Genomic DNA, 48,973 nt, shown 5'->3' with positions numbered 1-48,973 from the left:
GGCTGAATCAGGTATAATTCGCCTCCTTTGTTTCTGAACTTCGTAAGAATGGTTATTAAAACGCCAATACCGCTGCTGTTAATATAGCGAACATCAGCTATATCGATCAGCCCGTATTTAACACCCTTATTAAGGGTGTCGTTGATCAATTCCACCAGCTCCGGCCCGTTATTTTCTCCAATAAGGTCTCCCTGGAATTCTAAGTGAAGTTTATCTCCATCTATATTATGTGTGTAATTCATTGTCTGATTTTGGTTTATTCTCACAATTTTCTCTTTTGCAATTGGCATGCAATATCAAAGAATGGTGAATTATATCAAATTGCAAAAGCTGTCCAACTGTGTTTTGGATGTTTTGGATCCTGGGGTCGCAAAACTCCATTACCTTATTACAATCTATGCATATCAGGTGATCGTGTTGACGATAACCATAGGATTTTTCATACTGAGCAAGGTTTTTTCCAAATTGATGCTTTGTGACCAACTCACATTCTACAAGAAGATCCAGCGTATTGTATACAGTAGCACGACTGACCCGATAGTTTTTGTTTTTCATGCTAATGTATAGATGCTCTACATCAAAATGACCATTACGGGAATATATTTCTTCCAATATGGCATACCTTTCAGGAGTTTTCCGCAATCCCTTTTCCTCAAGATATTCTGTAAAAATCCTTTTTACCTCCTCAAAAACAATCACTTGCTGCATTTCAGTACAAATATATTATAGAGTAGTAAACTAGTGTCAAGTCAAGCATGCTTTATCAGGACCAAGCTTTGTTCTTTTTGTCCCATACTGCCTTAAAAAACACTTACGTAGCTATGGCTATGCGCATATTTTTTGCGTTGCCTGGAACAAAAATAACTACAACTTATACCGCACAGTACACTTAACTTAACACTAGTTGCTTCTTGAAACAGAAACTACTCCATTTACCTGCTCCAGATTTTTGATCAGTTGATCGACATGCTGGGTATCATTTACATACAATTGAATTTCTCCTTCAAAGATTCCTCCTTCCGTATTTATGGTGATCGAACGCATATTTACCTTCAGCTCACCGGATATAACACTTGACACATCGTTAATAAGGCCTATTCTGTCTGTACCGATAATTTTAAGGCCTGCCAGGAAGGAATTGTCCTGACCAGAGGTCCATTTTGCTTTGACTACCCGGTAACCGTAGTTTGAAAGCAGCTCAGCAGCATTCGGGCAATTAGTCCTGTGAATTTTGATGCCGTCATTTACGGTAACAAAACCAAAGACCTCATCGCCGGGAATTGGGTTACAGCATTTGGCAAATTTGTAGTCCACCACATCCATATCCTCACCAATAAGGAGCAGGTCATAGTCTTTTTCTCTAACCTTTTTGATCTCCTTTTGCATGGCTTTAGGATCACTGACCCGCCGGTATTTATGCTCTTCTTCTTTCTTCTCATTAAACTTTTTAATGAGGCTATGATCTATCTTCCCTTTTCCGATAAGGTAAAAAAGATCAGTTGGGGTTTTTACATCAAAATATTCTGTAAGCTGTATAAGGGCCTCCTGGTTAAAGTCAACTTTTAATTGCTTAAGTTTTCGCTTGACCACTTCTTTTCCTTCAGCAGCAAACTGTTTCTTTTCTTCTTTCAGAGAATCTTTAATCCTGGATCTGGCTTTGGAACTCACCACGTATTTAAGCCAATCTTCGTTAGGTCTTTGTTTCTTGGACGTGAGGATCTCCACCTGATCACCATTCTTCAATACATAGTTCAAGGGGACTAATTTCTGGTTGACTTTAGCGCCCAGACACCTGGCCCCCACTTCGGTATGAATGTCAAAGGCAAAATCAAGCGCAGTAGCACCATTTGGGAGAGTTACCAGGTCACCTTTGGGGGTAAAAGCAAAGACTTCCTCCTGGAAAAGATTGGACCTGAAGTCATCTACAAACTCAATAGCTGAAGTATCGTTTTGCTCCAGTATCTCCCGAACTTTCGCAATCCACATCTCCAGTCCCTTATCGGCATCATTGTTTTTGCTCTCTTTGTACTTCCAATGAGCTGCGTATCCTTTCTCTGCAATTTCATCCATTCTCCTGGTTCGGATCTGGACCTCTACCCACTGTCCCCTGCCACTCATTACCGTGGTGTGAAGTGATTCATACCCATTAGCCTTGGGTATGCTGATCCAGTCTCTCAACCGGTCTGGATTAGGCTGATAGTAGTCTGTCACTATGGAGTATACCTGCCAGCACGCTGCTTTTTCATTTTCCAGCTCAGTATCTGCGATTATTCGAATGGCAAAAAGATCGTAAACCTCCTCAAAGGGTACATTTTGCTTTCGCATCTTATTGTGGATACTATGAATGGATTTGGGCCGCCCTTTTATTTCATAGGTAAAGCTACTGCTGTTGAGCTCTTCCTTGATTGGTTTGATGAAGTTTCGTATGAATTTATTGCGCGCATCTCTGGTCGCATTAATCTTATTTGCGATATGTGTATATGAATCCGGCTCGGTATACTTTAAATAGAGATCTTCAAGCTCAGACTTGATGGCATAAAGCCCAAGACGATGTGCTAAAGGAGCATACAGGTAGATGGTTTCGTTGGCAATTTTCAGCTGCTTGTCTCTGGGCATACTTGCGAGTGTACGCATATTGTGGAGCCTGTCTGCCAGCTTGATGAGAATGACCCTGACATCATCTGACAGGGTAAGGAGCATCTTTCTGAAATTCTCAGCCTGCTGTGAGGTGCCCTGTTCAAAAACTCCCGATATCTTGGTAAGGCCATCTATGATTTTGGCAACCTTCTTTCCAAAGGTTCTCTCCACAAAAGCCAATTCTATTTCGGTATCCTCCACCACATCATGGAGGAGAGCAGAAACTATGGAGGTGGTGCCCAGGCCTATTTCATCCACGCATATCTGAGCGACTTCCAGCGGGTGGAAAATATAAGGCTCACCAGATTTTCTCCGCATATCTTTGTGAGCCTCCATTGAGGTACTAAATGCCTTTTTGATAATTTTGGCATCCCCATCTTTCAGGATAGGTTTTGCATGTCTGAGCAGCTTTCTATACCTTCTTATTATCTCCTTTTTCTCCTCTTCTAAATCAACCTCAATCATTCTTGATTAAAAATATTTTTGATGCTTTGCAAAATTAAACTTTTATATATCTTTGCACTCCAAAATTTAGCGGTTGGATTGTTTAGAGCTCTATAGCTAAAACATTTATCTGACCAAAATAATGCGGATGTGGCGAAATTGGTAGATCCCGACGATAATTGTCGGGACAGGCGCACTGGAAAGTCTAGTGCGACTGGTTTTAAAACTCTGAGCAATGTCATCTTCATCGAGCAAATTAAAGCGGATGTGGCGAAATTGGTAGACGCACTAGACTTAGGATCTAGCGCCGCAAGGCATGGGGGTTCGAGTCCCTCCATCCGCACATAAAAAGAACCCTCTTCCAAACCCCAACAAAACATTGGGGTGAGCAAGGGGGTTTTTAATTTACTAACAAAAACACTTAACACCTTGGAAATCACACTTGACAAAATCAATAAAACAGAAGCCTTAATTAAAGTTAAATTAAAGGAGGATGATTACCAACCGAGTGTAAAACAAAAGATTAAGGATTACAGCAAGAAAGCCAATATAAAAGGATTTCGTCCGGGCAAGGTGCCTGAAGGCCTTATCAGAAAAATGTATGGCAAGTCCATACTTGCTGATGAGCTAAATAATCTGCTTTCAAAAGAACTCAATGATTATTTGAGGAAAAGTGACCTTCAATTCCTTGGAGAGCCACTTCCAAAAGAAGAAGGTTTTGAAGCGCTGGACCTGGAAAGTCAAAAGGATTTTGAGTTTGAGTACAGTGTAGGTTTTGCGGAAGATTTTGATCTGAAAATAGATAGCAAACTAAAGGTAGATAAACACCAGGTGAAAGTAGATGATAAAGCCATTGATGAAACCATTGAAAACCTGCAGCGACAGTTTGGAGAATTAACCAATCCGGATGTGGCTGAAGCAAAAGATACGCTGTACGGGCCGATGAAAAATGCAGACGGATCTATTGACAAGGAAATCAGCATTGACCTTAATGAGGTAGAAAAAGCTGCTGAGAAAAAGTTGATCGGATCAAAAGTGGAAGACACGGTAGAGCTGGACCCTAAAAAACTCTACAAAGATTCTCACAAGCTTCACCATCAGCTGGACATCTCACATGATGAGTTTGATGCCCTTAAAGGAAAACTTTCATTTACAATAAAAGGGATTAACAGACAGGTTCCGGCAGAAATCAACCAGGAACTATTTGACAAGACTTTTGGGAAGGATGCGGTGAAGGATGAGAAAGCGTTTCGTGAAAAGGTAAAGGAATCTGTCGCTCAAAACTTCAAAAATGAAGAGGAACAATTTTTCAATTATAAGCTGCGTGAGACGCTGGTAGAAAAGGCTAAAATCAACCTGCCGGATGATTTCCTAAAAAGATGGCTTACCAAAACCAACCAGGATATCACTCCGGAAATTCTTGAAAAAGAGTACTCCACCTACGCTGATGAGCTGAAATGGTCGCTTGTTCGCAATAAAATTGTAAAGGATAACGACATAAAGGTGGAAAATGACGAGGTAGTGGAGGAAGCTAAAAATCTTATCAGACAACAGTTTGGCCAAGCTGGACTCATCGGCCAGATGGATGATAAGCTGGATATGTTTGCTCAGAATTATCTGCAGGCCGAAAATGGAGATAATTACATGAAAGTCCATAATCAGGTCCAGAATAAGAAAGTATTTGACCATCTAAAGGACAATATCACCATTAAGGAAAAAAAGGTGACTTTAGATGAATTCAGGAAACTATAACGAACTAACTGCAACCAAAAGAGGTTAAATTAGAGTCCTTATAACCAGAGGGGTATCTTTGGGTGTGGTAAGGACTTTTTTATTTTTGCTTAGTTAAGTTAAATTGAAACATGATCGATAAAGAAGAATTCAGAAAATTTGCCGTAAAAGGACAAGGAATTAGTGGCACTAATTTTGATGCATATGCTAACCGTGTAGAAAACATGACTCGAGCGGTTATCGAAGAAAGACCCACTAATTTTAGAGAAATCGATGTTTTTTCTCGTCTTATTATGGATCGCATTATTTTTCTCGGAATGCAAGTGGAGGAGAATATAGCTAATATCATTACTGCACAACTGTTATTCCTGGAATCCGTTGACAGCAAAAAGGATATTTTATTGTATATTAATAGTCCTGGCGGATCAGTATATGCAGGACTGGGTATGTATGACACCATGCAATATGTAAGTCCTGATGTGGCCACCATCTGTACCGGGATGGCTGCTTCTATGGGTGCTGTGTTAATGACAGGAGGAGCTAAGGGTAAGCGATCAGCTTTACCACATGCAAGAATTATGATCCACCAGCCTAGTGGAGGAATGCAGGGGCAATCTAAAGATATGGAAATCACTCTGAAGCAAATGCAAGAGTTAAGAAAGGACCTGTATACGATTATAGCAAATCATTCAGGCAAGACATACGACCAAATCGAGAAAGATTCGGACAGAGATTACTGGATGAGAGCATCTGAGGCCAAAGAGTATGGTCTTATAGATGAAGTTTTAGAAAGAAATCCTAAAAAATAATGGCACAAGTTACCTGTAGCTTTTGTGGTCGGAATAAAAAAGATGTAGATCTGATGATCTCAGGTATACATGCACACATATGTGATAAATGTATATCTCAGGCTCAACAGATCCTCAATGAAGAATTAAAGACCAAAAGCACCACAGAAAGTCCCAAATTTAATCTTATCAAACCTGCTGAAATGAAAACTCACCTTGACCAATTTGTTATTGGCCAGGATGAAGCAAAAAAATACATTTCGGTGGCTGTATATAATCACTACAAGCGGCTGATGCAGGCCCAGTCAAAAGATGACGTGGTGATTGAAAAATCCAATATCATAATGGTCGGACAGACTGGTACAGGTAAAACCTACCTTGCCAGAACACTGGCCAAAATACTGCAAGTCCCATTCTGTATCGCCGACGCAACCGTGCTCACGGAGGCCGGTTATGTAGGAGAAGATGTGGAAAGTATTCTGACCAGACTGCTTCAGGCTGCCAACTACGAGGTAGAGCAAGCGGAGCGAGGAATTGTCTACATCGATGAGTTAGATAAGATCGCGCGGAAATCTGATAACCCCTCAATCACCCGGGATGTAAGCGGTGAAGGTGTGCAGCAAGCTTTACTTAAGCTTCTGGAAGGTACTTCAGTAAATGTACCTCCACAAGGAGGCCGTAAGCATCCTGATCAGAAAATGATCACCGTAAACACTGAAAACATCTTGTTTATCTGTGGGGGAGCATTTGACGGTATTGAGCGGCACATTGCTAACCGGCTAAATACCCGACCTATCGGCTTTGCCAATAGTGAGGATTTCAGTACGGAATCTATCGATAAAGAAAACTTGTTGCAGTACATCACAGCAATGGACCTTAAAAGTTTCGGTCTCATTCCGGAGTTAATCGGCCGTCTTCCTGTGCTTACTCATTTGGACCCATTAAATCGAGGAGCGCTCAAGCGAATCCTTACTGAACCAAAAAATGCGCTCATTAAGCAATATGAAAAATTGTTTGAGATGGAGGATGTCAAGCTTACGATTGATGATGAAGCGATAGACTATATTGTGGATAAAGCAGTGGAATTTAAGCTCGGAGCCAGAGGACTAAGGTCTATCTGTGAGGCTATCATTACTGATGCGATGTTTGACGTACCAAGCTCGAAAGATCTGAAAGAGATGGAAATTACGAAGGATTATGCCGAGGAAAAATTTGAGAAATCGAAATTCAATAAGCTGCGAGCAGCGTAACTAACGGCATAGCTCATAAATTGCCTTTGCTGCATTTGCAGAGGCGGGCAAAGTACCTAATTTATTACGGATCTCTGAATACCCTTCAGAGATCCTTTTTTTTGTCTCTGCATCATGAAGAATAGATTCCAATTCCGCAGCCAGGTCAACGGCGTTATAGTCCCCCTGGATGAGTTCTTTTACAATTCTCCGCCCGGCAATTATGTTAACAAGGGAGATAAACTTTACTCTGGCTAAGGATCTGGCCATGGTGTAGGTCAGCCAGCTGGTTTTATAAACCACCACCTGGGGCGCGCCCAGGAGAGCTGCCTCCAGGGTAGCAGTCCCGGAAGTCACAATAGCAGCATCTGCAGCCTTAAGGAGCTCATAGGTCTTGCCAAAATAGATTTTTAGATTTCTTATATCTCTTAAAGGCCCATAGAGACTTTCATCTACATTATCAACACCGGATATTAAAAACTCATAATCCTCATACACTTCCGTGAGCTTTTGGATGACAGGGATTGCGGATTCAATTTCCCGGACTCTACTGCCCGGCAGAAATACTATTTTCTTACTTCTTGAGTTGAGTTTTCGGATTAGCTTATCATCAAAAGGATGGTCATTTAGCTCCTCTAAAACCGGAGTCCCAACATACTTTACATCACAGCCGTGCTTACGATACAAGGCTTCTTCAAAAGGCAGAATAGTAAGCACACAATCTATGGTTCTCTTAATTAGCTTTATTCTGGAGGGATTCCATGCCCATACTTTTGGGGGAATAAAGTAAACTGTTTTTATCCCTCGGCTATGTACATATCGAGCTATTCGCAAGTTAAATCCGGCAAAATCTACCAACACTACCACATCCGGATCGGCCTCCTTAATGTCCTCCTTACAGGCTTTTAAATACTGCCTGAGCGTATTAAGGCGTTTTAAAACCTCTGAAAAGCCAATCACTGAAAAGTGGCGGTAGTCCTTCAGTATGTTTGCCCCGGCCTTTTGCATGGCACTCCCTCCCCAGGCTAAAATGACAGCCTGAGGATCCAAAGATTTTAATTGGGAAATAACCGAAGCAGCATGTAGGTCGCCTGAACGCTCGCCGACTATGAAAAAGTATTTCATCTTAATCGCCAAAATACTCTACGTAATTACGAGGGGTCTCGTAGAGTTTGATGGAGTGAAGCTGACAACTGGTTCCCAGCTCTTTGATTTGCGGAGCCAGAATTTTCCAGAATTCAATGGCGAGGTTCTCACAGCTGGCTAATTTACCTTGCATAAATGGCACGTCGAGGTTGAGGTTCTTATGGTCCACTTTATCTATTATCTCAGATTTAAGCAGGTTGCTCAACTTTTTAAGATCCACTACAAACCCGGTTTCAGGATCAGGTAATCCCTTTACGGTAACGATCATGTCAAAGTTGTGGCCGTGCCAGTTTTCATTGGCGCAGGGGCCAAACACCTCGATGTTTTTTTCTTTACTCCAGTTAGGATTGTAAAGCTTATGTGCTGCGTTGAAATGTTCTTTTCTACTTACGTAAATCATGCTCACCTGATCTGACCGCAAAGATAGGAAGGAATTAAAAGGTATTCCTAATTCATATTATTACGCAATTTGTCAAGTTGCGATTTCTCAGTAATGGAGTATGGGTTTGATAAACCTTTCTATAACCCCCATCAGCCCCCTTTGAAAGAAAAGGGGGAATATTTGTATCAAACCCCATACTCCACCATGATTATTCAACATAACTTAACATGAAATGAGCATGATGCTCAATCCAGATATTGAGAACACATGAAATAAGATTGTGGGGTGTTTGTTAATTTAGAGTCTGTAAAGAAAAAAAATGATTGTCGTAACAGGAGCTGCGGGATTTATAGGGAGCCATCTGATTGGAAAACTAAATCAGGAGGGTTTTCTAAATGTAGTGGCTATTGACAGGTTTGATAATCCGGTTAAAAACCGGAATTTGAATGATAAAAGTACTACCGCCAACATAGACAGGGAGGCATTTTTCAGCTGGTTGGATAAAAATTTCAGCTCGGTTAAGTTCATTTTCCATTTAGGTGCAAGAACGGATACCACCGAAACGGATAAAGAGCTACTATGGATGCTGAATACTAATTATTCTAAACGGGTATGGGAAAAGTGTTGCGAGTACCAAATTCCCCTGCTCTATGCCAGCTCAGCTGCAACCTACGGGGATGGAAGCAATGGTTATAGCGATGATGAATCCATGATCCATTTATTAAGACCGCTAAATGCTTATGGTGAATCAAAGCATGCTTTTGATCTATGGGCTCTGACTCAGGAGCGAAAACCTCCTTTCTGGGCAGGTCTCAAGTTTTTTAATGTATACGGCCCGGAAGGTGAAGACCATAAAGGGAGAATGGCTTCAGTAGTTTATCATGCTTATAAACAAATCAGGGAGACAGGTCAAATGAGGCTATTCCGATCTCACAAGGCTGACTATAAAGATGGGGAGCAGAAACGGGATTTTATCCAGGTAAGTGACGTGGTAAAGGTAATGTATTGGTTTATGCACCACCAGCAAGGTAGCGGTATTTACAATGTTGGGACGGGCAAGGCTCGAACTTTTTTAGAAATCGTTAGAGAAGTGTTTCGGTCGCTAAATGTCCCGGAGAACATTGAATTCATAGATATTCCGGAGGATATAAGGGACAGGTATCAGTATTTTACTGAGGCAGAGATGGGGAGGTTGAGAAGGTCTTTTTCAAATTCAAGAAACTAAACCAGTATAACATTTTATTCTCAATGATCCTCGAAATACAACACCTGATTTAAAAAGAAGTAGGGCTACCCAAATGGATAGCCCTCTTTCTTTAAAAAAATTATTCTCTATTAGTGAAAGGGCAAAACATAAGATGAAGATTTGTTTTCCACTATTACACTATTCATATTAAACTCAATAGTTACTTGATCATTTACTCTATCCCAAGTATAGGCATCCATCGCTCTATTTGATGGCAAGAAATCAGGTAAATCAGCTGTAACTGCAGGATCTCCTTCTGAAACATTTGGGTTTTGAAGTTCTTCATCCTGAGATACTGGTAACTTTATACCCAAATCAATAGCTCTTCTTCCTTCTGCTATGAAAATTTCCTGTCTCAGCAAATACAATAGTTCCAAAGCCTCATCTTCATTTGTCAAAGCTGCAATATCAGCAGCAGTAACTGAGGTTCCTGAAACAGTAGGTACACTAATATTTATAGGGTCAGGTGTCCCGCTGGCAATTGAATCAGGCCTTGTCAATACCAATCCGCTTTTATACGGGTCTGAAGCACTTGCTCTTACTTCAATTGCAGCGCCATTTGGCCTTTTTGAACCTGTACCACTATTATTCCTTCTTTGGTCTTGTTCAGGAACAGTAGCTACAGGTCGAGTACCAACCAATGCAACTATATCGTTCATAATACCCTGGGCTCCTGGTAGATCTCCGTCTGCAATTGCTGCCTCTGCCAAGATTAGGTGAGCCTCCTCAATTTTAATAAAAGGGATAGGTCTTTCTACAGTCCCAATTGTATGAAATTTTGGATCTAGAAAGTCCAGTCTTGGTAAAGGTTGCAGATCAAAGTTGGTTCGATCATATATAGCATTAGACACAGTGTTAGTAGGTCCATTTAAATTATCAAATTCAATGTTCCTTATAAGCGACGGAGACAATGAAATAGCCGCATTAGCCGCAGCCACAGCTTCAGCTTGATTACCAATATGATAATGAGCTCTGGCCAAACCTAATTGATAAGAAGCCCTTACATCTGCAGACGATGAAGCACCTAATGTTATTGCTCTATTAAAATTAGTTATAGCAGAATCTATACTGACAGTATAATCCACAGGAGTACCATTAGGTTCAATAACCGGAAAGGAAAAATATTCTCCCAAAATTAAGTATGATACTGCAAGAAAATATCGCATTTCAGCTAGGTCAGAATCTGTTGTGGACTCATCACTCGGAGCTATATCATTCAATCCTACTTTAGCCGATTCCCTTAAATCTGATACCGCAAACAAGAAATTATCAATATCTGCATCAGCATATTGAACAAATAAATCGTCAAAATTAGTATTATAAAAAGTGGAGGTATTTAAGTAATTATCACTGATAATCTCCATTTGAACAACATAATTTTGAGTTACAATTGCCAGTTGTCTTTCTAACCCATTAATCCATGGTTGGGTAGCAGAACCTGTTGCCCTTATAGCATCCTTAGTTAAATTTGGATTTGGATCTGCTTCTGTAGGGTCCAATAATTCACATGATTGGAACACCCCGATAAAGCAAAGGAATAAAAAAATATATCTATAATTTTTCATAATTATTAGCGAGTTTAAAATGTAACTTTCAATGTTCCCATAAATAACCTAGGAGCCGATTCTGTAGCATAGTTATAACCACCTAAATCAACCCCAGCAAATCCATTCAAATTTCCAGGTGTTGCACCGGATACTTCCGGATCAATTTTCACCCCATTTACATCAGGAACAAAATTAAGAGGGTTAGTAACATTAAAGCCAACCTTTACACCATCCACAAAATCAATACCTATGTCTGAAACGGGCAGATCATAAGATAAACTAATTGATCTGATTTTCACATAATCTCCACTTTGAGTGAAAAAATTAGGAATGTTGAAGAATGGTTGTCCTATTAATTCCTCCGGCACCAAGTCTGAACCTGCAGGTGTAAACCCGTAGGACAATACCTCATTGACATTAACTATAGTCCCGCCGTACTGATAATCACCAGAAACATACAAATTCAAATCCTTCAAGAAATTAAGATTTAAGCCAAAAGAACCAAAACCTTTAGGAGTAACCTGACCAAGTGCTTGATTGGCATTAATTGTAACACTTCCATCTGATTCAATCACAGCTTCATTTCCTCTTAAGTATCCAACTGGCTGACCCTCATCAACAAATACACCCAAAAATGTGAAACCATACAGGTTAAATGGAGCCACTCCTCCATTATCAGCTACTAAGTTTGTATTGGTATTCCAAGATGCATTTATGGTTAAGTTCAAATTTCTACTCCTCAATACATCAAAAACTCCAGCCAATTCAACGCCATTGTTTTCTATTCTCCCCAAATTCCTTTGTTGGTTAGATAAACCAAACGAAGTAGCAAAAGGAGCATTGAAAATAGCATCTTCTGTCACAGTATTATAGTAAGTAAAATCGAAATTTATTCTACCATCTATAATTGACAAGTCGGCACCAATTTCATAAGTCTTTGATCGTTCAGGCTTCAAATTTGGATCACCAGCCTCACCTTGTGTATATGCAACTGCCCCTAGATAAGGTTCAGAAACAAAAGTTGCGTTATTTGCAAAAGGTGTTGGGAAATTTCCTGCTTCTCCATAGTTAGCTCTTAACTTCAGAAGTGTAATTGCATCAATCCCTGACAAGAACGGTTCCTCAGATAATGAATAAGCTACCCCTACTTTTGGGAATAGTTGTGGGTCTACCAAATCTCCAAAAGCAGAGTTCTGATCTACTCGAACTCCCGCCTCAACGAAATACCTATCCCTGAAACCAAAGTTTCCATTGACATAATAGCCCCAGTTTGCTACTGAAAGTAATAGATCAGTTGCAGTCTGCTCACCTGCATTGTTCACAGATCTTGAACCCTCAACTACATCAGTTGCAGAGTAAGTTACACGCTCATCTTTATCATTAAAAAACTGAAACCCTACAAGTCCTACGACTGAGAACTCACCGAACTCCTCAGAATACTGTGCATTAATTGTTCCTGTTGAAGAAAAGAAGTTTCTTTCCCCTACTGTGATTGTTCCATCACCATTACCATCACCACCGTATGCAATATCTGCAGCATTTGTGTAAACTTCTTTTTCCCTGCTAAATCTTGAATCTAATCCAATAGTCCCAAAAACTGAGAGAAAATCAGTCGGTTGATAATTTAAACTATGTGATGTTTGGAATCTTCTTGAACCAATCTGTAGGTCATAAAGTTCTACTCTTTCGCGAGCTACTTCAGTTACAGCATCCAATTCCTCTTCGGTTAAGTCGGTAATTACACCAAATAAATTGGACTCTAGATCACCAAACGGACCTCCAAAATTTGCGTTAATATCCCTTGTATAGTTTTGTGCCACAAACCCACTTGAGCCAGTATATGTCAACTTATCAGTTAATTCTGATTTCATTGAAAGTCGCAAACTGAATTTTTCATTTTCGTTTCCAAGTCTGAAGCCGTCATCACTGTATGCACTTCCAGAGAAATTATAAGTGACTTTATCCGATCCACCGGACGTACTCAATCTATACTCTTGAACATGGCCTGGTTCGAAAAGAATATCAGCTGTTTCTTCATATTTGAGGTAATCTTCAGTCCCCACCATTACTCCTTGCTGGGTTTCAAATGTAAATCTGGCTTTACCAGCCTGTCCATTTTTAGTGAAAATCTGAATTACACCATTTGCGGCATCTGACCCATACAGTGTAGCCGCGGCACTCCCTTTGATTACTTCAATTCTCTCTATACTTTCAATCGGTAAATCAGACAATGCACTAGACGCTGCTCCGCCGGTTTCAACAGTTCCGACAGCACCGCGACCTCCCAAAGACCTATTATCGACCCTAACTCCGTCTATATAAATAACAGGCGTAGTGGCACCATTAGCAGAAACAACACCTCTAGTTCTAATTACAGAGCTAGTTCCAGGCTGCCCTGAACTTAATTTGATCTGCGAACTAGGAAGTTTACTCTGTAAAACCTGATCTATTCGCAAATTTGGAACAGATTCTATCTCCTCAGAACTAACAGTTTCAATCGTAGTAGAAAGCCTTTTTTTCTCAGTCCCAAGACCTTGACCTGTCACAACAATTTCCGTAAGTTGCTGAACATCTGACTGCATCTCCACATCAATAACGGACCTGCTACCGATTTCTACCTCTTTTGATGCTAATCCGATAAATGAAAAAACCAAAGTACCACCATCATCAGGAACAGATATCCGATAGTTACCATCGATATCTGTAGTGGTACCTGTTGTAGTGCCTTTTAACACCACATTAACTCCTGGAACAGTGCTGCCGTCTTCAGCAGAGGTGACTGTTCCAGACACCGTCCTTTGCGCCATGACGCTGGTCATACCCGCAAAAGAGAAAATCATTACTAATAGTAAATTTCTCTTCATTTTTTGGTCTGTTTAAATTAGAAAATATATGTTTTGACAGATAAATCTATATGATTTTATTTAGAAACAGGAAGAGTTTGGGGCATTTAAAAAACACCAAACAATCTCCCTTATCTATTAGATAAGAGGGTTTTTATAGCGAAATAGTTAAAAATTCCGCATCCTTCAGTGCGAGCAGAATATTCATCTGAAAAAGCAGAAAAGCACTAATTATTATTCTGCTTTTATTGTTAAAAAAAATTCAAAAAAACAGTTGTGAATAGGGAAAGAAACCGCTCTACCGGATGATGATTCTTTTGATCGTTTTTCTCCCCAGATCTGAATGGAGTTTTATCAAGTACAGTCCTGTGTTAAAGCGAAAAGGCATTAAGTCCAATTTCAAGTTGTCCGTAGAACTAAATTCATTTTGATAAATAATTTCACCAGTCAAAGAAAAGATTTCTATTTTACTAAAGAGGTAATCGGATTGAATATTTATCAATCCATCTGATGGATTGGGAAACATCCTAACCTTTAGCTCATCTACTATTGACGCTACCACAAAAAGCTCATTTGCCCGGTTTTTACAAAACCCCATGGTTACCTCTACAGAATAGGTTCCTGACTGAGTTGCGGTAAACTCTCTTTGCGTTTCACCTTCTATTGGAGAGGCTGCCAAAAACCACTGATAGGCATCTCCCTCTGAGGCTGATAAAACTGTACTGGGTCCTTCACTTACCACAGTAATTGTTGGATTGTGCTCGTCAGAAATTTGGAGGGTAGTATCTGTTGTAAAAGTGGAGCTATTATCATCAACTGCAGTCATTACTATCGTGTATGACCCTGCTTCCGGAAAGTTCACCAAATGAGGCCCTGAACCGCTGGCCACTGATGGTGTGGCATTCTCCCCGAAAAACCAATTCAGTTGAGTCACAGAACCCGTTGATTCATTTTTAAAGATAAAGGAACTATTGGCGCATCCGGTAATGCCAGATTCCAGTGATGCAGAAAACTGGGGGACCACTGCTCCAGGGACCGGACCAATTAATTCAAAATCATCCAAAGCCAGGCCTGCATCCACAACAGCAGGATCGGTCTGAAACTTAAACCTAAAGGATACATGCTCCTCGCCTCCCAAAAATGAAACATCAGCATTTTTCTTTATAAATTCATTATTTGTACTGCCTGTAAAAATAGGCACAGATGAGCCGAAAACAGCGTCCGGATCAGATATGGCATCATACCAACCTTCTTCGACCTGGTCATTTAGTTTCTCCCATGTCTTCCCCCTATCAACAGTGTACTCAACAATAAAACCGTCCCACAAATTTTCAAAACTATATTTGGCCATAAAGGATAACTCATATTGTCCAAGTATTGTAAAATCGAACTCGGGAGTATATAAGTAAGCTTCCGAATTGTTTTGATATTCCGGTTCCTCAATTCCGGTCACCCAGGCAAAGTCACCAGAGCTTGTCTCACTCTTCCCTTGGATTGACGATAGGCCACGCTGAAAGCCCGTTCCAGTTTGATTAACAGCTATGAAATCGTCAAAATTAGATTCAAAATTACCACCGTCTGTTTTTGAATATGAAGAGCCTTTATTAACAATAACGGTTATATAATTTTCTCTAACAAAGTTGTCTGATCCATTTGGATATGTTACAGTCAAGCTGACATCAAAGCTTCCTCCTGACGCATACTGGTGAACTGGATTTTCTTCGGCAGATGTAGAGCCATCCCCAAAGTCCCACTCAAATGTTGAAGCTCCTGAGGATGCATAAAAAAAACTCACCTGATCTTCTGGGAAATTAAAAGTAGTGTCAGAAGAATAGAACCGGGCCTTTGGATCAGTAGCATCCACTTCGAAATTATCAATCAGAAACCCATCATTCCCATAATCTATAGCAGATCCACCTGAAATCAGGTTATAAGAAATTTTAAACATGACAATATTGCCAACCAGGTTGAACAGGGGGTATGTGGCTTTTTTGAGCTGATAAATATTATTTTCATTTCGAGTATTTTCACCAAAAAAATCACCATAAATTAAACTCTGATACCAATTAGATCCCAGCCCATCATTTGCAAGCCCTAATTTTTCCCAATGCCTACCTGAATCTAGACTGTAGAACACACCACAATAGTCCAATTCAGAGAAATCGGCCAAGTAATCAAAACTAAGCACATAATCTTTCGAGTCATCTCTAAGATCAAAAAGAGGACTTATTAAAGAGTTCTCTAGAGGTTTCTTAGGAGGAGAAATTTTATTATTTAAAGAGGTGACCCATGCATTATTTTCATAATCGCCAAATTTAGTAGCATCAGGGGTTCCAAGTTCCCAGAGTCTAATATTTGCATCTGTGCTAGTACTAACAAAAGCTAATGGACCACTTTCAAAATCACCTCCCTCTGATGCTAAAAAAGGAGGGTCGATCAGTGAATAGGACTGGAGAATTATTTCATAACTACCAGTTTCCGGAGTACGGTAAGATTTATTCAATGCATCTGACAAACCATCAAAAAAATAGTACAAATTTGATTCCGTATCATCGGGTGAGATATAACCCACATAAACACCAGCTTCTACTTCATTCATTAATACTGTTGTGGTATCTCCATTTGTATAATAATAGTTAAGCTTGAAATTTTCATCCAGCAAACTTGTATCAGATTCAACATTCACCTCAAACTTTATATCTGTTGTATTATTAGCAGTAAGGATAGGTTCATGATCTACATCTGTCCTAAACCACCCCATCTCTGCGAAAAAAGATAATGTCAATGGCCCTGGGTCATGAACTACTTCTGAAGGAGCAAAAGAAGGTGTCATTAAAGCATCTTGGGTATTATTATAGGTTGCTTCATTCCAATGGGATATGCTTGAGCCAAAATCATATGGATTCGGAGCATAAACCCTGGCGGGCTCTCCATTTATAAAGTCTACCAATTCGCTGCTAACAAAAACATTACCACTTGTTAAAAAATTGGCTACTGATTCTGTACCATTATCAAGATCCAAAATGTTCTGCCCATTAATATCCTCCAAGTAAGTTGTGAAGATCATTGGCTTTCCACTTTCCTGAAGGTCCCATCTAGCTGTATTATCAGCATCGTTGTAATCTTCTCCCGAAATAAAACCAAGCCCATGTCCTAATTCATGTAAAACCACTGAAACTAAATCATATTTACCAGAACCTTCGCCATTTGTTCCAAGATACCAATTACTGAAATCACTATTAAAAGATGCCACTATATCAAAATCATCCGGGGCATTGAGATTTTCACCTGCAATTTTTTCAGCTAATGCTACGGGATACCAGGTATTGGGTGCAGGAGCATCTTTAAAATCTCTGTATAGACTTGATGAGGTTGCTGACCCCAAAACCCCGCTCCCTAACGGCTCCCAGGTGGCTTGTACTCTTATTTTGACTTCAGTCTTTAAGATTGATGACCAAATGTCAACAGCATATTGAAAAGCTTGTTTAGCTTCCTCAGAAAAACCAATGTATTCAACTTCGAAAATAGCATTTCCAGCTTTCCCAGTTCTGTAGTTCGAAGATTGGAAATAACCGGGTGCCTGTATATGAAAATCATTGGGGACATCATCCGCAGGACAAATGATCACGGGACCTTTCTTTGATTGCTGGGCTATGGTGAGGGCAGGGATTGTTATCAGAAAAACAATTAGTAGCTTTATCTTCATAATTGAACGAAACCTATTGTGAAGTATTTAATTCTATTTTTAATTCTATTGATTTTATCCTGTAAAACCAGCCATACCCCTACTGATTATAAAAGTGCTATAAATATAAATAAATCAGGTTGTATGGGACCATGTCCGGAATATAATCTATACCTAAGTGAAGATCTCTGGGAATTGAAAGCAATAAACAATTTAAATGTCAAAGGTGCTTTCTGCCTAAAACCAAACAAAAATCAAACAAAAATCTTCCAAGATATTATGAACTCAGAAGTCCTATTGGAAGCAGATAGTTCATATGAAGGCAAACTCAATAAAGATTTACCTACCATAATAATCCACATTACTAAAAATAAAATTGACAGGCGTACCACCATCAAAGGTAAAGTTCCCAAGAATATTCTGGAAGTTTTAAACAAATTTGATTCTTTGGTTAACAGTTCCGAATGGGCCGGAAATTGCAAAGATAAACCGTAAAAGCACTATTTAAAATACCTAAAAACTCTTATCAAACAACCATTCATAATGCTATCTATCCACTCAGCATCTTCAGAGCAAGGACTATAAACCTCTCTATGATAATTCTTGGTTCTTAGTTAATATTGCTAGAAGTGTCTTACCCTATTTCCCACGCAAGTTTACAATTAACAACCCTTCATTAATGGCACTAAACTGATATGCATATACTCCTATTTGAGGACCAACTTAATTGGATAATTGAAAATAACTCCTCTCTAATCAATGAAGCCAAATTTCCATTCAATGTTGACGTTCAAACCATCTAAAATGCTAAGAGTCTGGACATTATTTACCGGGTTGTATGTATTGTCTTTTACTGGCACTACCCAAAAATCCGAAACATACAGAAATGAATTAGACATCCTAAATGTGGGCAGAATTTACTCCTCTTACTTTCAAGCCGTGGGTCACCAATTCCTTGCAAAAAAACTCCCTTCAATTGGTAACATTACTTACGCGGGTGTTGTAATTGATTCTATTTCCATTAACTATGACATATATCAAGGGTATTTGGTTTATTATAAACTGAACCCAAACAAAACATACACTGCTTTACTTCCTAATCAATCTTTGATTACTCACTTTGAAATAGATAATAGAACATTCAAAAAATACAAAGATTATCCACACCTTGATGAAGAAAGCTTCTATGAAGAAATCTACTCTGAGCATGGGATTCTGCTAACTACTAAATATTCAGCTGATCTGATTTTAAATCGGGATCCTATCGCACCAAATAATTTTATTTTTAATAAAGAGATTGAAAGTGTCCTGTTTTTCGAAGATGATTTTATAGAGGTAAAAAGATCACGGCAGGTGCGAAGGTATTTGTTAAATAAAGCTTCGCAGTTTGAAGCAATTTTTGAAAAAATCAACATCTCCCAGGAGAATTTAATTGACGATCTCAGAACTGTTCTAGAGATATATTCACTTCAATGAGAAAAATCCAAATTCTTATCCCAGCAATTGCTACTTTATCTTTCTTTTCATTTAGTGCAAAGACACAGGCTCAAAGTAAAGTAGATTCTGTACTGTTAATTAGTCAGCTGAAAAGAATCGAAAGCGATTTTAATGTTAGTATTTATTATGATTCTACCTGGTTGGATGAGGTATACATAGACAGAAAGATCCTTAATTCTAATGAAATTGAATTACTGCTAGCTGATATTTTCTCAAAAACATCGTTAAGCTATTACCAAACAGGGAACGACGTTATCATCCTGAATGGTCAGACCTTAGTGGATAAATTCACTACTAACGGAAGCGAAGCACCAAATATGACCGGCATCTTTCTGGATCCAGATGATCAAAATTCGGACGATTCAACGACTAAGCCAACCATCTTTGGATCACTAAAGAATGTCAAAAATGACAAAGCTATTCTGTCAGGTTATGTTTACGATTTCTACGAAAAATATGGCCTGCCTGGTGTCAGTGTTACTGTAGATGGAAGTACTGTTGGATCAAGTTCAGATTTAAGTGGGTTTTATAGGTTAGAGCTAGAACCAGGTAGCTATTTAATCTCATTCAATTTCCTGGGAATGAATGAAGTCAAAAAACCCATTTCGCTTTATCAAGATGGCAGATTGGATGTGGATTTAAAGGAAAAAGTAACCGCACTCGAGGAAGTTGTTGTCCACGCGGAAAATAACCTTGTTGAAGACAATCAAACAGGTTTCAACTCTCTGAAAATTGAAACAATAAAGTCTCTACCAAGCCTCGGTGGAGAAGCAGATATTATGAAATCCAGTTTGAGCTTACCAGGTGTTCAAACTGTAGGTGAAGGTGCTCCCGGATTCAACGTAAGAGGGGGATCTAGCAGTCAGAATTTGATTCTGATGAACGATATCACTATTTACAACTCAAGCCATCTCTTTGGGTTCTTTTCCATTTTCAATCCTGATTTAATTAGAGGTGTAAAGCTCTATAAAAGTGGCCTTAAGCCTAGCTATGGTGGGAGGATTTCCTCAATATTTGAAGTATCATTAAAAGATGGGAATAGAAAGGAGTTTCATGTCACAGGAGGAATAAGTCCCTTGACCGCCAGAATTTCAGTAGAAGGTCCAATAAAAAAAGACACAACTTCCTTTATTGTTGGATATAGAACAACTTATTCGAATTGGATTTACTCCTTTATTGAAGACTCTAATTTCAGGAATAATAAGGCTTCGTTTCAGGACCTGACAACTAAAATAAGTCATAGGTTCAACTCAAATACTAGCTTGAATATTCAAAGCTACTACAGCACCGATAAATTCAATCTAGCGACAGACACCATCTATTCATATCAAAATAGTGGCTTAAGTGCCAAACTGGTTCGTGTTATTGACCAAACAAAATCGGTATCGCTCAGTGGAGCTTGGTCAGCGTTCAATTATAAAATCCAAAATAATGAGGTAGAGGAAAACGCTTTTCGCCTTGATAATAGAATAGATGAATTTAAACTGAAGTGGATGATAATAAAAACTCTAAGCAGTACCAAAACACTAGAATATGGAGTTGAAGGAATAATGTACCATCTTAATCCTGGTGAAATAATCCCTGGAAGTAACAATTCTATCGTTGCTGCCAAAACTTTGGAAGAAGAAAATGGTGTAGAATCCGCAATACATGCTAACCTTGATATGGTTGTAACACCTAAGCTAAGTGCTAGTTTTGGGGCCAGAATATCTTCATATACTTTTCTAAGCCCTAATACCATCTATAAATACTCTAGTCTCAAGCCAGAAGAAGGTTTTGAATCCGACTCCACAACATACAATTCTGAAATAATTGATAGCTATTGGGGCCCAGAGATTCGAGTTTCCTGGAGGTATTTGGTAAACAAAGATCTCTCAATAAAAGCTAGCTATGACCTAACCAGACAATCAATTCACATGCTTTCAACTACTTCTGCATTATCTCCTACAGATTCCTGGCGTTTATCAGATCCATACCTTAAACCTCAAGTTGGTAGTCAAGTGTCCCTTGGCACCTACAATAATCTATCAGAAAAAAAATACGCTTTATCAATTGAAGGATATTACAAATGGCTTCACTCAGCAATTGTGCCAAATGATTATGCAGAGATTATCCTTCACGATAACCTGGAGACTGAAGTTTCAATGGGAACTGGCAGGTCTTATGGAGTGGAACTCTTTTTGCGAAAACTGAAAGGTAAAAGCACAGGTTGGGTATCTTATACCTATAGTCGAACTTTCCTACAATCAGAAAACACTAATGAGGGAATGGAATTCCCAACGGCCTATGACATCCCTCATTCTGTGGATTTTGTGTACAATTATGCACTTAACCGCCGAATCTCGATTAGCACAAACATAACCTATAAAACAGGAAGACCATACACTACTCCATCAGCTAGATTTAATTTTGGAAAGGACAAATTCACCTACTTCTCAGAAAGAAATACAGCCAGAAACCCAGATTACTTCAGGGTGGACCTTTCAGTCAATATTGAGGGCAGTCACAAGTTAAAAAAATTAGCCCATGGGTCCTGGACCCTTTCTATCTATAATTTAACGGGCAGAAATAATGTTTATTCCACCTATTTCCAATCTGAAGGAAACGAAATTAATGGTTACGAGCTCTATATTTTCAACAGAGCCATTCCAACTATAACTTATAATTTTGAAATTTGATGAAGTTCTTCCCTATCCTATTACTTTTATTAGGACTTGTAGCATGTATAAGTCCTTTTGAACCAGATCTTGAGGATTATAATAATCTACTTGTCGTAGAGGGACTTCTAACCAACGATGATGGACCACACTACATAAAACTATCGAGAAGTAGTGGTTTAAACGATACTTCTAGTCTTGTCCCTGTTTCTAATGCCTCGGTAGTTATAGAAAATATGAACACCACCTTTTATGAAGAGCTAAGTGAGATGTCTCCAGGATATTATCAAATGAGTTCCGAGGTGAAAGGTAATCCAGGTGATGAGTATCGATGTGTCATTACTATCAACGATGAAATCTATATATCATCTTATCAAAGGCTTCCTACACCTTCTTCAATAGATTCCATCTATTACCACCTTACAGATGCTCCTGAAGGAGATGAACAGAATGTGACATTTTCGATTGACAGTCGCAACCTGGCTCAATCAACCACACCATACTTTAGGTGGAATTCACAAGATGATTGGATATACACCTCACCAAATGCTTCATATTTCGATCTGGACAAACAAACAGGAGAGTTTAGCAGGTTATATACGGAACATATCTGTTACTTGTCCGAAATCAATTCTGACATTATTCTCTTTAATTTAGAAACAAACTCAACCAAAGAAATACTCAACCTTAATGTATCTAACATCACCAACGAATCTCAAAAACTTAAATACCAATATTTACTATCTGTTAATCAGTATGGCTTAACTGAGGACGCATATGAATTTTACATTGCTTTGAGGCAGAGCAATAAAGATCTAGGTTCTCTATTTGGCCCACAACCAGGTAGTCTCCCTACTAATATTAAAAATATTAAAAATCTTCAGGAAAAAGTGATAGGCTTCTTTGAAGTTTCCTCAGTTTCGACGAAACGTCTACTGATTAACCCTGCTAAAATCACTGGCCTAACTCTAAAAATACCACCAACTGAGTACCCATGTGATATCGAGGAGTACCATATCGCTGACTATAAGAACTACGACTTGTTCTTTGATGATGTTTTAAATAATCTCAATGAAGACAAAGTCTTTTTTCAATTCATAGAAGAACGGGGTGGGTTAATTGGAATGAGACTAATTAAACCAATTTGTATAGACTGTGAAAAATTCGGTTCCGGAACCAAACAGAAACCTAACTACTGGCCATTATGAGATTTTGCCTGCAATCAGTAATAGTTACTATAGCCCTAATTCTTAGTACGACCAACTCAAATGCTCAAAGTCAAGAAACAACAACTCTGAAGACAAATAAGAAAATTTATGTGACAGGAGAGTGGGTCTGGTACACAGTGAGCCTTAATGCATCATCAGGACCTATTAGTCGATATGGCTTTGTTGAACTACTGGATAACGCAGGGAATATTCTGGAAAAACAAAAAATCCAGTTTACAAATAACATGTATTCTGGTAGATTTTATTTGAACCCTACCCTCCCCACTGGTGTTTCTGTTTTAAGGTCTTTCACAAGTGTTTCTGCTCATAATTGCGCAGAGGTCCCACATTTATCCATCTATCTAGCCAACCCTAAATTCCCATTAAAAATTGATACTACAACCCTGATTGATAAAACCAATCAGTTCTCAAAAGCTAATTCCAACTTAACTATGCAACTTGAAAAGAGAATAGACAGACGAGCGAATAGCTACATTAGTATTAATAACAACGATAACAAAGCCTATAAAGGAACGCTCTCCATATTCTATGATGTTGGGGTTAATGGTATTCCAAAACCTGAAATTTCCATTGCAAAAAATAGTGCCACAACGCTAAGTGCAGTACCCAAAAAAACATACTTCCCGATGGTCTCAGGATTTATTAATGATGATACCCTTGATCAAATTCATCTAATAACCAATGATGAATCCTCAATACAATTGTTTAGCACATCAGTCAATAATGGTCAATTTAATTTAAGCTATCTACCATCCGAAAAACCTGGAATGGGATATATCTGGAATGGGACATACGACACACCATTATACCTCACAATGATCAATCAATCTTGTGACTGCATGTATTCCAAACTAGAGTATTCTTTTCCAGAAGAGAATCTTCAGTTTCTCGAAGATCTGATTGTTAACTCCCAGATTGTCAATATTTATAGTGGCAATAAACAGGAGACATCTGAACAAACTGATTATAATGACTTTTTCATTTCACAAGATGCCTATACGTACCGTCTTGATGAATATAAAAGATTTCCAACAATAGGAGAAACAGTTACTGAATACATAAGCAAGGCTTTCCTCCGGTTTGACAACAATAAAAAACCAAAGTTTTATACTTTTAATGATCACCAAAATACATTGCATCCGCTACCAGCACTCATACTTCTGGACGGCATTCCTATTCCTTCCTCGCATCTCTATGAAATCAATGCACTTGATATAGAATCAATCATAGTTTCTCCAACCATCTACCAGTATGGAAATACTAAAGCGTATGGGATAATCTCTGTCAATTCAATATATGGGGACTTTATTGGGGCAGAAAAGCCTTCTTATATATATGAATGGCCCATCGATCCTATCCTAAAATCTCAACAATTAGATGAGTTTAAGAAACTTCCAGAAAAAAACAAACCCGATAGAAGGACTACTTTATTTTGGGATCATTACATCGAAATCAATCCGCAATCTGAATTAAAATTTCACTTCAATAGTTCAGATGTTCCAGGTAAGTATCGGGTTGAATTAAACATATTAACGGATACAGGAGAGAAAAAATCTATTGTGGAGTTCTTTGAAGTTATATAATAAAATAATATCTGTTCAGTTCAATAGCCACGATCCGATTAGGACACTGCATATCACTCACTCTACCTGCAGTCACCTAGTTTTCTCTTGCATTTTTAGATAATCAGTATTTGAAGACTCAATTTTTACGCTTCTTTCATCGAACCTTGAAATTATTATTTTTCCCGGTAGAATTGGTTCAGTACTGATTTTATAAATGTTTTTCCCTTTTGGAGTTTTGATTGACTGAAGGTGGGTTTTAATAGCATCAACTATTGGCATGCCTCCTATCCGGGTAGTCATTATATTTTCCCCATTTTTAGCTACCCACATTCTATGTCCCGGAATAAAAGTTGAATCACCATGATGAAGAAAAGATGATATCTTTGACTGATACTCAGTATGGACAAACAGTATTGTGTCAATTCTTATCCAGTCATTCTCTTTAATCTCATAGTCATAGCTACTGAAATTGAATACCACCTCTTCTACATCCGGAGTTGAATCGTTTGAATCAACTTCTGAACATGAGAAAAATAATGGGATTGAACCATAGAAGATTAATAAATATAGAATACCATTTTTCATGCTTTTAACCTTTAAGGTAAAAAAAAGGCTGTCGTTTCAAACAAACAGCCTTTTTCATATAAGTATTTCTAATTATGGTAGTGGTGTTACCAACTCGAATGGGTAACACGAACCAGTATTAACACATAACTCATAATTAATTGTCAATTCTCCAGTACATCCATTAATCACCCCACTACCAGAGATAGTATAGGAATAAGGATCACCATCATACAATGTTTCAAGGTATGGTTGCTCCGCAATTTCAGCATACAAACCAATGTCATCTACTGTCATAGTGACTGTATTCTGACTTGTTATAGTCTCAGCCCAGAAGCCTTCCATCCAATTCACACTTAAATCATCTATTTCAAAAGTAGTTTCATCTACAAGGGTGAAATCTGCGATACTCTCATAATCTCCACCATAATCTGTAGCACCTTTACTACCGTAGGTCAAATCGTATTCGATTCCACCTAAAACACCTTCTAAATTGGAGATGTCATATGCGCAATAAGCCCCTAAACTAACAGCTATTTCTCTGGTTGAAGTAATTCCATAAGCTGTTGTCTCAGTCACAGTGACAGTTGCCGATTGGTCTACTTCAGAGTTTGCCCATAGAATATCCACAACAGCATCAGTAGACGCTGTTGGATTGATTCCCGCTTCTGCTCCTGTTACTGTCCACTCATATGTAGAGCCATATCTGGGAGTTGACTCATATCTAGACGCTGTCTGTCCAGAGGCTACAGCTGAACTTGGACCACTCATTTCAAAGAATACGCTATCTATAGACTCCACATTTACAGATTCAAAATCAACTGCATCAGGATCACATGATGAAAGGAGGAAAATCACCCCTACCATCGTATTTAAATAAAGTAATTTTTTCATAATCTATATTTTTAGTTTCCGTTCCAAGAACCACTACCATCTGAAGTATTAACACCATCCGCTCTTGATGGACTTCCATAAGTATATAATGGTTCGGTTTGAATCTCTAGTTCTCTAGCCGGTACGGCCCAGTGTAGTGGGGTTCCTGTTTGAAGCAAATTATGTCTTCTCATAAAAGCCCAGTGAATTGCCTTACCATGATGCGCTGTTTCAATAGAGTTTTCGTAAAACAATAGATTCTTGATAGATTCATCGCTATTGTCTGTAGCTGCCGGAAGACCACCAACTGTAGACCTTGGACCATTATTAATAAGCTGAAGAGCAGCTGCATTGTTACCCATCTGCCATTCACATTCTGCTATAATATAGGTCATCTCAGATGTTAACATAAAAGGTACTGGTGTCCCAGCATAAGTTCCAATATCTACCAAATCCGGATATCTCTGGTAATTTAGATTAGAAAACATAGCTCTATTTCTCGAAGCATTCAAGAATCCAAAATCTTCGGTATAATAGTAATACATATCCAGCCTAGCATCACTAGTCGATGCTTTTGGCAAAATACCACTTGAAGGATAATCAGCAGGTTGATTTTCAGGATCGAATAACCAGGAAATCATCTGATCAACAGGGATGTACTCTGCAGGAGGGCTGCCTGAGCCTACCACAAAACCCATAAAAGCAATCCCTTCAGCAGCCAATGTCGAACCATCAGTTGTAACAATAAAATCTGAAGTGATGCCTTTTTCAGCGTAACTTTTGATCTTAGCATAATCTAGTTCAGCTGCATCTGCAGAATTTCTAGCGACACCTAAAGATAACCTAGCAGCATATGAGTTACACAATTTTCTAAACTCGTCTGGAGTAAAAACAACTCCAGCCTGTGGGTAAAACTCAACCTGAGACACATTACCTCCATCCAATAGCGCCAAAGCACTTTCAATGGATGCAATACCTTCAGCCATTACTGTTTTGTAATCAACCAGTTCCAACGTAGTTAACTCTGTATCTTCATTGATAGCGTAACCCCTGTCATAAACCATTGCAATGGCTCCATGAGCAACACCTCTAACAAGATAACCCAAAGCTAAAACTTCATCTGTCACATCCTCACCGTCATCATTTGTTAAAACAACTCCATTGTCTCTAACAGCTTTTACTACAGAGGTAACATTGGTTATAGCAGTAATGTTAAGATCCCAGCTAGGCTGTATATATGTTTCATATTCAGCATATCCGGTATTATTAACAATCTCCCGTCTTGGTTGATCACATACGTGCCAAAAACCATAAGCATTGTTTGTGGTCGTCAACAGATCACTTTGTAAATCATAATGATTATTTGATAATGCCATTTGATCATAAAAGACATCACCAGCGGCTCCTCCAATCAAGCTTATAAGATCGCTTGGATTTGCTAATGCACGTTCCGCATCAGGTGCTAATTCATTTTCAACTTCCAAATCAGCACAGCTACTCAGCCATAGTAGGGCTGGAATTAATATATAACTTAATCTTTTCATAGAATATTAAAATTTAAGTTGTAGGGAAGCAGTGTAGGTTCTGAAATTCGGATAAGAATATTCATCAACCCTAAAGTTTGTTGGGTTATCACCTAGCGCAACCTCCGGATCCCATCCAGAATAATTAGTGAATGTAAACATATTTCTACCAGAAAGCGCCAACCTTGCACTCTGGATAACATTGCCAATGGCGCCTAATTGGCTACCATCTATGCTGTAGGATAATGAGATTTCCCTCACCTTAAGGAAGGTTCCGTCTTCAACAAAGTGTGAAGTTGCTCCCTGTCCGTAGTAAATAAGACTACTTGGGCCGGAATAATTCTTATTCTTCCCAGCTTCACCATACTTCACTTGATCTTCATGTCTGTAATTAAAGTACAATAATTGCTTAGTATAGTTGTAGATGTCAGCTCCATATTGATAATCAAATAGAACATAAAGAGACAAACCTTTATAAGAAAAAGTATTACCAAAACCTACTACAAAATCCGGGTTGGTATCTCCAATTCTTTGATCAACCGGAGCACCAGTTGAATCCCCCACGAACATCACGTTCTCATTTGCTGTGTTGTAAAACTGTTTTCTAACCACATAACCATCCTCATTAAGAATGTAGTCGTCGATTGTAGCACCTTCACCACCAGATCTTGTCCATGGATCGTTTAGAACAATACCATTTTCATCTGTAACTAGTTGATCAAAGCTTGTTACAATCTTACGTCCATAAATGGTTCCATACGGCTCTCCTGGTTCAACTCTAAAAATAGGAATGGCTGTATCTGTTGATCTCGTAAATGGAGCAACATCCCCCATCCCTGTTACAATAGTTTCGTTGGTTGACCAGTTTGCATTAATATCCCAAGTAAAATCTCCCTGCTGCATAACAGTGGCAGAAATCATTGCCTCCCAAGCAGTAGACTCAAGGTCTGCCACATTATCATATCTAAATGAGTATCCAGTTGCTGGAGATAAAGGGATTCTAAGGACATCATCTGTAACATCAGATTTAGAGTAATTGAACTCAAAATTTACTCGCTGAAATAATGTAGAATTAACACCCAATTCTAACTCCTTCACAACCGATGGTTGTAAATCTTTGTTGCCAAGGTTCCGTCCTACAATACCAGACTGTGATACAGCAAATGTTTCGTACTGTGCTGCCCAAATTGATGGTCGCTGTCCTGATGTACCATAGGATGCTCGGACCTTCAATTCATCAACGTTCGGAATATCAAAATCCTCCGATATTCGGTATGCTAATGAACCTCGGTAATAGTATCTATATCTGTTATCTTCACCAAACAAAGAAGATCCATCACGACGAATCAAACCACTCACCATGATTTTGTCCTGGTAGTCAAGGTCAAGGTTCACAAAGAAGTTTTCTGCTTTTTCAGGCTGATTGAAACTAGAGATCGAGTAATTTGGCTGAGCTCCATTTTGCAAGTTTTTCACACCCAGGGCAGCGAAATCTTGTGAGCTAGCAGACTCCCCATTGTAACCTCTGTCCTCATACAAATACTTCAAAGTAAGAGCTGTTTGGAAATCTCCAAATTTCTTTTGGAAAATAGCTGATGCATTAGCTATTCTAGTATACTTTTTAAAAGACCCAATGCTTATAAAGCCATTATTTAGGCCGGGGTTAGGCTCTAAACTTTCAAAACCCTTAGGTCGATAAAATGTGCTTTTTTCATTTCTAGTATCTATCGAATAGCCTGCTTGAAGTGTTAGCCAGTCTGTAGCTTTGTAGTCCAAATTAACACCTCCAATTAACCTTTCTTTCTCCAAGCTAAAATCTACATTATGAGTAAAGTATAAAGGAGCATAATCGAAATTTCCATCAAAGTACCTTATTCGATCCGGCGCTGCCAAATAATCCCCATTCTCATCCTTCTGAGCTAAATTCACATACTGAGGAATCGTTAAGATAGAGAAGAACATGTTCGAAGACCCCTGACCTTGTTCTGTTACATTTGGTCCGGAAGATTGTATATAGTTAACAGTGGTAGAAATTTTCAGTTTATCAATAGGCAAAATATCCATGTTTGCCTTGAATGAATTCCTATCATACTTCGGAATTCCTTTTAATATACCTTCCTGCTTAAGTTTCTGATAAGATACATAGTAGTTAAAGGCCTCATCAGTACCTGATATAGAAGCTGATGTTGTACTCCATGGTTGTTCAGTAATTAATGCCTCTTGATTGTCAAAACTAATAGGATATGGATTATCCATTCTTCCATCCGGATCAGCAACATCTTCAGTAAGTTGCCCTCCAGGTGAGAGAATAAAGTCACCATTCGCATCTAACTGATAAAAATGCTTTGAAGCAACCGGATACTTGCGCGCTAAATCAGAATAACCAAATTCCTGCCTCAAAGTAATTAATGGTTTCTTATTGCCCTGACCCCTCTTAGTAATTATATGAACAACACCATTACCTGCCAAGGACCCGTAAAGAGATGATGCCGCTGCACCCTTAACCACTTCCAGTGAAGCCACATCCTCCATATTAATATCAGCAAGAGATCCATCCGTAATAACACCATCAACGATAATTAATGGACTTTGACTTCCTAACAGATTTGTTGAGCCTCTCAACCTGATTGAAGGAGCAGTTGTAGGATTACCGGATGGCTGAACAATAGTAACTCCAGCCGTCTTACCTCTTAAGGCATTTCCCGGATCAACAGCCGGAACCTTCTGAAGTTGTTCTTCATTCACTTTCCCTACTGAAAAACCTAGCTTCTTGGTTGAAGTTCCAACAGCAACTCCAGTAACAACTACTTCGGTAAGTTCCTGAACACCGGATTGCATTTCTACATCAATTACTGACCTAGCTCCAATCTCAATCTCCTGTGTTGCTAGTCCAATAAATGAAATAACCAACGTACCGCCCTCTTCAGGAACTTCTAAACGATAATTACCATCTAGATCTGAGGTGGTACCGGTAGTAGTCCCCTTGAGAACTACGTTAACTCCCGGGATTGATTCACCAGAATCATCGGTGATTGTCCCGGAAACGGTTCGCTGAGCCCATGCTCCATATGATAGAATACATATGAACATGAAGCTGAGTAGTAGAATCCTCTTCATATTATACTGTTTAAATTAAAAATTATGTTTCACATTAAATTTATAACAATTTCATCATATTAAACAACACCTTAATTCATTAAAAAAATGCAAAACAAAAAGTGAAAGAATTGCTAAAACAACATTTTACAGGAAAAAATTTTGAAAAAATGTACACCCGGCAAAATCACCAAATAAAAATTTATAGTTAATTCTTATTGACAATTAAAATTTTGGCGCCCGAGATATAATATTTTTAAGATTTTTCATTAATCAATTACAGAAAATGTTATTCTTCTGTTCTTTTTGCGGCCGGATTCCGTTTTATTGGAATAGGCTGGCTTTTGGTCACCAAAACCTTTATAAGAAATACTGGAGCCAGACACCCCATTGGATATTAAGAAATCGTAAACTGATTTAGCACGCTTTTCGGATAGTTCAAGATTGTAAGCAGAGCTTCCCTGATTGTCGGTATGGCCCTCTATCCTGAATTTTTTTCCAGGGTTCTTCTTTATAAATTCTGCTATATCGAGTAGTTCTGTTTCAGATCGATCCCTTAAGGTGTAATCATCAAAATCAAAGTAGATGTTTTCCAATGTCACCGACTGGCCATTGACAATGGGATGTAATTTTATATCAATGGTATCTGGTTCCAGGTTCGTGTTTTCTTCCGCCAGGAACCTTAGATCCTCAAAAAGATAGTTCTCCTTGGTAATAAAAACTGAGTATTCTTTACCAGATGTTAGAACAAGATAATACTGACCATTTATTGAGTCTGACCGTACCCTGTACACATCCGCTGTGTCTTCCAGGTTTACCATCTTAAAGGTCGCCCCTATCGGATCGCCTGTTACCGCATCCTCAACACGCCCGGTAATATAACTCGACTTTTGCTTTACAAGTGTATCCGAAGGAATGGGAAATTTCACGATTTTGGTTTCGGTAATCCCATCATTGGTAGCTTCTATTGCATAATAGGCTGTGCTCCCTGACGAATTTACAAATAGTGAAAGCTCATCATTAGTGGTATTGATCGGATGTCCGAGATTCCGTGCTTCCCGCCATTTATTTTTATTTCTTTCAGATACGTGGAGGTCGTATCCACCTAAGCCAGGTCGACCATTAGAAGAGAAGAATAATAAATCGTTGTTTGCATGAATAAAGGGTGTAGTTTCATCACCAGGGGTATTGATGTTGGGTCCAAGGTTTACGGGAATTGTCCAGATAAGCCCATTGTATCTCGTCACCCAAAGGTCCCGCGCACCTTTCCCTCCAGGTCGGTTAGAAGAAAAATAGAGGGTCCTCCCATCTGAACTCAATGCTGGTTGAGAATCCCAATATGGAGAATTCACTTTAGAACCCAGGTTTTCAGGTTCTGCCCATTTATTGCCCTGTCTGTATGTAATGAAAAGATCGCAACTCCCGAAGGTTGGTCTCCCTTCACAAGCGGCAAATATGAGCGTTTTTCCATCAGCTGAAATCGAGCACGCACCTTCATTATAGGGTGTGTTCACCTCCTTTGATAAGGATTGTGCCGGGATCCATTCCCCATTGATTTTGAAACTCACTACAATGTCTTCATCCGACCCCCTTCCGGTACCAGCTCTTTTTGTATAAAAAATAACATTTTCATCTACGGTAAGTGCAGGAAAATACTGCATTTGATATTGGTTGATTGCTTTTGGCAATTCCTCGATGCTTAGAGACACACCATTGGCAATTGAAGATAGGGAGAAGTCGATGCTTTCAACTAGTAATCTCGGTGGGTCACCTGCATTACTTATTGTTTCACTGGCCTTTTCGTACTCACCGTTCTCAAAATAGATCCCGGCTAATCGAACCCATATATGCTCCTTTACTTCCTCCTTAGGTACCTTATTTACATACTGCTCATAATAGATAAAAGCAGAATCCTTATCTCTAAACAGGTTATAAATTCCAGCGAGGTTCAGGTATGCCTGTCCATATCTGTCATCTTTTCTAATGGCCTTTTTTAAATATTCTTTGGCCTCATGGAAGTCTCTTTCTTTAGCTGCCTTATCAGCTTTTTCCACAAGCTTTACCGCTCCTGATTTTGGTTCATATTGTGCGCATAGAAAATGTGAGAGGAGAAAAAAAAGAAGAAAAAAATATGTAGCTCTGATGCTCATCAGGGAATATCAAGGTACTTGTGTGTCTGTAAAGATATTCTCCATTTGGGATTTTTCTTTACATATTCCACAATAAGTGGCAGCATCTGGTCTTTTCTGGACCATTCCGGCTGGAGGAATAACTCTGCTTCTTTGTTCATTTTTTTAGCGTGTTCTTCAGCCCAGGCAAAATCGGATTTATTATAAACAATAATTTTCAGCTCATCTGCCGCTTCATAGAATTCTTCCTTTGGAGCTTTGAATTTCTTAGGAGAAAAACAGATCCAATCCCATTTTCCTGAGAGGGGGTGTGCACCCGATGTTTCAACGTGCGTTTTCAGACCGGAAAGCTGAAGGTTTTCCGTAAATAGGCCCAAATCATACATCAACGGTTCTCCCCCAGTGACAACAACTATTTCAGCTCCGGATCTTTTTGCTACAGATGTCATTTCACTAATAGGCATCTGCGGATGTGCATCAGCATCCCAGGATTCTTTCACATCACACCATACACATCCCACATCGCAACCGCCCAACCGAATAAAGTAAGCTGATTTTCCTGTATGAAACCCTTCTCCCTGGATGGTTAGGAAAGACTCCATCAAAGGAAGTGATTTTTGACTTATGGCCTCTTTAAGTTCCATGTTGCTGTTCATAGGCCCTCAATGTATTCAACAATAGAGAAGCTATGGTCATTGGCCCCACACCACCTGGTACAGGGGTAATATACGAGCATTTTTCAGATACGTTGGCATAGTCAACATCACCAGCAAGCCTAAACCCTGATTTTTTGGATGCGTCTTCAATACGTGTAGTTCCAACATCTACTATTATAGCTCCTTCTTTCACCATGTCTTCCGTAATTAATCCGGGTTTGCCAACGGCAACTACCAGTATATCTGCCTTACGGGTATGAGAGGCCAGGTCTTGGGTGTATTTATGGCAAACAGTCACTGTCGCTTTTCCATCTTCCAGCATCATCATACTCAGCGGAGCTCCCACCAGACGACTCGCCCCTACTACCACGCAATCTTTGCCTTCTGTTTCGATTTTGTATCTCCTGAGCAGCTCCATTATCCCAAAAGGAGTCGCTGGCAATATCAGTGGGCTTTTAGAAACGATACTCCCAAAATTTTGGTTTGTAAAACCGTCCACATCTTTTTCCGGCTTTATGCTCTCGGTTACCTTTACTACCGAGATATGATCAGGTAATGGTAGCTGCACGATAAAGCCATCGATATCCTCATCGTCATTTAGATTTTCTACATGTTTTATCAGCTTCTCCTCAGAAATCGTGCTGGCAAAGTGCATGAGGGTAAAATCAAAGCCAACAGACTTACATGCTCTGATTTTCCCATCCACATAGGTATGGCTTGCTCCATCATCTCCTACAATGATTATAGCCAGGTTAGGGGGGCGCAGCCCCTTTTCCTGTAGTTCTCTGACACTATCTGATATCTCATTTTTGATATCTGATGAAATTTTTCTGCCATCCAGAATTTGCACACCCTTGTTGGAAGTAGGGGGTCGGGAGTTGGAAGTATTTTCTGTACTCATTTCAGTTTATCTCTAAAAGCAATTATACTGTTCATCAGGTTAAAACACCGTAAATAGAATAAATTGTAATTTTCACTGTTTGGAAAACTTTTTGTCAAAGAATATATGTCATCCGCAAGCTCCATAGAATCTTTCCAAATCCTTAGCTTTTCAAATTTGAAACTGATTTTATTGCTTCCATCTTCCTGTATCAATCTTCTGACAAAAATTAACTATCCAACTTCAATACGGCCATGAACGCTTCCTGTGGGATCTCTACATTACCTACCTGGCGCATGCGTTTCTTACCTTTTTTCTGTTTTTCTAAAAGTTTTCGTTTCCTGGATATATCACCTCCATAGCATTTCGCTATCACGTTTTTACGCATCGCTTTCACTGTCTCACGGGCGATAACTTTCTGACCTATAGCAGCTTGGATAGCGATCTCAAACATTTGGCGTGGCAATAGTTCCCGCAGCTTTTCGCAAAGACGTTTGCCCCATTCATAAGCTTTCTCCCGGTGGACAATCGCTGAGAGTGCATCCACTTTGTCTCCATTAAGCATGATGTCCAGTTTCACCATGTTAGACTGGCGATAGCCAATCAACTCATAATCCAGGGAAGCATACCCTCTTGAAAGGGTTTTCAGTCGGTCAAAAAAGTCGAAAACGATCTCGGCAAGCGGCAGCTCAAAAGTCAACTCAACCCTATCTGACGTGAGGTAGACCTGGTTTTTGATCTCGCCCCGCTTGTCCATACAGAGAGCGATTACAGGTCCTATAAACTCGGACTTGGTAATAATCTGAGCCCGGATATAAGGCTCCTCAATATGAGATATAAGATTCGCTTCCGGAAGCTCCGATGGTGCACTGACCTTTTTAATGGACCCATCTTCATTGACAGCGTGAAATTGCACGGATGGAACTGTGGTGATCACAGTCATATCAAACTCCCGCTCCAATCGCTCCTGGACGATCTCCATATGCAGCATACCCAGGAAACCACAGCGAAAGCCAAAGCCCAGGGCTGCCGAAGTTTCAGGCTCCCAAACCAGTGAAGCATCGTTGAGCTGAAGTTTTTCCATAGAAGCTCGCAGCTCCTCAAACTCACTGGTCTCTACAGGATATATCCCGGCAAAAACCATCGGCTTTACATCCTCAAATCCTCTTACCTGGCGATTGGTAGGACGTTTTACATGGGTAATGGTGTCACCCACTTTCACCTCTTTGGCTACTTTGATACCGGAGATCAGGTATCCCACATTGCCAGCGGAAATTTGGTCCTTGGGATCATGCTGGAGTCGCAAAACACCAATCTCGTCAGCTTCATAAGTTTTGCCGGTATTAACAAATTTTACATGGTCCCCCTTTTTCAGGGTACCATTAAAAACTCTGAAAAAGACCTCAATCCCACGATAAGGATTAAATACGGAATCAAAGATCATGGCCTGTAATGGCTCATCCGCATCACCCTTAGGGGCCGATATCCTGCTAACAATGGATTTTAAAATATCTTCAATTCCTATTCCCTCTTTAGCGCTTGCATGAATGATGTCTCCACGGTCACAGCCTATCAGATCAATGATCTGATCAGATACCTCTTCGACCATAGCTCCCGGCAAATCAATCTTATTTAAAACAGGGATAACCTCCAGGTCATGCTCCAGGGCCAGGTAAAGGTTGGAAATGGTTTGAGCCTCAATACCCTGAGCTGCATCCACTACCAGCAGAGCGCCTTCACAAGCTGCTATGGACCGTGATACCTCATAGGAGAAATCAACATGACCGGGTGTATCGATCAGGTTGAGGGTATACTCCGTGCCTTCATGGGGGTAGTACATCTGGATCGCGTGACTTTTGATGGTGATCCCTCTCTCGCGCTCCAAATCCATATCGTCCAAAAGCTGTGCGTGCATATCCCGATCAGAAACGGTCTGTGTCGACTGGATGAGTCGATCCGCAAGGGTACTTTTCCCGTGATCTATGTGAGCGATAATGCAGAAATTCCGAATGTGCTTCATACCTGATTAAAAGTCTGCAAAGGTAGCCAAAGAACTATCAATCCTGAAGTATAAACTAAAAGGATTATTGTAATGTCGTTTTAGTTTAGCAAACTTCTTGAATCCTCTCCCTCCACCCTCTCCGAGAGAGGGACAAGTGGAGCTTAACTAAACGACATTGAAGATTATTGTTTGTTTTTTGTATCAATGATAATAGTCACAGGCCCATTATTTACAAGCGATACCTGCATGTCTGCTCCAAACTCACCTGTTTTAACCGGTTGGCCGTAAGTTTCAAGCTCCTTTACGAAGTTTTCGTACATAGGAATGGCATGGTCCGGCTTAGAAGCCTTAATGTAAGAAGGCCTATTTCCTTTCTTTGTACTGGCATGAAGGGTAAACTGACTCACTACCAAAAGCTCGCCCTTTACATCGAGCAGGCTATGATTCATTTTACCATCATTATCAGTAAAGATGCGAAGGTTTACAATCTTTTTAGCCAACCACTGAATGTCCTCCTGGCTATCCGCATCCTCTATGCCCAAAAGGATCATCAACCCCGGACCGATAGAAGATCTTGTCTCCCCTGAAATTGTAACTGATGAATTTGCAACTTTTTGTATTACAGCAATCAAATTCCCGCAGATTTAGAAAGCTTTACCATTTTACTTGATTGGTAAATTCTTAATCCTTTATGGCGCTCCATCGCACTGAGGTACATCGCTTTGGCTACATCTTTTGCGTGAATTGAAAACATCCCTGCTTTAGACCCAACCATAAAAAAGGTCAGAACACTACTCAAAACCTTACCTATTGACTCCCCCAGGCGAAACTCATCCCGATCACCCAGCAGCAGCGAGGGTCGAAATATTTTGAGGCTCGGTAATTCAAGCCGTTTCAGATCTTCCTCTACTCTTCCCTTTACTTTATTGTAAAAAAGTGGTGATGAGGCATTGGATCCGGCAGCCGTTACTATCAGAAATTGCTCAAACTCAGGCGAGGATTTCGCAATCTGTGCCAGCCTCAGCGGATAATGAAGGTCCACTTTTTCAAAATTCCCTTTTGACCCCGCTTTTTTAATGGTTGTTCCTAAAGCGCAGTAAAAATCATTAGCGGAAATTTCATTTTTACATTGATCAAGCAAACTGAAATCCTCTAAAATGACCTGCTCCAACCGGTCATTTTCAATTTCTAATTTACGACGAGCAAGCACCTTTACTTTTTCATAATAGCTTTTTTCCAATAAAAGGCGGACCAACTCTCTGCCAACCAACCCTGTAGCGCCGACAATTAATGCTGTATATTTACTCATAACTGGGTAAGTTAAAAAATTATGTCGCTTCCTCCCAGGCTTTGAACCGGGAGATGTCTTCTGCCAAGGAGCGAATGATCATGTACACCAAAGAAATATCATCCGTCAGGCCCAGTAGCGGGATAAAGTCAGGAATGAGGTCTACAGGTGTAATAAAGTACACCAGGGCGAAAACCAAAGTAAAAATGGTAGAGGCCGAGAAGGCTCGGTATTCGCCATGGAAGTGTGCTTTGATCATTCGAATAATAATCTGCAGCTGATGCACAAATGACGAGCGCTCTTCAGAATCGTTATTGATTTTATCAATTTTGGTTTTCACCTCGTGTAAAAGGTTCTTAACCTTTTCATTATTGGTGACAGCCTCTTTTGCCCTTGTAAGAATTTTATCTGCTCGTTTATTCGCCATTTCTTCAAAATAACTCTTTGATTTCGTTTTTTACAAACGTCAATGCTCCCCGAATGGTATCCTGCTCATTCTGAACATTTTTCTCAAAAATCTTCCTTGCCAGGTCAAGGCCTGTTGCTTTTTCATCCAGTTCATTTCCGGCTTCATTGATCGTCGAGATCAACTGCTCCACTGCACTGGATACATATAGCCAGGCATCATTTGACATGTATACCTGCTGTGAAAGATTATGATTATACTCACTCCTGATCTCATTTACCAGGGCATGCTGCAGGTCCCGGGCAGTCATCTCCTTCTTATTGACCTTAGGGACAACATTATTGGGACTGATCCGCTCAAGTAAAAGGCAAATCCGCTCATAAGCCTGGAGCCTCACCGGCAACACAATCTCCTGATTTTTGTGCCGAACTGATAACATGTATTCATCCAGCTGCTTTTGCAACATAGACCTGACTAGCAGATAAGCCGCATAGAGTACCAATACTCCGGGTATCGTAATTTTCAGCAGGTCATAAACCATCTCCATTTTATATGTGTTTTATTGATCAGTGTAATTTCAAAATTAAGTATTTTCTTTGGCGATATGATAGAGCTCGTTCAGATTACTAACAAGGCGAAAGAAGAAATCAGGAATATCATCGAGCATAAGAACATCCCCGAGGGTTATGGGCTGCGAGTAGGAGTAAAAGGTGGTGGATGTGGTGTATCATTCGTCCTGGGTTTTGATAAGAAAAAAGAGGATGACATCCATTACGAAGTAGACGGCATTCAGGTTTATATCCGGAAGAAGGAGACTATGTTTCTCGTAGGCAAAGAAATTGACTTTTATGAAGGAGCTGATGCCAGGGGATTTGTTTTCATAGACCCGCAAAAAGAAACAAAACCCACTCAATAGGTGATTCACCTACGTGAAAAACGTTAGGGAATAGGGCAATCACTTAAATTCTAAAAACAGGTTTTTCTCTCATAAACACCTCTTTATTATCCGCTAATATTGTATTGTAAGTGATTGAATCCTTCTCAAGATCAATACGTACATTAAATTTTAATTAAGCTTTAACCAGCTAAAATTATGGACTATATACTTGAAAAAAAGAAAGTAAACTATTCTAATCCTCTGACCAAAAAAGAGGCAAAAGCGAGGTTTTACAAGGTTTATGGCATTCTGATGAGCCTTGCAGTAGTACTTGTTTTACTGGCCAAAGTAATTTAACCCTTCAGTGTAACCGAAGCTCTGTGACAGAGTCCTTTTATCGGAGGATTATATTTACTGATTTTTACTTCCACCTCTTTCACCTGGGAAAACGTCTCCCGCAGTTGTCTGACCATTTTACCAGCCAGGTGTTCCAGTAGTAAAGCATCTATACTCATTACTTCAGCTACCAGCTCATAAACCTTTTCGTAGTTTACCGTACCTTCCAGCTTATCATCCATAGCTGCATGATCAAAATCAAGCGTAAGGTGTACATCTACACTGTATTTGTTGCCAATTTTACGCTCTTCTTCATAATACCCGTGTCGAGCGTAAAACTCCATACCTTCTAATGAAACCACTCCCATTACTATTCTAATTCATCAAAGAAAGACCCGCCTCCTTCTTTTTCAGTAGATACAGATTCTTCCCTGGTGGCTCTTTTAGGTTTAGGCACTTCCGGTGTGGGGGCTTTTGAGACTTTGCCTCGCGGAATTGTAGTATCTTCCCTGCTGATTCGTTCTTCAGATTCCCTGACCAGCGCTTTTACCCTTTTGGTATGATCTTCCAGCTTAAAAGTTATGTTTTTTTGCTTGTTGGCCCTGTTTATTCTATCGTGAATGTCTTCAGAGAGGTTTTTCAGCTCAAGAATAATATTGTCACGATGATTCTCAAGGGTCTTAAAGTTTTGCTCCAGGTCTTTTATTGCGTCCTGCATTTCTTCAATAATCTGCCTGGCCTCTAATTCGGATTTTTCTATAATGTTTTTGGCTTTGGATTTTGCTTCACTCATGAGTGCCTCTGCATTCATCTGTGTTTCTTTCATGTGAAGTTCGGCAGCCTTGTTAGCCTGGTCTACGAGGTTCGCTCCGGTATCTTCGGCTGTTTTCAGTGTTTTAAAAAGCGAACTTTCTACCTCACGGAGCTTTTTGACTTCCTTTTCTGCCTGATCAAGCTTGATTTTTAGTTCCTTGTTGTCATCAAGCACTCGTTCCCATTCATTGGAAAGCGACATCAAAAAGGCACTCACCTCATCCTTATCATAGCCTCTCAACTTCTTCTCGAAGTTTTTCTGCCTTATTTCTAGTGGAGTAATCTTCATTTTACTTTACAAAATTAATGTCCCATATGGAAACAGTGCGATCGTCACTACAAGATACTAACCAATTATGATAATTCATCCACAGCAACTTATTCACCGAGGTAGCATGCCCTGCATGCCGTGCTTTGTCTATCACTTTTAACAGTCGAAACTCATGTGAATCCCATACTTTTATGGACTTATCCATGCTGCAAGTTACAAAATGCAGGCCATCAGGGCTAAAATCAAGATGATTGATGGCATACATATGCCCTACGATCTCTTCCACAAGATGGTAATCATTATCAATATCCCAAAATTTAATCCGGGCATCTCTGCTACCGCTCACCAGCAAAGGGAGCTGTGGATGATAACCCAACGTAAAAACTGAGATATCGTGTGCTTTAAACTCTTTTTTTACTTCCAGCCGATCATCAAGCACCCTAATGTAATGGTCACTAAAACCAACAGCCACTTCTTTTCGGTCACTTTTCACTGCAATGGTCCTGGCGCTTACTTCGCTCAGTTTGGCCTTATGAAGTATCTGAAGATCCCAGCTTATCTTGAAAACCTCCCCAGCGCCTGTGCCTACATAAATGGCCTCATCAGTAGCCTGAATGTCAAAAACAGCTGCATCAGTCAATGCTAAGGAGCCCACCTCCTTCTTTTCATTCACATCTACCAGATGGATGCCATTAAAATTCTGTCCAACAACTAAAAGATCCCTTTTTGGCTCATAGGATAAGGCATATACGGAAGAAGGCACCTTCACGATCATCTGACCTGTTTCAGGGGCTTTCAGATCCCATATAACCACCATTCCATCTCCTCCGGCAGAAAAGAACTGATGATCGTTGTACTTTTCCAGCGTATATAAGCAATCTTTGTGACCTGTTAAGGTGTCTATTTTTTTTACTTCAATTGTACTCATTATCAATATATTGGGGTAAAATTAAGCATAGGATGACAGAATAATTAATGCCACTGCTATTATCCAAACCAATAAGTCCGTATTCTGCATATGCAGTATGGAATATCCAGGAAACCAATCAAACATTGGTGAGCTTGCTTACAGAACCACATCCGCCTGACTTGCACCCCACGAGGCTTGCTGAATGGATCGTGGGGCGAGTGCTGGTCCGCAATCTCTGTGCGCTCTTTGACCTGCAATACCACGGAATAGAGTCACATGAAACCGGCAAACCCCTGCTAAAAGGCCATAATGTAGAGATCTCTATATCCCATTCCTTTCCCATGGCAGCTGCAATGATCCACCTGAATAAGCCGTGTGGAATTGATCTGGAAAGAAAAAGGCAGAAACTCATAACCCTCCAGCACAAGTTTATCAATGAAAGTGAAAAAATGTATGAAGGTGACCTTGACAAACTTTGTGCCATCTGGTGTGGCAAAGAAGTGCTCTACAAGATTTATGGCCGTAAAAAGCTCAGTATGAAAGATGAAACTTCTATAGAGTTTGAATCCGATTCCGTACTGTTAGGCATCATTCATAAAGACCAGGCAGAAAGCCAATACCGTATTCATTATGAAGCTGTAAAGAATTATTTCTTAGCTTATAGCTTGTGAAACATATCCTTTACTCAAAGCCTGTGTATTGATCATCAAGTTTTTTAAGCACCATCTTGATTTCATCAGACTTATAGTAGTCTCCGAGCTTTTCAAAAGAGACAACCAGGTTCCTTAATGATCTCAGAATTATGTCCAGGTGAGAGCAAGGTTCATAAAAGCCCTCTTGTGGGGGAATATTGAGGTGATCCAGGTAATTATGAATGTCGTCCTTGGAAAAAATTAACCCTTTATTAAATGCATTGATATAAAAATCCATTATTTCACTCTTGTATGTAAGAATGAAAAGATTCGGAAGGTTTACCCCGTAAATCGGCAGGTCCAGCTTTTTAGCAATCAGCAAATACACAGAGCAAAGCGAAATCGGGTTTCCTTTTTTAGACTCCAACACTGCATTAATCATACTGTTAGCCGGAGAATGAAAGTTTTTAGTGTTAGCTCTGAATTTAAATTTATTGAATATGACACTATTAATGGTTCTCACCTGATCAAACGGTGACAGGTCATCTCTAAACTCTCTCCAGACTTCCACATATAGCTGATGAACCTGCTGGGTTAATTCTTCCAGGTCAAGGTCAGGGTACTGATAGGTAGCCACCAGCCATAGGCCTTCCAGCAGATCGTCCTGGCGATTTTCTTTCCAGTCAATCAGCCTTTCCTGAAACAGCTCAAACTGTAATGTATGGATCAGATCTTCAATCCTCCTCTGGATCAAAGGGTTAAAGTTAGTCTCCCACTCCTGCTCTAACAGCGGGATGATGCCTGTACCGATCTCCATGAGGCGCTTCTCCACATGAGAGACCACTTCTTCATCTTCATCCTCTAAAAGTGTAACTAACGCCTTAAGTTCACTGTCCTTTATCAATCTAAACTCCTCCTCTGTTGATTTAAAAAATCTAATTTAACAATTCTTCCCAGATGTGAAAGGTATTGGTTTATTGGTTTATTGGTTTATTGGTTTATTGGTTTATTGGTTTATTGGTTTATTGGTTTATTGGTTTATTGGTTTATTGGTTTATTGGTTTTATAAAAAAAACAAACCCAAGAATGCAAACATTTCATTTACACATTTAATTTTTCGAGATAAACTAAATCAACACCTATGTCTGGATCACCCCTACATTCATTTGCTTTTCAATGGGTGCATGATTAGCCGCTGCTATTCCCGTGGATATCACCTTCCGGGTTTCCAGCGGGTCAATAATACCGTCCACCCATAACCTGGAAGCGGCATAATAGGGACTCAGCTTCTCATCATATGAAGCCTTAATTTCATCCAGCATCTTTTGCTGATCTTCCTCGGACAGCTCTTTTCCTTTAGCCTTTAAGGCAGACACTTTTATTTGAAGCAGGGTTTTAGCAGCAGACTTTCCGCTCATCACTGCAATCTGAGCTGTAGGCCATGCATAAATCAATCTCGGATCATAAGCCTTGCCACACATGGCGTAGTTGCCGGCACCATAAGAAGCTCCCAAAATAAAGCTGAATTTCGGAACTACGGAATTGGAGACGGCATTTACCATTTTTGCTCCATCTTTGATGATACCGCCATGTTCAGACCGGCTGCCCACCATAAACCCATTCACATCATGAAGGAAAACCAACGGGATCTTACGCTGATTACAGTTCATGATAAACCGAGCAGCCTTATCCGCTGAGTCACTGTAGATAACCCCTCCCATCTGCATTTCACCGGGGCCCAGGCCACTTTTAGTTTTCACTACCTTACGCTGATTAGCTACAATACCTACGCTCCATCCATCTATTCGTGCATAGCCACACAGCAATGTTTTTCCATAAAGCTCCTTGTACTGCTCAAACTCAGAGTTGTCAACCAACCGATGAATAATTTCCAGCATATCAAAGGGCTGATTACGATCTACCGGAAAATGCCCGTGGATCTCATCAGGATCTAACCTGGGAGGGGCAGGTTTTATTCGGTTAAATCCGGCAGTTTGCGGTTCGCCTATGCGTTTAAAAATTCGTTTAATGGCATCCAGACATTCCCTATCTCCCGGATATTTATTATCTGTAACTCCGGAAATTTCACAATGTGTGGTTGCTCCTCCCAGTGTTTCGTTATCTACATCCTCCCCTATAGCAGCTTTTACGAGATAGCTTCCTGCCAGGAAAATGGATCCAGTCTTATCAACGATCATAGCCTCATCCGCCATGATAGGCAGGTAAGCCCCTCCGGCGACACAACTGCCCATAATTGCTGCCACCTGAATAATGCCCTCTGAGGACATCACGGCATTGTTTCTGAACTGCCTCCCGAAATGTTCTTTATCCGGAAAAATTTCGTCCTGCATCGGCAGGAAAACCCCGGCACTATCTACCAGGTAGATGATAGGCAGCTTATTTTCAATAGCTATTTCCTGGGCTCTGAGATTCTTTTTTGCGGTCATGGGAAACCAGGCCCCGGCTTTCACAGTGGCATCATTTGCCACAATTACACACTTACGACCAGAAACATCGCCAATTCCTGTAACAACACCTGCGGAAGGACACCCGCCAAGCTCTTCATACATGCCATCAGCGGCAAGGGCACCTACTTCCAGAAAATCCTCCATAGAGTCCACCAGGTAAGCAATGCGCTCTCTGGCGGTTAGCTTGCCTTTCTCGTGATGCTTCTCTATCTTTTTCTTGCCTCCTCCCAGATAAACTTTCTCCAGCTTTTCACGGAGGTCAGAGACGAGCTGTTTACTTGAATCTTCGTTTTGGTTAAATTTCAAATCCATTTTTGGGGTTGGGGTGTATGGATGTTAAACGTTATTTATCCTTATCTCTTTCCAGATCCTTCATTACTTTTTCGTGCTTCTTGCCAAGTGGTGCAAAGAAGTGCTTTGGATATTGATCCATATGGATCAGAAGCTTATCAAGGTCTGTTATGGTTTGATTCAGATTGTTATAAAGCGAATCACTCGTCATTAGTTTGCCCAGGGTTGCATCCGGATTTTGCAGTGCGGTGATAGTTTGATTGAGATTATCAACAGTCGACTTTACAGACATCAGGGTTTCGTTGATTTTCAGATTGTTTAAAGAATCCAGAACGCCACCTGTTTTACTGAGGATCGGATCTATTTTATCAAGCTTATCATTCAACTTTTCGATCATCACAGCTGTTCTGGCAGTGATCTTGGCAATCTCCGCTTTGTTTTGTGCGATCATCTCATTCACTCCCTGGGTAGTGATCTTTACTTCAGCCAGGGTTTCGGTGATAATCTCTCCACTGCCTTTCAGTCCCAGCAAAATTTCATTGATCCGGGTGATGGTTGTATTCAGGTTGTTGGCTACCGGGTCAACGGAATCAAAAATTTTACTCAAGCCGGGGTCCAGGTAGGAGCGAATGGTATCTCCCGGCTTCAACTTCCTTACCCCATTCAATTCTCCTAAATTCAACACTATTCCCTTACTCCCCAGCAGATCGGTGTTTTCAAGTCTTGCTTCCGTAGAATCACTCAGCACAATGCTTTCATCAATATCCATCTGCACCAGGATCAGATTGCCGTTGTTCTGTAACAACCTGATCTGACTGACTCTCCCTACAGCAAATCCATTGACAATCACCGGATTAGACTTGACCAGTCCATCTACATTTTCATATACAGCGTAATATTTGTTGGTAGGTGAAAGAAAGTCTATCCCTTTTAAGTAGTTAAATCCATAATACAATAAAACTCCGCTTACCAGGGCTATTAGTCCTACTTTGAATTCTTTTGACATGCCAAAAAGTTAGTTCATTGATTCCAGTTCTTCCTTGTAATCACGAAAAGCCCTGAAGATTCCCGAGGCGATATAGACTTGATTCAGGCGGTCATTCAGGTCCTTTTCTTCTTTTGTGTTACTAAGATAACCTACTTCAAACAAAACACTAGGCATGGATGTTCGCCACAAAACCAAAAAAGGAGCTGATTTGACGCCACGACTGTACCGTCCTACCCGATTTTTCATCTGTGATTCGATGTTTTGGGCAAGCCTGAGACTGTTTTGCTGATAAGCACTCTGATAAAGTGAAAATAAAATGTAAGACTCGGGCGAGTTTGGGTCAAATCCATCATACTGATCTTCTTCATTTTCCTCGAGAAGAATTACCGAGTTTTCACGTTTTGCTATTTGAAAATTTTTCTCCAGCTTATCAATACCCATTACGTAGGATTCCGTACCATGGACCCTGGGATTACTTATCCAGTTGGCATGGATAGAAATAAAAAGATCAGCATCAAGTTGATTTGCCACGTCGGCCCGCTCATGCAGCTGTGGGAAGCTGTCATCCTTACGCGTAAATACGACCTCAACGTCAGGCAGGTTTTCTTTTATGACCCTTCCCAGCTCCAGGGCAATATCAAGGGCAACGTCCTTTTCTTCAGAAATAGCCCCGTGGGTGCCGGGGTCCTTGCCACCGTGTCCCGGATCAATCACAACCTTGTCTATTTTGTAGCTCCTTACACCCACCGTGTGAAAAGAGCCTAATATCAATAAGACACAAATGCAAAAAGGTATCGCAATATTTCTCACGGCTTCTCGGTTATATACTAAAATCCGATAATTTTACGCAAAATTGTAAATTTTTCATCTATAAATAAAATCTGCGGGCTTGAGGAGTTTCGGCACTGTTCTGTTTTTTCTATTTCTTTCCATTCGGGTGATCGCTCAAGTTGATAGCATGTCCACTCAATCTACACAAGATACTGTGGTGGTAGCTAACCCTGAGTTCAACTTTCTGGGAACAGACCAACTCCTGGGCAATCAAGACTCCACTGCTGTAATTTTAAGTGATTCACTCCCTACAACAACTACTCCTGACAGCCTGTTATTGTCACAGGACACCCTAAAAAAAGACTCCTCAAAGATAGCCAGCAGGAAAAATGATATAGAAACCACCATCAACTACAATGCCAGAGACTCCATGATCTTTGATCTGGAGCACCAGAAGCTATTTCTATATGGTGAAACACACATAGATTATGGCAAGATGTCACTGGAAGCAGAAGAAACCAGCATAAACTGGGAAAAGAGAACGATAAAGGCACAATATACACTGGATACGCTTGGCAGAAAAAAGGGTAAGCCCGTCTTTTCCCAGCAAAGTGACGTTTACGAAACTGACGATATTACATATAATTTCTCCACCGAACGTGCAATCATTAAAGGGGTGATAACTGAGCAGGACGGCGCCTTTATGCATGGAGAGGATGTGAAAAAAAATGAGGATGATGAGTTATTCATCCGTGGGGCGAAATACACTACATGTAACCTCTCGGACCCTCACTTTTTCATAGAATCCAGCAAGCTGAAAGTAATCCCTGGAAATAAAGTGGTTTCGGGTCCTTTCAACATGAAATTTCGGGAAGTCCCCACCCCGCTTTGGTTTCCTTTTGGGATGTTTCCCCAGCCACGGGAAAAATCCTCAGGAATCGTTTTTCCATCCTATGGAGAAGAAAACAGGCGAGGTTTCTTTCTTCGTGATGGTGGTTATTATTTTGCTTTTAGTGATTATATAGACCTGAGACTCACCGGTGATATCTATTCAAAAGGTGGTCATGCCGTAAATGCGATTACCAATTATAAGGTTCGTTATAAGTTTAATGGCTCTCTAAATCTCTCCTATACCAAAAGTGTATCTGATGACATTGAAAATCCGCTTGAAACTAATGATTACTGGGTAAGATGGAGCCATCGCCCGGAAACTCGCGGTAACTCCAGTTTTAGCGCCTCGGTATCCGCAGGTACCTCTACTTACAACAGCAATACGAACCTGGTACAGCAGGACTATGAGCGAAGTATAAATTCTCAGTTTACCTCCAGTGTGAGCTATTCTCAAAAGATAGGTTCCCTGTTTAATATGGCTACAAATTTCCGTCATAATCAAAACGTACAAACCGGAATATACAGCATCACTTTGCCCGATTTCTCCATCAACATGCAGCGTATATATCCACTCAAAGAACTGATCAAGAACTCAAAATCTCCATTGGCCAAGCTAAGTTTAAGTCACAATTTTGTAGCAAAAAATGAATTTTCCAATGCTCCATTGAGAAGCTCAGGACTGCCATTTGACCCGGTCAACGAAAGTGATGCATTGCAGGATACACTGGAGTTTAGCTTCAACGATCTTGATGAGGTCTATAAACGAGCAAAAATAGGCGGACGACACTCCATCCCGGTTTCTACTTCATTTAACCTCTTAAAATATTTTACCATAAGCCCGAGCTTTAATTATGAAGAGGTCTGGTATACCAGGGAGCTGGACTTTAATGGTGGATATGACCCTGAACTGGGCGGTGTGAAAGTAGATACAGTCGAGGGATTTAGCCGGGCAGGAAGCTGGCGTTCGGGTGCCTCCATGAATACCCGGATGTATGGTATGTATTACTTTAAGGGGATTGATGCAATTGATGCGATCCGCCATGTGATTACCCCGAGTATTTCTTTCAGCTACAACCCTGATTTTGGAGATGAAAAATATGGTGTGTACGAAAACATAGTGATAGACTCACTGGGTAATGAAGATCGAGTATCCAAATATGAAGGGTTTGCCTATGGAAGCCCGAGCGGAAGAGAAAGTAAGACCCTGGGATTCTCACTCACAAACAACCTGGAAATGAAAGTCCGGACCAAAAATGACACCGCTCAAGAGTTTAAAAAGATCAAAATATTTGACAACCTGTCCTTCAGCTCCGGTTATGACTTTGCACGGGATTCTTTCAATGTCAGTAACATCAGTTGGAATGCACGTACCAGTTTTTTTGAAAACAAAATAAGTGTAACGGTAAGTGGAAATGTGGACCCCTACCTCTATGCGGAAAACGGAACGGAACGTGGGCAGCGGGTAAACCGGTTTGCATGGAACAATGGACAGGGACTGGGTACCTTAAACAGTCTAAATACAGCTATCAGTCTTAATCTATCCCCTAAATCCAAAAAGGGTGACCAACAAGACCAAAACAATCAACGAGGCGGACCTGGGGGAGGTTTGGATAATGATGCTGTCCAGGGCAGTGAGTTTGGCACAGAAGAAGAAAAAGAATATATCATGCAAAACCCGGAAG

40 protein-coding genes and 1 tRNA gene (2 of these 41 only partly in view) are annotated in these 48,973 nt (G+C 40.1%); 14 read left to right on the top strand and 27 right to left on the bottom strand.

The window, feature by feature from the left end; translation table 11 throughout:
* The 3 genes from AC3E9V_RS05135 to AC3E9V_RS05125 form a co-directional block, all read right to left on the bottom strand.
* A protein-coding gene (locus AC3E9V_RS05135; protein ID WP_488752119.1) for an STAS domain-containing protein crosses the window boundary here: on the bottom strand, nt 1-242 show its 5' portion. Its footprint begins 100 nt before the window's first position; the window shows 242 of its 342 coding nt (coding positions 1-242); the start codon lies at nt 240-242; the stop codon falls past the left edge of the window.
* A complete protein-coding gene (locus AC3E9V_RS05130; protein ID WP_488752118.1) occupies nt 226-708 on the bottom strand; it encodes a Fur family transcriptional regulator in 483 nt (160 codons plus the stop codon). The genes AC3E9V_RS05135 and AC3E9V_RS05130 overlap by 17 nt, the downstream gene beginning before the upstream one ends.
* A gap of 192 nt (nt 709-900) precedes the next feature.
* On the bottom strand, nt 901-3,102 hold the full coding sequence (locus AC3E9V_RS05125) for a RelA/SpoT family protein (RefSeq protein ID WP_488752117.1): 2,202 nt from the start codon (nt 3,100-3,102) through the stop codon (nt 901-903).
* Nucleotides 3,103-3,342: 240 nt separating this feature from the next.
* Between AC3E9V_RS05125 and AC3E9V_RS05120 the strand changes: the two genes are divergently transcribed.
* The 4 genes from AC3E9V_RS05120 (at nt 3,343) to clpX (ending at nt 6,850) form a co-directional block, all read left to right on the top strand.
* A tRNA-Leu gene (locus AC3E9V_RS05120) sits at nt 3,343-3,424 on the top strand.
* Nucleotides 3,425-3,510: 86 nt separating this feature from the next.
* Nucleotides 3,511-4,833, top strand: a complete 1,323-nt coding sequence (gene tig / locus AC3E9V_RS05115; protein ID WP_488752116.1) for a trigger factor — start codon at nt 3,511-3,513, stop codon at nt 4,831-4,833.
* A 110-nt stretch (nt 4,834-4,943) separates the two neighbouring features.
* On the top strand, nt 4,944-5,621 hold the full coding sequence (locus AC3E9V_RS05110) for a ClpP family protease (protein WP_488752115.1): 678 nt from the start codon (nt 4,944-4,946) through the stop codon (nt 5,619-5,621).
* On the top strand, nt 5,621-6,850 hold the full coding sequence (gene clpX / locus AC3E9V_RS05105; RefSeq protein ID WP_488752114.1) for an ATP-dependent Clp protease ATP-binding subunit ClpX: 1,230 nt from the start codon (nt 5,621-5,623) through the stop codon (nt 6,848-6,850). Before AC3E9V_RS05110 ends, clpX begins: the two co-directional genes overlap by 1 nt.
* Here clpX and lpxB read toward each other — a convergent pair whose 3' ends face one another.
* Both lpxB and AC3E9V_RS05095 read right to left on the bottom strand, forming a co-directional pair.
* The gene (lpxB, locus tag AC3E9V_RS05100; RefSeq protein WP_488752113.1) at nt 6,851-7,954 is read right to left on the bottom strand and encodes a lipid-A-disaccharide synthase; all 1,104 of its coding nucleotides are present in this window, start codon (nt 7,952-7,954) and stop codon (nt 6,851-6,853) included.
* A 1-nt stretch (nt 7,955) separates the two neighbouring features.
* Nucleotides 7,956-8,375 (bottom strand): 6-pyruvoyl trahydropterin synthase family protein, encoded by a 420-nt coding sequence (locus AC3E9V_RS05095; RefSeq protein WP_488752112.1) that lies wholly within the window; start codon nt 8,373-8,375, stop codon nt 7,956-7,958.
* Nucleotides 8,376-8,676: 301 nt separating this feature from the next.
* Between AC3E9V_RS05095 and rfaD the strand changes: the two genes are divergently transcribed.
* Nucleotides 8,677-9,582 carry an ADP-glyceromanno-heptose 6-epimerase gene (gene rfaD, locus AC3E9V_RS05090; RefSeq protein ID WP_488752111.1) on the top strand — a complete coding sequence of 302 codons (906 nt, stop codon included), beginning with the start codon at nt 8,677-8,679 and terminating at the stop codon, nt 9,580-9,582.
* A 110-nt stretch (nt 9,583-9,692) separates the two neighbouring features.
* Here rfaD and AC3E9V_RS05085 read toward each other — a convergent pair whose 3' ends face one another.
* The 3 genes from AC3E9V_RS05085 to AC3E9V_RS05075 all read right to left on the bottom strand — a co-directional run bounded on the left by AC3E9V_RS05085 (nt 9,693) and on the right by AC3E9V_RS05075 (nt 17,699).
* On the bottom strand, nt 9,693-11,168 hold the full coding sequence (locus AC3E9V_RS05085) for a hypothetical protein (protein WP_488752110.1): 1,476 nt from the start codon (nt 11,166-11,168) through the stop codon (nt 9,693-9,695).
* Between the two features lie 14 nt (nt 11,169-11,182).
* Nucleotides 11,183-14,014: a TonB-dependent receptor domain-containing protein gene (locus tag AC3E9V_RS05080; RefSeq protein ID WP_488752109.1), complete on the bottom strand. Its 2,832-nt coding sequence runs from the start codon at nt 14,012-14,014 to the stop codon at nt 11,183-11,185.
* A gap of 277 nt (nt 14,015-14,291) precedes the next feature.
* Entirely contained in the window at nt 14,292-17,699 is a 3,408-nt protein-coding gene (locus tag AC3E9V_RS05075) for a PKD domain-containing protein (RefSeq protein WP_488752108.1), read from the bottom strand.
* An 18-nt stretch (nt 17,700-17,717) separates the two neighbouring features.
* On the opposite strand from AC3E9V_RS05075, the gene AC3E9V_RS05070 reads away from it, so the two are divergent.
* The 5 genes from AC3E9V_RS05070 (at nt 17,718) to AC3E9V_RS05050 (ending at nt 24,644) form a co-directional block, all read left to right on the top strand.
* Nucleotides 17,718-18,173, top strand: a complete 456-nt coding sequence (locus AC3E9V_RS05070) for a DUF6438 domain-containing protein (protein WP_488752107.1) — start codon at nt 17,718-17,720, stop codon at nt 18,171-18,173.
* 309 nt (nt 18,174-18,482) lie between these two features.
* On the top strand, nt 18,483-19,154 hold the full coding sequence (locus AC3E9V_RS05065) for a hypothetical protein (RefSeq protein WP_488752106.1): 672 nt from the start codon (nt 18,483-18,485) through the stop codon (nt 19,152-19,154).
* On the top strand, nt 19,151-21,853 hold the full coding sequence (locus AC3E9V_RS05060) for a TonB-dependent receptor (protein ID WP_488752105.1): 2,703 nt from the start codon (nt 19,151-19,153) through the stop codon (nt 21,851-21,853). The genes AC3E9V_RS05065 and AC3E9V_RS05060 overlap by 4 nt, the downstream gene beginning before the upstream one ends.
* A complete protein-coding gene (locus tag AC3E9V_RS05055) occupies nt 21,853-23,040 on the top strand; it encodes a DUF4249 domain-containing protein (protein WP_488752104.1) in 1,188 nt (395 codons plus the stop codon). Before AC3E9V_RS05060 ends, AC3E9V_RS05055 begins: the two co-directional genes overlap by 1 nt.
* The gene (locus AC3E9V_RS05050; RefSeq protein ID WP_488752103.1) at nt 23,037-24,644 is read left to right on the top strand and encodes a hypothetical protein; all 1,608 of its coding nucleotides are present in this window, start codon (nt 23,037-23,039) and stop codon (nt 24,642-24,644) included. Before AC3E9V_RS05055 ends, AC3E9V_RS05050 begins: the two co-directional genes overlap by 4 nt.
* A 72-nt stretch (nt 24,645-24,716) precedes the next feature.
* On the opposite strand, the gene AC3E9V_RS05045 is transcribed toward AC3E9V_RS05050, so the two are convergent.
* From AC3E9V_RS05045 to AC3E9V_RS04990, 12 genes are all read right to left on the bottom strand, one after another.
* Nucleotides 24,717-25,211 (bottom strand): hypothetical protein, encoded by a 495-nt coding sequence (locus tag AC3E9V_RS05045; RefSeq protein ID WP_488752102.1) that lies wholly within the window; start codon nt 25,209-25,211, stop codon nt 24,717-24,719.
* A 72-nt stretch (nt 25,212-25,283) separates the two neighbouring features.
* Nucleotides 25,284-26,084, bottom strand: coding sequence for a hypothetical protein (locus AC3E9V_RS05040; protein WP_488752101.1), 801 nt, complete (start codon nt 26,082-26,084; stop codon nt 25,284-25,286).
* Nucleotides 26,085-26,095: 11 nt separating this feature from the next.
* Nucleotides 26,096-27,607 carry a hypothetical protein gene (locus tag AC3E9V_RS05035; RefSeq protein ID WP_488752100.1) on the bottom strand — a complete coding sequence of 504 codons (1,512 nt, stop codon included), beginning with the start codon at nt 27,605-27,607 and terminating at the stop codon, nt 26,096-26,098.
* A gap of 6 nt (nt 27,608-27,613) precedes the next feature.
* The gene (locus tag AC3E9V_RS05030) at nt 27,614-30,703 is read right to left on the bottom strand and encodes a SusC/RagA family TonB-linked outer membrane protein (RefSeq protein WP_488752099.1); all 3,090 of its coding nucleotides are present in this window, start codon (nt 30,701-30,703) and stop codon (nt 27,614-27,616) included.
* 248 nt (nt 30,704-30,951) lie between these two features.
* Nucleotides 30,952-32,832: an OmpA family protein gene (locus tag AC3E9V_RS05025; protein WP_488752098.1), complete on the bottom strand. Its 1,881-nt coding sequence runs from the start codon at nt 32,830-32,832 to the stop codon at nt 30,952-30,954.
* Nucleotides 32,832-33,467: a 7-carboxy-7-deazaguanine synthase QueE gene (locus tag AC3E9V_RS05020; protein ID WP_488752097.1), complete on the bottom strand. Its 636-nt coding sequence runs from the start codon at nt 33,465-33,467 to the stop codon at nt 32,832-32,834. The genes AC3E9V_RS05025 and AC3E9V_RS05020 overlap by 1 nt, the downstream gene beginning before the upstream one ends.
* Nucleotides 33,445-34,368: a bifunctional 5,10-methylenetetrahydrofolate dehydrogenase/5,10-methenyltetrahydrofolate cyclohydrolase gene (locus AC3E9V_RS05015; protein ID WP_488752096.1), complete on the bottom strand. Its 924-nt coding sequence runs from the start codon at nt 34,366-34,368 to the stop codon at nt 33,445-33,447. The genes AC3E9V_RS05020 and AC3E9V_RS05015 overlap by 23 nt, the downstream gene beginning before the upstream one ends.
* A 208-nt stretch (nt 34,369-34,576) precedes the next feature.
* Complete coding sequence (gene lepA, locus AC3E9V_RS05010) at nt 34,577-36,367, bottom strand: translation elongation factor 4 (protein ID WP_488752095.1); 1,791 nt, start codon at nt 36,365-36,367, stop codon at nt 34,577-34,579.
* Between the two features lie 164 nt (nt 36,368-36,531).
* Nucleotides 36,532-36,981: a D-aminoacyl-tRNA deacylase gene (dtd, locus tag AC3E9V_RS05005; protein WP_488752094.1), complete on the bottom strand. Its 450-nt coding sequence runs from the start codon at nt 36,979-36,981 to the stop codon at nt 36,532-36,534.
* A complete protein-coding gene (locus AC3E9V_RS05000; protein WP_488752093.1) occupies nt 36,978-37,658 on the bottom strand; it encodes an NAD-dependent epimerase/dehydratase family protein in 681 nt (226 codons plus the stop codon). The genes dtd and AC3E9V_RS05000 overlap by 4 nt, the downstream gene beginning before the upstream one ends.
* 19 nt (nt 37,659-37,677) lie before the next feature.
* Complete coding sequence (locus tag AC3E9V_RS04995) at nt 37,678-38,064, bottom strand: YkvA family protein (RefSeq protein ID WP_488752092.1); 387 nt, start codon at nt 38,062-38,064, stop codon at nt 37,678-37,680.
* Nucleotides 38,065-38,068: 4 nt separating this feature from the next.
* Nucleotides 38,069-38,590: a DUF7935 family protein gene (locus AC3E9V_RS04990; protein ID WP_488752091.1), complete on the bottom strand. Its 522-nt coding sequence runs from the start codon at nt 38,588-38,590 to the stop codon at nt 38,069-38,071.
* Nucleotides 38,591-38,605: 15 nt separating this feature from the next.
* Here AC3E9V_RS04990 and AC3E9V_RS04985 point away from each other — a divergent pair, with 15 nt between their 5' ends.
* Entirely contained in the window at nt 38,606-38,959 is a 354-nt protein-coding gene (locus AC3E9V_RS04985; protein WP_488752090.1) for a HesB/IscA family protein, read from the top strand.
* A 177-nt stretch (nt 38,960-39,136) separates the two neighbouring features.
* Nucleotides 39,137-39,277, top strand: coding sequence for a hypothetical protein (locus tag AC3E9V_RS04980; protein WP_488752089.1), 141 nt, complete (start codon nt 39,137-39,139; stop codon nt 39,275-39,277).
* Here the strand turns inward: AC3E9V_RS04980 and folB are convergent.
* The 3 genes from folB to AC3E9V_RS04965 are packed head-to-tail and all read right to left on the bottom strand — an operon-like array spanning nt 39,274 to nt 41,268.
* Entirely contained in the window at nt 39,274-39,624 is a 351-nt protein-coding gene (gene folB, locus AC3E9V_RS04975; RefSeq protein ID WP_488752088.1) for a dihydroneopterin aldolase, read from the bottom strand. The genes AC3E9V_RS04980 and folB overlap by 4 nt on opposite strands.
* A 2-nt stretch (nt 39,625-39,626) precedes the next feature.
* Nucleotides 39,627-40,358 carry a DivIVA domain-containing protein gene (locus AC3E9V_RS04970; RefSeq protein WP_488752087.1) on the bottom strand — a complete coding sequence of 244 codons (732 nt, stop codon included), beginning with the start codon at nt 40,356-40,358 and terminating at the stop codon, nt 39,627-39,629.
* 1 nt (nt 40,359) lies between these two features.
* Entirely contained in the window at nt 40,360-41,268 is a 909-nt protein-coding gene (locus tag AC3E9V_RS04965) for a WD40 repeat domain-containing protein (RefSeq protein WP_488752086.1), read from the bottom strand.
* Between the two features lie 47 nt (nt 41,269-41,315).
* Between AC3E9V_RS04965 and AC3E9V_RS04960 the strand changes: the two genes are divergently transcribed.
* Nucleotides 41,316-41,921, top strand: a complete 606-nt coding sequence (locus AC3E9V_RS04960) for a 4'-phosphopantetheinyl transferase family protein (protein ID WP_488752085.1) — start codon at nt 41,316-41,318, stop codon at nt 41,919-41,921.
* A 10-nt stretch (nt 41,922-41,931) separates the two neighbouring features.
* Here the strand turns inward: AC3E9V_RS04960 and AC3E9V_RS04955 are convergent, their stop codons facing one another.
* The 4 genes from AC3E9V_RS04955 to AC3E9V_RS04940 all read right to left on the bottom strand — a co-directional run bounded on the left by AC3E9V_RS04955 (nt 41,932) and on the right by AC3E9V_RS04940 (nt 46,439).
* Entirely contained in the window at nt 41,932-42,786 is an 855-nt protein-coding gene (locus tag AC3E9V_RS04955) for a transglutaminase-like domain-containing protein (protein ID WP_488752084.1), read from the bottom strand.
* A 235-nt stretch (nt 42,787-43,021) separates the two neighbouring features.
* Nucleotides 43,022-44,662: an acyl-CoA carboxylase subunit beta gene (locus tag AC3E9V_RS04950; protein ID WP_488752083.1), complete on the bottom strand. Its 1,641-nt coding sequence runs from the start codon at nt 44,660-44,662 to the stop codon at nt 43,022-43,024.
* A gap of 31 nt (nt 44,663-44,693) precedes the next feature.
* Nucleotides 44,694-45,647 carry an MlaD family protein gene (locus AC3E9V_RS04945; protein ID WP_488752082.1) on the bottom strand — a complete coding sequence of 318 codons (954 nt, stop codon included), beginning with the start codon at nt 45,645-45,647 and terminating at the stop codon, nt 44,694-44,696.
* Between the two features lie 9 nt (nt 45,648-45,656).
* Entirely contained in the window at nt 45,657-46,439 is a 783-nt protein-coding gene (locus tag AC3E9V_RS04940) for an N-acetylmuramoyl-L-alanine amidase family protein (protein WP_488752081.1), read from the bottom strand.
* A 148-nt stretch (nt 46,440-46,587) separates the two neighbouring features.
* On the opposite strand from AC3E9V_RS04940, the gene AC3E9V_RS04935 reads away from it, so the two are divergent.
* Nucleotides 46,588-48,973: the 5' portion of a putative LPS assembly protein LptD gene (locus AC3E9V_RS04935; protein ID WP_488752080.1), read on the top strand. 353 nt of this gene lie beyond the right edge of the window; only the first 2,386 of its 2,739 coding nucleotides appear in the window; it begins with the start codon at nt 46,588-46,590; its stop codon lies off the right edge, out of view.

This window comes from Marinoscillum sp. HNIBRBA16962, assembly GCF_057801515.1.
Note: the sequence above shows the minus strand (reverse complement) of the source record. Positions and strands in the feature narration are given on the sequence as shown.

Excerpts from the sequence above, each read along its gene's own strand:
- AC3E9V_RS05130 (WP_488752118.1), bottom strand. The coding sequence starts at position 708 with ATGCAGCAAGTGATTGTTTTTGAGGAGGTAAAAAGGATTTTTACAGAA.
- AC3E9V_RS05125 (WP_488752117.1), bottom strand. The coding sequence starts at position 3,102 with ATGATTGAGGTTGATTTAGAAGAGGAGAAAAAGGAGATAATAAGAAGG.
- AC3E9V_RS05110 (WP_488752115.1), top strand. The coding sequence starts at position 4,944 with ATGATCGATAAAGAAGAATTCAGAAAATTTGCCGTAAAAGGACAAGGA.
- clpX (WP_488752114.1), top strand. The coding sequence starts at position 5,621 with ATGGCACAAGTTACCTGTAGCTTTTGTGGTCGGAATAAAAAAGATGTA.
- lpxB (WP_488752113.1), bottom strand. The coding sequence starts at position 7,954 with ATGAAATACTTTTTCATAGTCGGCGAGCGTTCAGGCGACCTACATGCT.
- AC3E9V_RS05095 (WP_488752112.1), bottom strand. The coding sequence starts at position 8,375 with ATGATTTACGTAAGTAGAAAAGAACATTTCAACGCAGCACATAAGCTT.
- rfaD (WP_488752111.1), top strand. The coding sequence starts at position 8,677 with ATGATTGTCGTAACAGGAGCTGCGGGATTTATAGGGAGCCATCTGATT.
- AC3E9V_RS05085 (WP_488752110.1), bottom strand. The coding sequence starts at position 11,168 with ATGAAAAATTATAGATATATTTTTTTATTCCTTTGCTTTATCGGGGTG.
- AC3E9V_RS05080 (WP_488752109.1), bottom strand. The coding sequence starts at position 14,014 with ATGAAGAGAAATTTACTATTAGTAATGATTTTCTCTTTTGCGGGTATG.
- AC3E9V_RS05075 (WP_488752108.1), bottom strand. The coding sequence starts at position 17,699 with ATGAAGATAAAGCTACTAATTGTTTTTCTGATAACAATCCCTGCCCTC.
- AC3E9V_RS05065 (WP_488752106.1), top strand. The coding sequence starts at position 18,483 with ATGCTAAGAGTCTGGACATTATTTACCGGGTTGTATGTATTGTCTTTT.
- AC3E9V_RS05060 (WP_488752105.1), top strand. The coding sequence starts at position 19,151 with ATGAGAAAAATCCAAATTCTTATCCCAGCAATTGCTACTTTATCTTTC.
- AC3E9V_RS05055 (WP_488752104.1), top strand. The coding sequence starts at position 21,853 with ATGAAGTTCTTCCCTATCCTATTACTTTTATTAGGACTTGTAGCATGT.
- AC3E9V_RS05050 (WP_488752103.1), top strand. The coding sequence starts at position 23,037 with ATGAGATTTTGCCTGCAATCAGTAATAGTTACTATAGCCCTAATTCTT.
- AC3E9V_RS05045 (WP_488752102.1), bottom strand. The coding sequence starts at position 25,211 with ATGAAAAATGGTATTCTATATTTATTAATCTTCTATGGTTCAATCCCA.
- AC3E9V_RS05040 (WP_488752101.1), bottom strand. The coding sequence starts at position 26,084 with ATGAAAAAATTACTTTATTTAAATACGATGGTAGGGGTGATTTTCCTC.
- AC3E9V_RS05035 (WP_488752100.1), bottom strand. The coding sequence starts at position 27,607 with ATGAAAAGATTAAGTTATATATTAATTCCAGCCCTACTATGGCTGAGT.
- AC3E9V_RS05030 (WP_488752099.1), bottom strand. The coding sequence starts at position 30,703 with ATGAAGAGGATTCTACTACTCAGCTTCATGTTCATATGTATTCTATCA.
- AC3E9V_RS05025 (WP_488752098.1), bottom strand. The coding sequence starts at position 32,832 with ATGAGCATCAGAGCTACATATTTTTTTCTTCTTTTTTTTCTCCTCTCA.
- AC3E9V_RS05020 (WP_488752097.1), bottom strand. The coding sequence starts at position 33,467 with ATGAACAGCAACATGGAACTTAAAGAGGCCATAAGTCAAAAATCACTT.
- AC3E9V_RS05015 (WP_488752096.1), bottom strand. The coding sequence starts at position 34,368 with ATGAGTACAGAAAATACTTCCAACTCCCGACCCCCTACTTCCAACAAG.
- lepA (WP_488752095.1), bottom strand. The coding sequence starts at position 36,367 with ATGAAGCACATTCGGAATTTCTGCATTATCGCTCACATAGATCACGGG.
- AC3E9V_RS05000 (WP_488752093.1), bottom strand. The coding sequence starts at position 37,658 with ATGAGTAAATATACAGCATTAATTGTCGGCGCTACAGGGTTGGTTGGC.
- AC3E9V_RS04995 (WP_488752092.1), bottom strand. The coding sequence starts at position 38,064 with ATGGCGAATAAACGAGCAGATAAAATTCTTACAAGGGCAAAAGAGGCT.
- AC3E9V_RS04990 (WP_488752091.1), bottom strand. The coding sequence starts at position 38,590 with ATGGAGATGGTTTATGACCTGCTGAAAATTACGATACCCGGAGTATTG.
- AC3E9V_RS04980 (WP_488752089.1), top strand. The coding sequence starts at position 39,137 with ATGGACTATATACTTGAAAAAAAGAAAGTAAACTATTCTAATCCTCTG.
- folB (WP_488752088.1), bottom strand. The coding sequence starts at position 39,624 with ATGGGAGTGGTTTCATTAGAAGGTATGGAGTTTTACGCTCGACACGGG.
- AC3E9V_RS04970 (WP_488752087.1), bottom strand. The coding sequence starts at position 40,358 with ATGAAGATTACTCCACTAGAAATAAGGCAGAAAAACTTCGAGAAGAAG.
- AC3E9V_RS04965 (WP_488752086.1), bottom strand. The coding sequence starts at position 41,268 with ATGAGTACAATTGAAGTAAAAAAAATAGACACCTTAACAGGTCACAAA.
- AC3E9V_RS04960 (WP_488752085.1), top strand. The coding sequence starts at position 41,316 with ATGCCACTGCTATTATCCAAACCAATAAGTCCGTATTCTGCATATGCA.
- AC3E9V_RS04950 (WP_488752083.1), bottom strand. The coding sequence starts at position 44,662 with ATGGATTTGAAATTTAACCAAAACGAAGATTCAAGTAAACAGCTCGTC.
- AC3E9V_RS04945 (WP_488752082.1), bottom strand. The coding sequence starts at position 45,647 with ATGTCAAAAGAATTCAAAGTAGGACTAATAGCCCTGGTAAGCGGAGTT.